The 57,671-nt window shown below is 73.0% G+C and carries 40 protein-coding genes and 1 tRNA gene (1 of these 41 only partly in view); 21 read left to right on the top strand and 20 right to left on the bottom strand.

Annotated features, from left to right (window positions below):
* Positions 1–216 precede the first annotated feature (216 nt).
* Positions 217–993 (top strand): AfsR/SARP family transcriptional regulator, encoded by a 777-nt coding sequence (locus OG370_RS39050; RefSeq protein ID WP_328474836.1) that lies wholly within the window; start codon positions 217–219, stop codon positions 991–993.
* Between the two features lie 125 nt (positions 994–1,118).
* Here OG370_RS39050 and OG370_RS39045 read toward each other — a convergent pair whose 3' ends face one another.
* From OG370_RS39045 to OG370_RS39025, 5 genes are all read right to left on the bottom strand, one after another.
* Positions 1,119–1,676 (bottom strand): flavin reductase family protein, encoded by a 558-nt coding sequence (locus tag OG370_RS39045; RefSeq protein WP_328472879.1) that lies wholly within the window; start codon positions 1,674–1,676, stop codon positions 1,119–1,121.
* Positions 1,677–1,679: 3 nt separating this feature from the next.
* Complete coding sequence (locus OG370_RS39040) at positions 1,680–3,806, bottom strand: tetratricopeptide repeat protein (RefSeq protein ID WP_328472877.1); 2,127 nt, start codon at positions 3,804–3,806, stop codon at positions 1,680–1,682.
* A gap of 50 nt (positions 3,807–3,856) precedes the next feature.
* Positions 3,857–5,179 (bottom strand): hypothetical protein, encoded by a 1,323-nt coding sequence (locus OG370_RS39035; protein ID WP_328472875.1) that lies wholly within the window; start codon positions 5,177–5,179, stop codon positions 3,857–3,859.
* A 301-nt stretch (positions 5,180–5,480) separates the two neighbouring features.
* Entirely contained in the window at positions 5,481–8,249 is a 2,769-nt protein-coding gene (locus OG370_RS39030; RefSeq protein ID WP_328472873.1) for a glycosyl hydrolase family 95 catalytic domain-containing protein, read from the bottom strand.
* A 245-nt stretch (positions 8,250–8,494) separates the two neighbouring features.
* Positions 8,495–9,337, bottom strand: coding sequence for a FadR/GntR family transcriptional regulator (locus OG370_RS39025; RefSeq protein WP_328472871.1), 843 nt, complete (start codon positions 9,335–9,337; stop codon positions 8,495–8,497).
* Positions 9,338–9,528: 191 nt separating this feature from the next.
* On the opposite strand from OG370_RS39025, the gene OG370_RS39020 reads away from it, so the two are divergent.
* From OG370_RS39020 to OG370_RS39000, 5 genes are all read left to right on the top strand, one after another.
* Positions 9,529–10,584: a sugar ABC transporter substrate-binding protein gene (locus tag OG370_RS39020; RefSeq protein ID WP_328472869.1), complete on the top strand. Its 1,056-nt coding sequence runs from the start codon at positions 9,529–9,531 to the stop codon at positions 10,582–10,584.
* Between the two features lie 109 nt (positions 10,585–10,693).
* Positions 10,694–11,782 (top strand): mandelate racemase/muconate lactonizing enzyme family protein, encoded by a 1,089-nt coding sequence (locus OG370_RS39015; RefSeq protein WP_328472867.1) that lies wholly within the window; start codon positions 10,694–10,696, stop codon positions 11,780–11,782.
* 2 nt (positions 11,783–11,784) lie between these two features.
* The gene (locus OG370_RS39010; protein ID WP_328472865.1) at positions 11,785–12,879 is read left to right on the top strand and encodes an ABC transporter permease; all 1,095 of its coding nucleotides are present in this window, start codon (positions 11,785–11,787) and stop codon (positions 12,877–12,879) included.
* Entirely contained in the window at positions 12,876–13,877 is a 1,002-nt protein-coding gene (locus OG370_RS39005; RefSeq protein ID WP_328472863.1) for an ABC transporter permease, read from the top strand. The genes OG370_RS39010 and OG370_RS39005 overlap by 4 nt, the downstream gene beginning before the upstream one ends.
* Positions 13,874–15,424: a sugar ABC transporter ATP-binding protein gene (locus OG370_RS39000; RefSeq protein ID WP_328472861.1), complete on the top strand. Its 1,551-nt coding sequence runs from the start codon at positions 13,874–13,876 to the stop codon at positions 15,422–15,424. The genes OG370_RS39005 and OG370_RS39000 overlap by 4 nt, the downstream gene beginning before the upstream one ends.
* 76 nt (positions 15,425–15,500) lie before the next feature.
* Here the strand turns inward: OG370_RS39000 and OG370_RS38995 are convergent, their stop codons facing one another.
* Genes OG370_RS38995 through OG370_RS38985 form a run of 3 tightly spaced genes read right to left on the bottom strand, consistent with a single transcriptional unit; the run spans position 15,501 to position 18,921 of the window.
* Positions 15,501–16,256, bottom strand: coding sequence for an SDR family NAD(P)-dependent oxidoreductase (locus OG370_RS38995; RefSeq protein WP_328472859.1), 756 nt, complete (start codon positions 16,254–16,256; stop codon positions 15,501–15,503).
* Positions 16,253–17,206, bottom strand: coding sequence for a dihydrodipicolinate synthase family protein (locus OG370_RS38990; RefSeq protein ID WP_328472857.1), 954 nt, complete (start codon positions 17,204–17,206; stop codon positions 16,253–16,255). Before OG370_RS38990 ends, OG370_RS38995 begins: the two co-directional genes overlap by 4 nt.
* Positions 17,206–18,921, bottom strand: coding sequence for an IlvD/Edd family dehydratase (locus OG370_RS38985; protein WP_328472855.1), 1,716 nt, complete (start codon positions 18,919–18,921; stop codon positions 17,206–17,208). The genes OG370_RS38990 and OG370_RS38985 overlap by 1 nt, the downstream gene beginning before the upstream one ends.
* A gap of 259 nt (positions 18,922–19,180) precedes the next feature.
* Between OG370_RS38985 and OG370_RS38980 the strand changes: the two genes are divergently transcribed.
* Positions 19,181–19,807, top strand: a complete 627-nt coding sequence (locus tag OG370_RS38980; RefSeq protein WP_328472854.1) for a bifunctional 4-hydroxy-2-oxoglutarate aldolase/2-dehydro-3-deoxy-phosphogluconate aldolase — start codon at positions 19,181–19,183, stop codon at positions 19,805–19,807.
* Positions 19,804–20,769, top strand: a complete 966-nt coding sequence (locus OG370_RS38975; protein ID WP_328472852.1) for a sugar kinase — start codon at positions 19,804–19,806, stop codon at positions 20,767–20,769. Before OG370_RS38980 ends, OG370_RS38975 begins: the two co-directional genes overlap by 4 nt.
* A 38-nt stretch (positions 20,770–20,807) precedes the next feature.
* On the opposite strand, the gene OG370_RS38970 is transcribed toward OG370_RS38975, so the two are convergent.
* Positions 20,808–20,882 (bottom strand) — tRNA-Pro (locus OG370_RS38970).
* Positions 20,883–21,021: 139 nt separating this feature from the next.
* On the opposite strand from OG370_RS38970, the gene OG370_RS38965 reads away from it, so the two are divergent.
* From OG370_RS38965 to OG370_RS38955, 3 genes are all read left to right on the top strand, one after another.
* Positions 21,022–22,017, top strand: a complete 996-nt coding sequence (locus OG370_RS38965) for an aldo/keto reductase (protein WP_328472850.1) — start codon at positions 21,022–21,024, stop codon at positions 22,015–22,017.
* A gap of 228 nt (positions 22,018–22,245) precedes the next feature.
* Positions 22,246–24,729: an RICIN domain-containing protein gene (locus tag OG370_RS38960; protein ID WP_328472848.1), complete on the top strand. Its 2,484-nt coding sequence runs from the start codon at positions 22,246–22,248 to the stop codon at positions 24,727–24,729.
* A 121-nt stretch (positions 24,730–24,850) separates the two neighbouring features.
* Positions 24,851–25,261: an L-rhamnose mutarotase gene (locus OG370_RS38955; RefSeq protein ID WP_328472846.1), complete on the top strand. Its 411-nt coding sequence runs from the start codon at positions 24,851–24,853 to the stop codon at positions 25,259–25,261.
* Positions 25,262–25,284: 23 nt separating this feature from the next.
* On the opposite strand, the gene OG370_RS38950 is transcribed toward OG370_RS38955, so the two are convergent.
* The 5 genes from OG370_RS38950 to OG370_RS38930 form a co-directional block, all read right to left on the bottom strand.
* Positions 25,285–26,139, bottom strand: coding sequence for a ribonuclease activity regulator RraA (locus tag OG370_RS38950; protein WP_328472844.1), 855 nt, complete (start codon positions 26,137–26,139; stop codon positions 25,285–25,287).
* A complete protein-coding gene (locus tag OG370_RS38945) occupies positions 26,136–27,239 on the bottom strand; it encodes a mandelate racemase/muconate lactonizing enzyme family protein (protein WP_328472842.1) in 1,104 nt (367 codons plus the stop codon). The genes OG370_RS38950 and OG370_RS38945 overlap by 4 nt, the downstream gene beginning before the upstream one ends.
* A gap of 84 nt (positions 27,240–27,323) precedes the next feature.
* Complete coding sequence (locus OG370_RS38940) at positions 27,324–28,229, bottom strand: carbohydrate ABC transporter permease (protein WP_328472840.1); 906 nt, start codon at positions 28,227–28,229, stop codon at positions 27,324–27,326.
* Positions 28,226–29,182: a carbohydrate ABC transporter permease gene (locus OG370_RS38935; protein ID WP_328472838.1), complete on the bottom strand. Its 957-nt coding sequence runs from the start codon at positions 29,180–29,182 to the stop codon at positions 28,226–28,228. The genes OG370_RS38940 and OG370_RS38935 overlap by 4 nt, the downstream gene beginning before the upstream one ends.
* A 3-nt stretch (positions 29,183–29,185) precedes the next feature.
* A complete protein-coding gene (locus OG370_RS38930) occupies positions 29,186–30,484 on the bottom strand; it encodes an ABC transporter substrate-binding protein (RefSeq protein ID WP_328472836.1) in 1,299 nt (432 codons plus the stop codon).
* 209 nt (positions 30,485–30,693) lie between these two features.
* Between OG370_RS38930 and OG370_RS38925 the strand changes: the two genes are divergently transcribed.
* Positions 30,694–31,386, top strand: coding sequence for a FadR/GntR family transcriptional regulator (locus OG370_RS38925; protein WP_328472834.1), 693 nt, complete (start codon positions 30,694–30,696; stop codon positions 31,384–31,386).
* Between the two features lie 79 nt (positions 31,387–31,465).
* Here OG370_RS38925 and OG370_RS38920 read toward each other — a convergent pair whose 3' ends face one another.
* The 3 genes from OG370_RS38920 to OG370_RS38910 are packed head-to-tail and all read right to left on the bottom strand — an operon-like array spanning position 31,466 to position 35,254.
* A complete protein-coding gene (locus OG370_RS38920; protein ID WP_328472832.1) occupies positions 31,466–32,509 on the bottom strand; it encodes an ABC transporter permease in 1,044 nt (347 codons plus the stop codon).
* Complete coding sequence (locus OG370_RS38915; protein ID WP_328472830.1) at positions 32,506–34,206, bottom strand: sugar ABC transporter ATP-binding protein; 1,701 nt, start codon at positions 34,204–34,206, stop codon at positions 32,506–32,508. Before OG370_RS38915 ends, OG370_RS38920 begins: the two co-directional genes overlap by 4 nt.
* A 4-nt stretch (positions 34,207–34,210) precedes the next feature.
* Positions 34,211–35,254 (bottom strand): substrate-binding domain-containing protein, encoded by a 1,044-nt coding sequence (locus OG370_RS38910; RefSeq protein ID WP_328472828.1) that lies wholly within the window; start codon positions 35,252–35,254, stop codon positions 34,211–34,213.
* 439 nt (positions 35,255–35,693) lie between these two features.
* Here OG370_RS38910 and OG370_RS38905 point away from each other — a divergent pair, with 439 nt between their 5' ends.
* Positions 35,694–36,392, top strand: a complete 699-nt coding sequence (locus tag OG370_RS38905; protein WP_328472826.1) for a FadR/GntR family transcriptional regulator — start codon at positions 35,694–35,696, stop codon at positions 36,390–36,392.
* 13 nt (positions 36,393–36,405) lie between these two features.
* On the opposite strand, the gene OG370_RS38900 is transcribed toward OG370_RS38905, so the two are convergent.
* On the bottom strand, positions 36,406–40,143 hold the full coding sequence (locus OG370_RS38900) for a glycoside hydrolase family 2 protein (RefSeq protein WP_328472824.1): 3,738 nt from the start codon (positions 40,141–40,143) through the stop codon (positions 36,406–36,408).
* Between the two features lie 689 nt (positions 40,144–40,832).
* Between OG370_RS38900 and lanL the strand changes: the two genes are divergently transcribed.
* The 5 genes from lanL to OG370_RS38875 all read left to right on the top strand — a co-directional run bounded on the left by lanL (position 40,833) and on the right by OG370_RS38875 (position 47,891).
* Positions 40,833–43,673, top strand: a complete 2,841-nt coding sequence (lanL, locus tag OG370_RS38895; protein ID WP_328472822.1) for a class IV lanthionine synthetase LanL — start codon at positions 40,833–40,835, stop codon at positions 43,671–43,673.
* Between the two features lie 78 nt (positions 43,674–43,751).
* The gene (locus OG370_RS38890; RefSeq protein WP_328472820.1) at positions 43,752–43,880 is read left to right on the top strand and encodes an ALQxL family class IV lanthipeptide; all 129 of its coding nucleotides are present in this window, start codon (positions 43,752–43,754) and stop codon (positions 43,878–43,880) included.
* A 29-nt stretch (positions 43,881–43,909) separates the two neighbouring features.
* Positions 43,910–44,029: an ALQxL family class IV lanthipeptide gene (locus OG370_RS38885; protein WP_328472818.1), complete on the top strand. Its 120-nt coding sequence runs from the start codon at positions 43,910–43,912 to the stop codon at positions 44,027–44,029.
* A gap of 252 nt (positions 44,030–44,281) precedes the next feature.
* Complete coding sequence (locus OG370_RS38880; protein ID WP_328472816.1) at positions 44,282–46,156, top strand: ABC transporter ATP-binding protein; 1,875 nt, start codon at positions 44,282–44,284, stop codon at positions 46,154–46,156.
* Entirely contained in the window at positions 46,146–47,891 is a 1,746-nt protein-coding gene (locus OG370_RS38875; RefSeq protein WP_328472814.1) for an ABC transporter ATP-binding protein, read from the top strand. The genes OG370_RS38880 and OG370_RS38875 overlap by 11 nt, the downstream gene beginning before the upstream one ends.
* Positions 47,892–47,950: 59 nt before the next feature.
* Here OG370_RS38875 and OG370_RS38870 read toward each other — a convergent pair whose 3' ends face one another.
* Together OG370_RS38870 and OG370_RS38865 are read right to left on the bottom strand one after the other, a co-directional pair.
* Positions 47,951–50,689 carry a helix-turn-helix transcriptional regulator gene (locus OG370_RS38870; RefSeq protein WP_328472812.1) on the bottom strand — a complete coding sequence of 913 codons (2,739 nt, stop codon included), beginning with the start codon at positions 50,687–50,689 and terminating at the stop codon, positions 47,951–47,953.
* Between the two features lie 232 nt (positions 50,690–50,921).
* On the bottom strand, positions 50,922–52,337 hold the full coding sequence (locus tag OG370_RS38865) for a helix-turn-helix transcriptional regulator (RefSeq protein ID WP_328472810.1): 1,416 nt from the start codon (positions 52,335–52,337) through the stop codon (positions 50,922–50,924).
* Positions 52,338–52,769: 432 nt separating this feature from the next.
* On the opposite strand from OG370_RS38865, the gene OG370_RS38860 reads away from it, so the two are divergent.
* From OG370_RS38860 to OG370_RS38850, 3 genes are all read left to right on the top strand, one after another.
* Positions 52,770–56,117: a type 2 lanthipeptide synthetase LanM family protein gene (locus OG370_RS38860; protein WP_328472808.1), complete on the top strand. Its 3,348-nt coding sequence runs from the start codon at positions 52,770–52,772 to the stop codon at positions 56,115–56,117.
* 34 nt (positions 56,118–56,151) lie between these two features.
* Positions 56,152–56,373 (top strand): hypothetical protein, encoded by a 222-nt coding sequence (locus tag OG370_RS38855; RefSeq protein WP_328472806.1) that lies wholly within the window; start codon positions 56,152–56,154, stop codon positions 56,371–56,373.
* Between the two features lie 72 nt (positions 56,374–56,445).
* Positions 56,446–57,671: the beginning of a helix-turn-helix transcriptional regulator gene (locus OG370_RS38850; protein ID WP_328472804.1), read on the top strand. It continues 1,771 nt past the right edge of the window; only the first 1,226 of its 2,997 coding nucleotides appear in the window; it begins with the start codon at positions 56,446–56,448; its stop codon lies off the right edge, out of view.

The following is a 57,671-nucleotide window of genomic DNA, read 5'->3' as shown; positions in this document are numbered from 1 at the left end:
GAGAAGTCGCCTCCTCGGTTCCCGTCCTTGCCTAGGGATGTTCTCCGCGCGTCGTCCGCGCGCGCATATCGATCGGATCAGCTCTGCCGCAACGATCAGACCGGTTCCTAGAATTCGGAGACCGCCGTGGTCAGTCAGCTCACTCCAGCGTCACCCGGAATCCTCCCCGCAACGAGAGCGGAGGGCCCACGCTATTTCGTGCTGGGACCGGTGACGATGCTCCGGAACGGCCTGCCCCGCACCCCCAGCGCGCTCAAACAGCGGGCCCTGCTCGCCCTGTTGCTGCTGTCCGCCAACGCTCCCGTCCCGACCCACCGGCTGATCGAGGGGCTGTGGGGGTCGCGCCCGCCGCAGGCCGCCGCCGCGACCCTGCAGATGTACGTCTCCGGACTGCGCCGCGCCCTGGACCCCGAGCACGGCGCCGCACACCGCGACCCGCGGCACCATCCGGTGCTGCGCACCGAGGCGAACGGCTACCGGATGCGGGTGGCACCGGGCGAGCTCGACCTCGACCGGTTCCGCACCCTCACCGCGGACGGCCGCCGCCACCTGGCCGAAGGACGATGTCGGCAGGCGGGCGAGGCGCTCCGCCAGGCGCTGGCACTCTGGCGCGGGCACCCGTTCGCCGACCTGGAGCACTCCGGCCGACTCGGCTCCTCCGCGGTGCGGTTGGAGGAGGAACGCCTCTCGGCGCTCGGCGACAGCATCGACGTGGTGCTGTGCCGGGGCAGGAGCCACGAGATCAGCGATGTCATCGGTGAGCTGCACGAGTTGTGCGCCGCCCATCCGCTGCGCGAGTCGCTGCACGAGCAGTTGATCCGGGCGCTGTGCCGGGTCGGCCGCCGCGCCGAGGCGCTCACGGTCTACGCCCGGGTGCGCGGCATGATGATCGCGGAACTCGGCATCGAACCCGGCCCGGGGCTCAGAGCGGCCCAACTCGTCGCCCTGGAGGCACGCGAGCCCTACGGGACCGGGCATCTGCACTGCCGGTGACGGACCGCGGGACGGGGACGAGGACCCGGGCGAGGGCGGAACTCCGGGCGGGGGCGGGCCTCCGCGCGAGAGCGGCGACGCGGACGCGGACCGGGACGAAGACGTCCGCGCCGACGGGGAGCCGGTCACCGTGGCGCCGCCACCTGGTCCCGCTCCCCCGCGGCCGCGGCGCCCCCCTGGTCCTCCGGCGCCGCCAGCCGCCACCCGAACCGCCGCCGGTAGTGGACCAGGGGATCGTCCTCCGCCGGGGCCGGCACGCAGCGCGCCACCTCGCCGACCACCACGGCGTGGTCGCCGTGGTGGAGGACCGCGGTGGACACACACCGCAGATACGACGGCACGTCCGCGAGACGCGGCACCGGCCCGTCCCAACTCCACCGCGTGTGGGCGAACTTCTCCGCGCCCCGGCGGGCGAAGAGCTCGGCCGTCGCGCGGTCCGCACCGCTCAGCAGATGGACGCCGAAGGCCGCGCCGACCACCAGCGCCGGGCAGGCGCGGGCGGACTCGGCGACGGCGACCAGCACGGAGGGCGGCGCCACGCTGTAGGAGCAGACCGAGGAGACCAGCAGCCCGCACGGCGCGCCGTCGGCCTGCCGTACGGTGACCACGGCCACCGCGGACGCGAGCCGGGCCATGCTCTCGGTGAAGACCGCGGTCAGTACCGCGTCCCCTCCCGGCGGCACCGCCTACACCCCGGCCCGCTCGGCGCGCAGGCACGAGGCGTGGTGGACACGGGCCTCCTCGTCGTCGGTCTCCGCCAGCACTGCCGCGAAGTCGCTCACGGCGTCGGCGAACCGGCCCGCCGCCTCGTGCACCAGGCCCCGGTTGTAGCGGATGGCGGCGCCGCCGCCGATTCCGACCGCCCGGTCGAAGTCGGCCGTCGCCCGGTCCAGATCGCCCGCGCCGAAGGCGATCTCGGCCCTGACCGCCCATGCCTCGGCGAGGTCGGGGGCGCTTTCCAGAGCCGCGCCGAGCGCGTCGAGCGCGGGTCCCGATTCGCCCTGCTCGGCCAGCAACCGGCCCTTGAGCGTGAGCAGATGGGCGTTGCCGGGGTCCACGTCGAGGCCCGCCGCGACATCGCGCAGCGCGGCGTGCTGGTCGCCGAGTTCGGCGTGCGCCCCCGCCCGGTTCAGCAGCGCGTCCACATTGCCGGGGTCCAGCACCAGGGTGCGGTCGAACTCGGCGAGCGCGCCCTCGATGTCCCCGAGCTCCAGCCGGGCGTCGCCGCAGTTGTAGTGCGCCTCGGGGAAGGGTGGTTCCAGTGTCAGCGCGTGCTCGTAGTCGGCGAGCGCCTCTTCGGTACGGCCCAGGCGGCGCAGGATGTTGCCGCGGTTGAAGTAGTGGTCGGAGAAGTCGTCGTCGATGGCCATCACGATGGCGTAGTCCGCCAGTGCCTCCTCCAGCCGGCCGCTCATCGTGTGGACCTGGGCCCGGTTGTAGCGCAGCCCCACCCGGTGCCAGCTGCGCTCGCCGAGGCCTAGTTCCCTGTCCAGCCGCTCGATGCCCTCGTCGAGCAGCTTCAGCGCCTCGTCGGTGCCGCCGGTGCGGGTGGCGACGAGGGCGAGCCCGTTGCGGTTGAAGACGGAGAAGAACGTACGCTCCTGCGGGTCCTCCAGCACCGAGGCGATGGCGATCGCCTGGTTGATCCAGGCCCTGGCCAGCCCCGGATCGCGCTTGTCCGGGCTGAAGTGGCGGGCGTAGAGCATGCCGGTCTCGTAGGCGAGTTTCATGTGCACGGCCGGGTCGACGCTGGTGCGCCGGGCGGCGTCCTGGAGGGCCGCGGACTCCTCGGCCCGGCCCGCCGCCGCGAGCGAGACCGCGGTGTCCCGGGTGAACTCCCACCAGGCGTCGGGCTGTTGCGCCGCCTCCACCAGCAGCAGCCCTCGCTCGCCGTACTCCACGGCGGTCCCGTACAGACCGAGGTACTTGCAGCGGGTCTGCGCCCAGCGCAGCGCCTCGACGCCTGCGGTGCCGCGGGCGCTGCCGCGTTCCAGGTGGTAGGCCAAGGCGCCCAGCCGCAGGGACGGTTGGGCTTCGGTCATGGTGACCAGCACGGCGGCGCGGGCGTCGTGCAGCGCCGCGCGGCGGGCCGGGTCCAGGGCTTCGTACGCCGCGACCGTCGCCGGGTCGTCCGCGACGCCGTCGGACTCGGCGTAGGCGCGGGCGAGTTCGTCCGGCGTGGGCGCGGCGGCGGGTGGGGCCGCGGCGGGCTCCGGCACGCGGCCGGGCGCGGTGATCCGCTCGGTGTGGGCGAGCAGGGCCCGGGGCAGGTCCTCGGAGATCGGGCCCGGCCGCGACGGCGGTGTGTCGGGGCCGGTGGCGACCACGACGGTCAGCAGCCGGGCGGGGACCCGTCGCAGCAGCACGGCCAGGAACTCCTGGTCGGTGGCGTCGGCGTGTTCGACATCGTGCACCACCAGCGTGAGCGGGGCCTCGCCGAGGCCGCCGAGGTGGCTTTCGAGGAAGTCGACCAGGCCGTGCGAGATGCGCAGCGAGTGCAGTCGCGCGGGGTACCGGCTGACCGCGACCGGCCCGGTGGCGCTCGCCTCCAGGGGACGGTGGATCGCCGGTACCAGGCCGGCCAGTTCGGGTGTCGTCTCCTGGAGTTCGATGCGGTGCCGCCGCGCGAGTTCCGGGTCGCGCCGCAGCGCCTCCGGGGCGACCGACCGCAGGAGGGTCCCGACGGCCGTGTACGGTCCGCGCAGGTGGCGGTGCGCGCTGACCGTCGCGAGCAGGGGCGGCAGCGACAGACCCCTGATCAGCCGGTCACGGTCGGCGCGCAACGGCGCCTGTATCCAGTAGTGGCTACTCATGAGCCTGCCTTTCGAGCGACGAGGTGAGCTGTGCTCCGGGCGTGCGGCCGTCAGGCGACGACGTGGACGGCTTCGGATCGGCGGCGGGCGCGGTCCCTGAGGGCGATCCACAGCGGGAGCAGTGTCTGCGTGAGCAGCAGGACCAGGAAGACCACCGAGTCCAGCAGCCGCAGGGCGCTCGCCCCGCCCGAGGTGAAGCGGTCCACGGAGTTCACGCACATGTGCACGAAGACCGGCAGCAGCGCGAAGAGCGTGGTGCTGAGGCTGATGGTGTAGCCGGCCAGCACGAGCCACGCGTACCAGCGGGCCGCCTTGAGGTCCACCGGATGCGCCGTGCTCAGGTCGGTGATCTTGTCGCGCCGGCCGAGCAGGCGGTTGACCCGGTTGCGCAGGGTCCGCACGGCGACGCCGTGCAGGTCCACGTTGCCGAGCATGGTGGTGATCAGGACGTAGATGTCGGTGCGCAGGTAGAAGAAGAACTGCCAGAGCAGGCGGGTGAAGGTGGCGAAGGCCACGCCCAGGCAGACCCGGCCGGCCAGGGACGGGTGGCTGCCCGTCCCGCCGAGGACGTCGGCGAGGACCACCAGCGCGCAGAGCACCAGGACATCGGCGAGCATGCCCGCGAGGATCGGCAGGTACCTCTTGCGCCGGGGCACCGCCACCAGCCCGTCGAGGGCGGTCTCGACCACCAGGAAGTAGAAGCGGTAGGACATCGACAGCCGTGAGCGGATGGCGAGCCGGCGACCGGCCAGCGCGTGGAAGATCTCGTGCAGCGCGATCAGCGGAGTGACCGCGACCAGCAGCGTCAGGTTCACCAGGGAGTAGTACGAGCTGAAGACGAGGTCGTGGGAGCGCGGCACCAGGCTGGGCGAACGCACCATCAGCACCACGGCGGTCACCGCCAGTGCCGCGTAGCAGAACCAGGCGTACGGCGAGAACGTCGCCCGGCCCAGGCGCTGCCACCGCAGCGGGGCCGTCTCGGCCGGCTCCTCGTCGACGGTCCTGGTGAAGCCCAGTTCCTCCAGCGCCGCCAGGACGTCCTCGACGTCCGCGCTCTCACCGTAGGTGTCGCGGTAGCGGCGGGCGGCCTCGTCGGCGGTCGCGCCGCCTTCGAGCCAGCGCACGAGTTGGGCGCCGTCCGGCGGGAAGATCGCGTACGAGTCGATGTCCGCCCGGCCGATCGTCACACCGTCGCCGTCATCGAGATAGACCAGCGGGTGGAAGAGGATCGGCTTCCGCGTGCTCTGACCGGTGGCCTGGCTGTCGACGGCCTGACCGCCGGTGGACTGACCGTCGGTGGACTGACCGCTGACTTCCTGACCGCTGGTCGCCTGACTGCTCATGCCCTGACTGCTGGTGATCTGTTCCGGCACCGCTCGACCTCGCTTCTCCGCGGCCGTCCACGGGGGCGATGTGCCCCGCTGGCAGATGGGGGGCGCGCGCCGCCGCCCGGCAGCAGGCTGCTGGACGGCGGCATACCCTCGGCCTGGATCAGGCGGTCGGGTAGGTGTGGCAGCCCGCGGTCGTGAGACGGACGGGACCGGCCTTGCGGATCACGATCTTCTTCATCGCTGACCTCCTGGAGTGGGAAACGGAACGTGCTTCCTCACCTTCGGCGGGCCCTCCAGAACCTCACCAAACTCCCGCCAAACCGCGCCGCACCCCGGGTGCCGTCTACACCGCGATGAGCGTCCAGTTCTGGTGGTAGCCACCGGTGTTCGTCTGCTGCGTCAGCGTCGCGCCTTGGGAGGTGGCGGCGTCCGCCACGCCGATGACCTTGCCGCTGCGCACCGAGGTGAGGGCCACGAAGCCGCCGCCGACCGGGTCGATGGTCCACTCCTCGTTGGTGCTGTTGCCCGACGGCCACTGGATGAGGGTCGCGCCGTCGGCCGTCGAACCGCCGCCGACGTTGGCCAGCAGCCCGGAGTTGACGTTCCGCAGGGCGACCTTCCCCGCGCCCCGGTCCACGATCCGCCACTGCTGGTTCGAGGACCCGGCCGCGTCCGGCCCCTGGTCGAGCAGGACCCCCTGCTGCCGGGAGCCGCCGGGCACCTCAAGATCCATACCCGTCAGGCGGTTGACCAGTCTGACGGTCGCGGGCCGCGCCGGGGTGAGCGTGAGCGAACCGCTCGCCGGGAGGGTGACGTGCTGGGTCCAGGTACCGAATCGCAGACTCGTCGTGGCGCCCGCCGCGCCGTGCAGCGTGACCGACGTGGCCTGCCCGCCGGACCAGGTGAGGTCGACGGTCAACCCGCCCCTGGCCCGCACGCCGGTGATGGAGCCCGTGGCCCAGGCCGAGGGCAGGGCCGGAAGCACCTCCACCACCCCGGGCCGTGAGTACACGAGCATCTCGACCGCTGCCGCCGGCGTGCCGAGGTTGGCGTCGATCTGGAAGAGCCCGGTGTAGACGTCGAAGAAGTTGATCGCCGTGCCGTTGCTGTTGTTCACGCTGAGCTTCATCACGCTGGCGAAGTACTGGTACGCCTTGTCGGCGTCCTTCAACCGGGCCCAGCAGACCGACCGCCAGGCTTCGGCCCAGCCGTAGTACCCGTCGCCGCGACGCGTCAGCAGGCTCCTGGCGCCGGCGAGCAGGGCCGCCGGACTGGAGTCGACCGCGATCCGGTCGCCGGGGAAGAGCCCGATGAGGGGGGACAGGTGCCGGTGCTGGGGATCGTCGGCCAGGTCGGCCGGGTCCATCCACTCCTCCAGGTCGCCGGTGGTCGGGCTGACCACCGGGAGGTACAGCCTGCTCTGGAGGTCGGCCACCGCACCGGCGAAGGACGCGTCGCGGTGCAGGACCGCGGCCGCCGCGCCGAAGTCCTCGAAGAGCTGCCAGACGAGTTCCTGCGCGTACGTGATACCGCGAACCGTGCCGTCCGGGCCGTGCTCCGGCGACCAGTCGTAGTCGTCGACGAGCACCTGGCTCCCGCCGACGTCCATCGTGACCAGCCGCGCCTGCCAGAACTCGCAAGCCCCCTTCAGCAGGGGGTAGATCTTCGCCAGATAGGCGGCGTCCTGGGTGTACTGGTAGTGGTCGAACAGGGTGGTGCACAGCCAGGCGTTGCCCGCCGGATGCCAGTTCCACCCCGAACCGCCGTTGATGTTGGTGGAGATGCCGACCGCCCAACCGGCGATCTTCCCGCTGGTGTTGCGGTAGCGGTTGCGCGTGTCGTTGAAGTCGGCCGTCGTCGTGGCGGTCCACACCGGAAGCTGCGACACGCAGTAGTCCGCGAACGGCTCGAACGAGGCGGGCAGGGCGCACCGGTCGGGGAGCCAGTAGTTCATCTGGACGTTGATGTCGGTGTGGTAGTCGCCCTGCCACGGCGGGTTGGGGCCGTCGAACCACAGGCCCTGCAGGTTGATCGGCAGGTCGTGGCGCGATCCGCTGATCATCAGGTAGCGGCCGAACTGCACGTAGGACGCTTCCAGTTCGGGGTCCGGCGCGGCACCCGAGGCGCTGCGGGCGGCCAGCCGGTCGGGGGTGGCCATGCCCCGCTGCGCCGACGTGGACGCGCCGAGGTCGATCTTCTGGGCGCCGTACAGCGGTTGGTAGTCGGCGAGGTGCGCCGCGAGCACCTGGTCGGCTCCCGCGCTCTTGGCCGCGGCAAGGCGACTCGCCGCGACGGCCGCCGGGTTGATCGAGGTGTCCTGGTACCCGGCCGCCGTCGGCGAGTAGTCGGTCCCCGCGGTGACGACCACCAGCACGTCGCTGCACCCGGTGAAGGTGACGGTGCTGCCGCTGACGCCGACGGTTCCCCCGGAAGCGGTGGCCGAGGCCGCCACGGCGTACTTCAGTCCGTTGTCCGACGCGGCGGCGAAACCGGCGGTGTTCGTCGCGGAATCGGCCGTCGGCTGCTCCGCGTTCAGGCCGGCGAGCGTGATCGTTCCGGTGTACGTGCCTCCGCCGGACTGGGTCAGCCGGACCGCGATGACCTCGCCCGGCGCGCTGGCGACGATCTCGCGGTGGTACGTGACACCGTCGACGGTGTAGCTCGCGGAGACGATGCCGTTGGCCATGTCGAGTTGGCGGGTGTAGCCGGTGGCGGACTGGTGCGCCGGAACCGCGACGTACACCTTGCCCATGAGTCCGGTGTGGCCGAACGCGGTGTTGTCGTAGGGGAACTGGCCGTCGGACTGCAGCGTGGCGTTGGCGGTGCCGTTCCAGAACGACCCGTCGTTGAGGTAGAGCGCCTCGCTCGCCGGCCCGCAGGTGGTCAGGGCACCGATGCGGCCGTTGCCGACGGCGAGGCCCTGCTGGAGTATCGCGCTTTCGGTGGCCGGCGCCGTGTACCGCAGGAGGCTCGCGGCATCGGGGGTGACGGGCGAGGCGGTTGCCGGGGTGGCGGCGGTCGCGGGGGCGGCGGTGAACAGCCGGCCACCCCACAGGAGTGCCGCTCCCGCCGCTCCGGCCTTCAGCGCGCTGCGTCGGGACATGTCAGCCATGGGGCAAGTCCTTCCGGTGGACGTCCTGATGAGCATTCGTATGACGAAATACGATGCAGAGGATGTCCTCGCCGGGCCGCCGGCGCAAGAGGTCGTACCGCGCCGATTCACCGCGGCGGCCGGCGCGCGGCCCTCGACGTGCGGCGAAGATGCGGCGAAAGCGCGGCGGCCGCGCGGCAACGCGGGCACACCACCGACGTCCACCCGACGGGCCGGGCCGGCTGACGGTCACTCAGGACGCGAGGTCAGCGCTCCGGCCGCTCCGGCCGCTCCGGCCGAGGCGGCCGCCGGTGCAGCCAGGACCGCTGGATGTGGTCGTCCATCGCCCGCGCGGCGCCCTCGGAGTCCCCGGCCCGCACCCGATCGTGGATGAGCCGGTGTTCGGCGGTGGAGTCCTGGCAGTCCTTGACCGAGGTGTCCCCGATGTAGCGCAGGCTCCGGTACGCCTCGGCGTTGATCGTGCGCACCACCGCCCGGCCGAGGCGGTTGCCCGACGCCACCATGACCGCGTCGTGGAACTCGAGGTCCGCGCGCAGGTAGCGGGCCGGATCGTTCTCCTCGGCCACCAGCAACTCGAAGGCCGCGGTGATGCGTTGCAGGTCCTCGGGTGCCGAGCGGGCGGCCGCCCGCGAGGCCATCTGGGCCTCCAGGGCGCGGCGCGTCGCGACCATGTCCTCCAGGATCGCCAGTTCCGCGTCGTGGCGGACGCTGGCGGCGAGCACCACCGGATTGAGCAGATCCCACTCGTCGGACCGGCGAATCCGGGTGCCCTGTCCTTGCTGCGCCGTCACCAGGCGCATCGCCTCCAGTGACTTCACCGCCTCGCGGATCACCGTACGGCTGACGCCGAACAGCTCGCACAGCACCGGCTCGATGGGCAGCGGGCCGCCCTCGGGCAGGTCTCCGCCGACGATGCGGTCGATGAGGTCCTCGACGACCGCGGTGGCAAGCCGCTTGGGACGGCGAGGCCATGGCCGCAGGACGGTGCCGTGCTCGTCCGCGGGGCCTTCCGTACCGCCGGATGCGGGGCCGGGTGCGGGTGCGGGGCCGTCCGCACCGCCGGCCGAGGGGGGTGGAACAGGGCTCATGGCGTCCGTTCTCGCGCTGGGTTCTGACCGAGGAGCATAGTCGACGCATTCCCTTGACTGCATTCGTATGACGAATTATGTTGTGCGCCATTCTCGGTCGCCCCCACCGCCAACGGGCCGGCGATCCCACGCACCGCAGCAAGGAGTCCGCGGTACGTCGCGCGTCCTCCGGGCTTACAGAGAGGTACGTCATGCGCTCCCCCCTCACTCGCCGATGCCTCAGCGCGTCGGCCGGCCTGATCGCCCTCGCGGTCGCCCTGACCGGATGTGCGAAGAAGGCGGACAACGGCGACGGCGCCGGGCACGGCCTGTCGCCGGGCAAGGTCAACGTCGCCCTGGTCCCAGGCGGCCCGCACCCTTACTTCCAGCCCTGGAAGAGCACCATCCAGCAGGCCAGGAAGGACTTCTCGCTCGGCCAGGTCACCTTCAACGAGACGTCCGCCTGGGACCAGACCACGCAGAACTCGGTGCTCAAGTCGCTTGCCGCCCACGGGTACAACGCGTTCGGGGTGTTCGGCGTGTCGCCCGACAACATCAACTCGACGTTCGGGGACCTCAAACGGCAGGGCTTCCACGTGGCGTCCCTCGGCTCGTGCCCGGCCGGCAGCACCGACGCGGCGGACTTCTGCCTGTCCACCGACGTCGAGCAGGCCGCCTACAAGGCCACCAAAGCGGCCATCACCTCCATGGGAGGCCATGGCCGGCTCGTCCACCTCACCGGGAACAAGACGGATTCCAACACCTCCCGCCGGGAGGCAGGCGTGGCCAAGGCCGTCGCCGAGACCGGCGGGAAGGTGACGCTGCTGCAGACCGTCACCGACATCGACACCGACCTGCAGACCGCCCAGAAAGCCGTCGCCGACCTGCTGGCGGCCAAGGGTTCGGCGATCAACGGCATCGTCAACACCGCCTACAACCCCGCGGTGGCTTCGGCGGCGGCCGTGAAGAAGGCGGGTCTGCCGATCAAGGTCGTCGCGATCGACGACGACCCCACGATCCTGGCCGACATCAAGGACGGCTCGGTCACCGCGTCCGTGGTGCAGAACCCGGTCGGCCAGGCCTATGTCGGCTCCTACGCCCTGATGAAGCTCGCCGGCGGCTGCACCATGCGCACGCCCGGCGTGGTGATCGACTCCGGGTCCTTCGTCGTCACGACGGCCAACGTCGGCAGCTACGACGCCGCCCGTACCACGAAGACGGCGCAGCTGAAGAAGGACTTCGACCGCACCTACCTGTCCTGCCCGTAGACCCGAAGGCCCCGAACACCCGAAGACCGCGAAGACGACCCCGAACGCCCCGAACACCCCGAGCAGGCGCGGCCGGTGCACCTCCGGCCGACCGCGCCGAGGAGAGCCCTTGTCCAGCATCACCCGCGCCGTGGCCTACCTCGTCGACCTGCCCGTCGAGGCCGAGCGCAACGACGCCGTCCAGTCGTTCCTGAAGCAGGAGACCATCTTCGTGGAGATCTCCACGGCAGACGGCGCCGCCGGCACCGGGTACTCGTACACCATCGGTACCGGCGGCACCGCGGTCCTGGCGCTGCTCCGCGACTACCTGCTGCCCCGGCTGCACGGGCAGGACGCCCGCCGGATCGACGCGATCTGGCAGGACCTGTTCGCGGCGACCCGGGCCACCGCGGTGGGCGCGATCACCTCGCTGGCCCTGGCCGCGGTCGACACCGCGCTGTGGGACCTGCGGGGCCGGCAGACCGGCCTGCCGCTGTGGATCATGGCCGGCGGTGCCCGCGACCGCGTGCCGCTCTACGACACCGAGGTCGGATGGCTCCACCTGACCACGGAGGAACTCGTCGCCGGCGCGCGCAAGGCCGTGGCGCAGGGCCGCCGCGGCATCAAGGTCAAGATCGGCAAGCCGTCCGCGGTCGAGGACGCGGAACGGCTCACGGCGGTCCGGTCCGCGGTCGGCCCGGACCTCGACCTGATGGTCGACGCCAACCAGTCGATGACCGCCGCCGAAGCGGTGCGCCGCGCGGCCCTCCTGACACCGGTGAACCTGCTGTGGCTGGAGGAACCGCTGCCCGCCGACGACCTCGACGGCCACGCCCACCTGGCCCGCTCCACCACCATTCCGGTGGCGGTCGGCGAATCCCTGTACTCCATAGGCCAGTTCGCCCAGTATCTGCGCAGGGGGGCGGCCGGGGTGGTCCAGGCCGACGTCGCCCGCATCGGGGGCATCACCCCGTGGCTGAAGGTGGCGCACCTCGCCGAGGCGCACAACGTCGCCATCTGCCCGCACTTCCTCATGGAGTTGCACGTCAGCCTGGCGGCGGCGGTCCCCAACGGCCACTACCTGGAGTACATCCCGCAACTGACGGCGATCACCAGCAGCCCGCTGGCCGTCGAGGACGGCGCCGCCCTCGTTCCCCGGACGCCCGGCCTGGGCATCGACTGGGACCGGGATGCCATCGACGCCCTGCGAAAGGCCTGACGATGAGCCGCTCCTCACCGCCCCCCGCCGCCTCGCCCGCCGCCGCGTCCGACCTGGACGGCCCCGGACCTGACCCGCTGCCCCCGGTCACCCGGGCGCTGCCGTACTGGGCCAATCCCCGGCTCGGCCTCCTGGTCGTGATCGCCGCCCTGGTCGGGGTCTTCACCGCGCTGCGACCGGAGTTCCTCAACACCGATCTCACGCTGGTGCCCATGCAGGCCGACCTGAGCGTGTTCGTGGTCGTCGGCCTGGCCCAGCTGTCCGTCCTGTCCCTCGGGCACATGAACCTGGCGATCGGCCGGATCGCCGCCATCTCGGCGTTCGCCATGGGCTGGTGCTACGACAAGCTGTCGTTGCCGCTGCCGGTGGGCCTGCTCGTCGGCATGGCCGTCGGGACGGCCGTGGGCGCCGCCGCGGGCTGGACGATCCACGCCACCGGCGTCAACTCCTTCGTGGTGACGCTCGCCCTGGACTTCGGGCTGATCGGGCTCGTCTCCCTGCTGTACAGCAGTGTCGGTGACGGGGTCGCGTTCCACGTCCACCCCGCCGGAATGGACAGCCTGCGCAACGACACGTTCAGCGACTACTGCGCCGGCAACGTCTGCGGGCCGCCGGTCCCGCTGATCGCCCCGCTCGCCCTCCTGGCCGTCGTCGCCGTCGGCGTACTCTTCCGGTACTCCCGGCTGGGCCGGGAGATCCTGATGACCGGCTCCAACGCGCGAGCGGCCGAACTGTCGGGCATCCCCACCGCCCGCAGGGTCGTCCAGGCGCACGCCGTGTCCGGGCTGCTCGCGGCGCTCGCCGGCTTCCTGCTGGCCATCACCAACGGGGCGTTCTCCGCGGACATCGGTGGCCAGTTCCTGCTCCCCTCCTTCCTGGGCCCCGTCCTCGGCGGCACCCTGCTGGCCGGCGGCGCGGTGAGCGTCATCGGCACCGTCCTCGGGGCCGCCCTCACCGAGGTCATCCAGACCGGTCTGAACCTCATGCAGTTCCAGATCGAGAAGTCCAAGATCCTCATCGGTCTCGTGCTGCTCGCCGCTCTGTCACTCGACCGGGTCCGGCACGTCATCGCCCAGCGCAGAGGAGGCAGCGCATGACCACCCCGCACTCCACCGTGGGCGCCGACCCGCATCCCCGCGGGCGCTGGCAACAGACCGTCCGCAGCACCGAGTTCACTCTGGCCTGCCTCGCCGTGGCCGGATACGCCCTGCTCGCCGCGACCACGCACGGCGCCGTCGTCTCAGGCGACACCCTCACCGCCGTCTTCCAGTTCCTGGCGGTGCCGATGGTCATCGGACTGTCCCAGATGGCAGTGCTCAGCGTGGGCCAGATGAACCTCAGCAGCGGAGTCCTCACCGGCCTGTGCGCCATGGTGTGCGCCTGGCTGATGGCGGCCGCCGGACTGCCCGCGTGGCTCGCCGTCCTGGGCGGCATCCTCACCGGCGCCGCGATCGGCCTGGTCAACGGATTGCTGGTGGTCCTCACCCGGATCAACGGGTTCATCGTCACGCTGGCGACCATGACGATCATCGACGGCCTCCGCTACGGCATCCACGGCACGGCGACCTACCAGGGGTACTCCCCCGGCCTGGTCTCTCTCGGCCAGCGTTCGCTCCTCGGCGTTCCCACCGTGTTCCTGGCCGCCGTGCTCGTCGCCGTCCTCGTCGGCCTCTTCTTCCGGAACGCGATGCTCGGCCGCAAACTGCTGGCCAGCGGGGGCAATCCGCTCGCCGCGCGGCTGTCGGGAGTGTCCAACGACCGGTCGGTGGTGGTCGCGCACCTCCTGTCCGGCCTGCTGGCCGGGGTGGCCGGGGTGATCGTGGTCGCCCTGTCCGGATCGGTGAACGCGACCATCGGCGACGACCTGCTGCTGCCCAGCTTCGCGGCGCCGATCATCGGCGGCGTCGCCCTGGCGGGCGGCGTGGTGAGCGTCCTGGGGACCTGCCTGGCCGCGCTGGTGATCCGCCTCGTCGATGTCGCGCAGGCCCAGTACTCCGTCGATCCGGACTGGGTGGATCTCATCGTGGGAGCCGTCGTGCTCGGGGCCGTCCTGCTCACCCAGTTGCGCCGCGGCAAGCCGGGAGGCGCCCGATGATCTTCACCGCCGAACGCCTGGTCAAGACCTTCCCCGGAGTGCGGGCCCTCGACCACGCGACGCTGCGCCTCGAACCCGGCTCCGTGCACGCGCTGCTGGGCGAGAACGGGGCGGGGAAGAGCACCCTGATCAAGGTCCTCACCGGAGTGGTCCGACCGGACCACGGCCGGCTGCTCCTCCAGGACGCAGCGGGAACCGGAGCGCGAGAGGTGCGGTTCTCCGGGCCGCACGACGCCCAGCAGGCCGGGATCGGGGTCGTCCACCAGGAGCGCAACCTCGTTCCCGCCTTCGGCGTCGCGGAGAACATCGCCCTGCAGGCGCTGCCCGGACGCCGCGGGCTGGTCGACCGGTCGGCCATGCGGACGCTCGCCCGCGACTGCCTGGCACGACTCGACGTCGACCTCGACGTCGACCGCCCCGTCTCCTCGCTGTCCGTCGCCCAGATGCAACTCGTCGAGATCGCCAAGGCGCTGGCGACCGACAGCCGCGTCCTGCTGCTGGACGAACCCACCGCGTCGCTCACCTCGCAGGAGGCCGACCGGCTGTACACCGTGGTCCGTCGGCTGCGCGACGAAGGGCGTGCCGTGGTGCTGGTCAGCCACAAGCTGGAGGAGGTGTTCGCCGTCGCCGACACCGTCACGGTGCTGCGCGACGGCCGCACCATCGCCGAAGCCGAACCGCTCGCCGACCACTCCGTCGCCCAGATCGTCGACCTGATGGTGGGCCGGGCCCACGCGGAGGTCCGGCTCGACCGCGTGCCCGTCCCCGCCGACGCGGCACCGTCGTTGGAACTCGACCACGTCAGCACGGTCGCCGGGCACCGGGATGTCTCCCTGGCCGTCCGCCCCGGCGAGATCCTCGGCCTGTACGGGCTGGTGGGTGCCGGCCGCAGCGAACTGGCCCGCGCGGTCCTGGGCTTGGACGCGATCACCGACGGCACCGTGCGCGTGCACGGCCGCGAGGTGCGGATCGGCGGTGTCCGGCAGGCACTCCACCGGCACCGCATCGGCTACGTCACCGAGAACCGCAAGGAGGAGGGCGTCTTCCTCCAGCAGCCGGTCACCCGGAACGTCGCCGTGACCGTCTGGAACCGGCTCGCCAGGGCCGGCATGGTGCGCGAACGCGACGAGCGCCGGGTCCTGGCGACGTACCAGGAGCGGCTGGGCATGCGGGTGTCCGGGCCGGGCCAGCTCGCCGGCCAGCTGTCCGGGGGCAACCAGCAGAAACTCAGCCTGGCCAAGTGGCTCGCCGCCGACTGCGACATCCTCATCATCGACGAGCCCACCGTCGGCATCGACGTGCGCACCAAGGCCGCGTTCCACGAGCTCATCGTCGAACTCGCCTCGGGCGGCCTGGCGATCCTGCTGATCTCGTCCGACCTGCCCGAGATGGTGACGCTCGCCGACCGCATCAAGGTGATGCGGGAGTACACGGTGGCCGGTGAGATCGAGAACGACCACCACTACGCCGACGTCAGCAAGGCCGTGGGCCGCCTGCTGCACCGGCAACCGGCGGGCGCCGGTCCGGACCGCCGGGCCGGCGGCTGAGGAGGGGCGCCCCACGGCCGGGCGCCACCGGCCGGCGGCACTGCGTGGCCGCCGGCCGGTGGCGCGCTGGGGGAGGTCAGGCGAACCGGGTGGACACGCCGCCGTCGACCGACCAGTCGGCGCCGGTGACGAAGCCTGCCACGTCGGAGAGCAGGAAGACCACCACGGCGGCGACGTCCGCGGGTGTGCCGAGCCGGCCGAGGATGTGCTTGTCCAGCGCGGCCTGGCGCACGTCCGGCGCGCTCTGCGCGAAGTACTCCGCGAGCAGGTCGGTCTCGATGTAGCCGGGGCTGACCGCGTTGACCCGGACCCCGCGCGGGCCGACCTCCAGGGCGAGGCTGCGGGTGAGGCCGACCAGGCCGGACTTGGCCGCGGCGTACGGGAACATCCCCGGGCAGGTGAGGCTGGCGTGCATGGAGGCGATGTTGACGATCGAGCCGCGTCGGGCGTCGAGCATGGGGGGCAGCACGGCGCGGGCGGTGAGCCAGGCCCCCTTGAGGTCGACGCCGAACACCTCGTCCCACTGGCTGGTCGTCATCGCGACCGGGTCGGCGTAGGAGTTGCGCCCGGCGTTGTTGACCAGCCCGGTGAAGGGGCCGAGTTCCGCGCTCAGTGCCTCCACCGCCGCGGCGACCTGATCTTCGTCGGTGATGTCGCAGGTGGCCGACGCGGCCGACGCGCCGAGACGGCGGGCGGTCGCGCGGACGCCGTCCGCGTCGATGTCCAGCAGGCCGGCGCGGCCGCCGGCGTCGACGACCGCGGCCGCGACGGCCGCGCCGATCCCCCGTGCGGCACCCGTGATGAGTACGCGGTGGCCGGTGAGATCCGTCATGATCCGCTCCTGTTCCGCCGGGGCCGCAGGAGCGCGTCGAACTCGGCCAGGAACCGGTCGACACCGCCGATCTCCTGCGGGTCCAGGCTGCGCGCCGGATGGCGGCAATGGGGGTCGTCGATGAGTCCGCGGCGGGCCGAGACGACCTTCTCCACCATGATGATCAACTCGACCTCCTGCATCCAGTACGCAAGGTAGGGCACCAGGCGGGCGTGGAGGCGCAGGGCCCGGGCCTCGTCGCCGGAATGCCATAGCCGCCAGATCTCCTGGTAGATCTCCGTGAAGGAGCATCCCGGCTGCACGCCGTCGACGCCCCGCCGCAGCCCGTCGGCCAGTTGGAGTCCGGCGTAGCCGGTGAAGGAGCGCAAGCCCGGGGTGCCGGCCGCGAGGTCCTCCGCGAGCCGGCCCGGCAGCGGTGTCTCGATCTTGACGGCCACCAGGTTCGGGTGGTCCGCGGCCAGGGCGCGCAGGGCGTCCGCGGTGAAGGACGACCCGGTCTGCGCCGGGGCGTACTGCAGGACCACGGGTGTGGGGGCGACAGCGGTCAGGATCGCCGTCACGTGCCGGCGCACCTCGTCGGCCGGAGGGGCGAGGAAGTGCGGCGGCAGGAGGTTGATCGCGTCGGCGCCGGCGTCGACGGCGGCGGTGGCGCGCTCGACCGCGAGGCGGGTGGCGTGGTCGGGGATCGACACCACGGCCGCCACGTCGGGGCGGGCCGTGGTGAGGTCGAGCAGGCGGGCGGTGAGCAGGTCCCGTTCGGCGTCGCTCAGTTTGTGGAACTCGCTGGCGAAGCCGGGGAACATGACGGCCGTGACGCCGGTGTCCAGGACGTGGCGCACCAGGCGCTCGAAGCTGTCGAGGTCGAGGTCGCCGCCCGCGGTGAAGGGCACTTCGAGGACGGGCATCACCCCGCGCAGCAGGTCGGCGCCGGTGGTCGGGTCCGCACTCATCAGAAGGGCACCTTTCCGGGCTGGTCGCCGGACCCGCCGACCAGGAAGTCGAGGTCGACGCCGCGGTCGGCCTGCAGGACGCGGTCGACGTACAGCCGCGTCCAGCCGCGGGTGTCCGTGCGCTGCGGGGCGGTCCACTCCGCGCGGCGTTCGGCGAGTTCGGTGTCGGTGACGTCCACGCGCAGGCTGCGGGCGGCGACGTCGAGTTCGATCGTGTCGCCGGTGCGTACCAGGGCGAGCGGCCCTCCGACGGAGGACTCCGGTGCCACGTGCAGGATGACGGTGCCGTAGGCGGTGCCGCTCATCCGCGCGTCGGAGATGCGGACCATGTCGGTGACGCCCTCGGCCAGCAGCTTGGCGGGCATGGGCAGGTTGCCGAGTTCGGGCATGCCCGGGTAGCCGCGGGGGCCGAGGTTGCGGACGACGAGGACCGTGCCGGCGTCCACCGGCAGGTCGGGGTCGTCGGCGGCGCGCAGGTACTCCTCGATGTCGTCGAAGACCAGGGCGGGGCCGCGGTGGCGGAGCAGATGCGGCGAGGCCGCGGACTGCTTGAGCACCGCGCCGTCCGGTGCCAGGTTCCCGCGCAGCACCACGGTGCCGCTGCCGACGGGCTGGACCGGATCGTCGACCGGGCGGATCACCTCGCGGTTCCAGACCTGATGGCCCTGGATGTTCGCGCCGAGGGTCTGCCCGTTGACGGTCGGCGCGTCGTGGTCCAGCAGATCGCCGAGTTCGGCCATGAGCGCGGGAAGGCCGCCGGCGTAGGCGAAGTCCTCCATGAGGAAGCGGCCGCTGGGCATCAGGTCGGCGAGCAGCGGCACCCGGCGGCCCAGGGTGTCGATGTCGTCGAGGGTGAGGGGCACGCCCGCCCGGCCCGCGATCGCGAGCAGGTGCAGCACCGCGTTGGTCGAGCCGCCGATGGCGGCGTTGACGACGACGGCGTTGGTGAAGGCCCTCTCGGTGAGGATGTCCGACGGGCGCAGGCCCTCGCGGGCGAGTTCGACCGCGCGGGCGCCGGACTCCTCGGCGAGTTGGGCGCGGCGGGCGTCGGCGGCGGGCAGGGCGGCGGCGCCGGGCAGCGAGAGCCCGAGCGCTTCGGTGACGCAGCCCATGGTGGAGGCGGTGCCCATCGTCATGCAGTGGCCGGCCGAGCGGGCGAGGCAGCCTTCGAACTCGTCGAAGTCGGACTGCGTGATGCGGCCGGCGCGCAACTCCTCGCTCATCCGCCAGATGTCGGTGCCGGAGCCGACCGTCCGGCCCCGGAAGCGTCCGGTCAGCATCGGGCCGCCGGACAGCGCGATGGCGGGCAGGTCGACGCTCACCGCTCCCATGAGCTGCGCGGGCAGCGTCTTGTCGCAGCCGCCGAGGAGCACCACCGCGTCCAGGGGGTTGGCGCGGATGGTCTCCTCGACGTCCATGCTCATCAGGTTGCGGAACATCATCGACGTGGGCCGCATCAGGGGCTCGCCGATGGACATCGTCGGGAACTCCAGGGCCAGGCCGCCCGCGGCGGTGATCCCGCGGCGCACGGATTCGGCCAGCACCCGCAGGTGCGCGTTGCACGGGGACAGTTCGGACCAGCTGTTGCAGATGCCCACCACGGGCTTCCCGCGCAACTGGTCGCGGGTGAGCCCGAGTTGGCGCATGTGGTGGCGGGCGATGAAGCCGGCCTTGCCGGGCTCGTCCCACCAGGCCGAACTCCGCAGGGGGCTCATGTCCGGCTCCCCACAAGAGACCTGCCCGCGCGTTTCGTGGTGATCCGGTCACGCATCGCCGCCACACCTTCCGGTTCTCGGGGGTCCACTCTCCTGAACGGAGTGGTCGCTCGATCCGACCGCTCCCGGCAGCGAAGGCACGGCCATGGAGTCCGTCATAGCGAATACGACAGGACGATGGCACTTGGCAGCTATGCTGTCAAGCAATCGACGAGCCGGCAGAGCCGTCGAGGACCACACCGCCGCACAAGGGGCCGCCATGAAACCGACCGAACTGCCGCACCGAACCCTCGCCATCGTGCGCGGAAGCGATCGCCAGGCCGCGCTGCGCACGGTGGTCACCCTCGCCGAGGAGGGCATCACCTGCGCCGAGGTCTCGCTCACCACCACCGACGCGCTGTGGGTGATCCGGCAGGCCCGCCGCGAACTCGGCCCCGGCGCCCACCTCGGCGCCGGCACCGTCCTGACCGCGGCCGACGCCGCGAAGGCCGCCGACGCGGGGGCGGGCTTCCTCGTCACCCCCGGGCTCGGCAACGACCTGCGCGAGGCCATGCCACTGGAACTGCCCACGCTGATCGGTGCCCTGACGCCCAGCGAGGTCGTCGCCGCGCACGAGTGCGGAGCGCTCGCGGTCAAGCTCTTCCCCGCCTCGCTCGGCGGCCCCTCGTATCTCAGGGCGCTGCGCGATCCCTTTCCGGCGATCCCGTTCGTGCCCGTCGGCGGTGTCGACGCCCGCGCCGCGCGCGCCTTCCTCGCCGCCGGTGCCGTGGCCGTCGGCGCCGGCACCCCACTGGTCGGCGACGCGGCCCACGGCGGGGACCTGGCAGCGCTGCGCCGGCGCGTCGCGCACTGGCGTACCGCGCTGGCCGAGGAGGTCACGGCATGACCGCCGCCGGCGGCCCTGAGGTCGTCACCATCGGGGAGACCATGGCCGCGCTGCGCGCCACCGGCCCGATCAGGCTCGGCCCGGCGATGGAACTGTCCGTCGCCGGCGCGGAGTCCAACGTCGCGATCGGCCTCGCCCGGCTCGGCCACCGGGCCGGATGGGTGGGACGCGTCGGGGACGACGCGTTCGGCACGCTGGTGCTGCGCACCCTGCGCGCCGAAGAGGTCGACGTCACCCACGCGCGCGTCGACACCGACGGACGCGCCACCGGCCTCCTGGTCCGCGAGGACGGCATCGGGGACCTCGCCAAAGTCGCCTACTACCGTGCGGGGTCGGCCGGATCGGCCATCCGGCCCGAGGAGGTGCTGCCCGCTCTGCGCCCCGGGCTGCGCGTCCTGCACCTGACCGGAATCACCCCGGCCCTCGGCCCGTCTGCCGCCGAAGCCGTGGCAGCGGCGGCGACGCGCGCACGGGAACTGGGCGCCCTGGTCTGCCTGGACGTCAACTACCGTGCCGGGCTGTGGAATCCGGAGCAGGCCAGGAGGCTCCTGCTGCCGCTGGCCCGCACCGCCGACCTGCTCGTCGCGTCCGCCGACGAACTGCACCTGATCAGCGACGATCCCGCGCTGGACGAGAGCGACGCGGTCGCCGCGCTGGTCGCCCGCGGACGGCGCGAGGTGGTGGTCACCCGTGGCGGCGACGGCGCGAGCGCGACCGACGCCCACGGCACCGTCAGCGTCGCCGCCCACCCGGTCCGGGTCAACGACGTGATCGGCGCCGGCGACGCCTTCGTCGCCGGTTACCTCTCGGCCCTGCTCGACGGGCTGGACATGGCAGCCAGGCTCCAACGGGCCGCGTCCACCGGCGCCTTCGCCGTCGCCGGCCGCGGCGACTGGGAGGGCCTGCCCACGCGCGCGGACCTCGCGCTCCTCGACCAGCCCGCCGGGACGACGCTGCGCTAGGCCGGTCGAGCGCGGGGCTTCCTCGCCGTCAACGCCGTTCGGGACGAAAGGATTTGAACGCTGCGAACCCCTGACCCCCGGTCAGGTGCGCTACCAAACTGCGCCATGTCCCAGAACGACCTCCCGAGAGATCGTATCTCTTGGAGCCTCCAGGGCCGCCGATGGCGCCAACTACCGGCATACTGTCCAACGCCTGGCCGAAGATGTCCTACCTCTTCGCCCGGATACGCGAGCACACTTCAGGAGGGCACCATGGCGGACCGCCGCCACACCGCACCGGCGGCCGAGCGCGCCGGACTGCCGCGACTCGGCCTCGGATGCGCGCCGTTCGGCAACATGTTCCGGGTCCGCTCCGACGAGGAGGTCGAGCGCGCGCTCGAAGCGGCGTGGGCCGCCGGCGTACGGCACTTCGACACGGCACCCCACTACGGGCTCGGCCTCTCCGAGCGCCGACTGGGCCGCTTTCTGGCGACCAAGCCGCGCTCGGAGTTCACCCTGTCCACGAAGGTGGGGCGGCTGCTGGGGGAGGACCCGCGGTGGGACGGCCGGTCAACGGACCCCGAGGGGTTCGTGGTTCCCGCGCGGTACCGCAGGACCTGGGGCTTCGGCCCGGACGACATCCGGGCCGGCCTCGAGGACTCGCTCGGCCGGCTCGGAACGGACCGGGTGGACGTCCTCTACCTCCACGACCCGGAGCGCTCGGACGACGCCCAGGCCGTTCCCCGCGGCATGGCCGCCCTGGCCGGACTGCGCGAGGAGGGTCTGGTCACCTCGATCGGCGCCGGCTCGATGGACCCGGGCACCCTGGTCGCCACGGTCGAGACCGGCCTGGCCGATGTCGTCATGGTCGCGAACCGGTACACGCTCCTCGACAACGGCGCGGCGCCCGATCTGGACTCCGCGTGCGCGCGGCACGGCACGGTGATGGTCGCCGCCGCCGTCTTCCACAGCGGGCTGCTGGCCCGGTCGCCTCGCGAGGACGCCACGTTCGACTACCACCAGGTGCCCGCCGACGTGCTCGCCCGCGCACGGCGGATCGAGGCGGTCTGCCTCGCCCACGGTGTCGAACTCCCCGCGGCCGCCCTGCGGTACCCCCTCCTCGACGCGCACGTGGCCGCAGTGGTCGTGGGCGCGGACAGCCCCGAGCAGGTCCACGAGAACGTCGCCCGCGTCGGGGCGCGCATCCCCGACGCCCTGTGGGACGACCTCGACGAGCAGCGGCTCGTCCCCCGGCGCGGACGGCCGTAGGACCGCGCGCCTCGCGCCCCGTCGCGTTCTCGCCGCCCCCTCCCCAGCCGGCACCGGACGGCGCCGTCCGGGCAAAGTCATCAGACAACTCTCGGACGATAAGAGGGTGTTCACCCTGCATCACCCGGTTATCTTCCGCCGTTCTCGGCATAGACATCGGAGAACCGAGTCGTTACGTTGCCGACACCAGTCGGCGACACAGGAGTGAGCATGGTCAGACTCAGAGGTATGAGAACCGCCGTCGTGGCAGCCGTCACGATGGCGCTTTCCGCGGCCGCCATGGGGATGGCTCCCCAGTCCGCCCAGGCGGTCGGCTCGGTGTACTACGTGTCGCCGGGCGGTGACGACTCGGCCGCCGGCGGGCAGCAGGCGCCGCTGCGGACCATCCAGCACTGTGCGGACATCGCGCGGCCCGGCGACACCTGCCGCATCCTGACCGGCGACTACCACGAGACCGTCACCCCGCCCACGTCAGGCACGGCTGCGGCGCCGATCAGGTTCGAGGCGGCGCCGGGCGCCCAGGTGACCGTGGACGGCACGGACGCCGTCACCGGATGGACCCTCGACTCGGGCAGCATCTACAAGGCGCCGGTCACCCTGGCCGGCACGGCGAGCGCGCCGTACGGGAGCAGCGTCGACCCCTCGAACACCGACCTGTGGGCCAACCAGGTGTTCACCGGCGGCACACCGGTGCCGGAGGCGGCCTACCCCGCGGCCGGCGCCGGGGTCTGGGGGGCGAACTACGTCTCTTCCGGCTGGTCGGGCGCCCTGACCAGCGGAGGCACCTGCTCGGCCGCTCCCTGTACCTCCACCGGCACCGGCACCTTGACCTATTCCGGCTTCCCCGCCCTGGGCGACCTCACCGGCGCCACCGTCCAGCTCGCCGGCCACTGGGTCACGACGACCAGCACCGTCTCCGCCGGGAACCTCGACGGCACCAACAAGACCCTCCGCTTGACGTTCCCGAACAGCGACTCGCCCGAGATGATCGGCGGCTCCTCCCCCAAGTTCCGGCTGGTGGGCAAGAAGTCCTTCCTGCGCGCACCCGACCAGTGGTTCTACGACGCGGGCAGCAAGCAGCTGTTCATGTGGGCGGCCGACGGAAAGGCGCCGCAGAACGTCTCGGCCAAGAAGCGCAACTACGGCTTCGACCTCGACGGGCGCAGCTCGATCGTCGTCGACGGGATCAAGCTCTTCGGCACCACGATCAGGACCGACGACTCCAGTTCGGACATCACGCTGTCCAGGATCGACGCCACGTACCTGTCGGAGTGGCAGACGACGCAGTACCGGAGCGACCTGCCCTACGCGGGCATCTACGCGGGCAACCACCGCGCGGACAGCGGCATCCAGCTGCACGGCAGGGACAACGAGCTCCTCGACAGCCACATCCGGTACTCCGGCGGGGCAGGGGTCTCCCTCAAGGGCTCCGGACAGGTGATCCGCGACAACCTCATCACCGACGCCGCCTACAACGGCACCTACTCCGCGGCGATCACCGTCGAGGACGGCATCCAGTCCTCCGCCATCGTCCACAACACGATGCGCTCCACCGGCCGCGACATGATCAACCTCAACACCAACGCCTACCCCAACGCCGGTTACGACCTGCGCATCGCCTACAACGACATGTCCGACTACGCGAGGATCGGGCAGGACCTGGGCGCCATCTACGTCTGCTGCGACACCTCGCTCCGCGGCCGGATCGACCACAACACGATCCACAACCCGTCCCAGGTCGGCAACGGCCTGCACTTCGACAACGGCACCATCGACGTCAACGTCGACCACAACGTCATCTGGGGCCTGGGGTCCAACTCGGTCGGCGGCTACGGGGTGGCGCAGGGCGGCTGGTCCGCCGGGCACGACCTGCCGTACCTCAAGGGCAGTTACACCAACAACACCATCGTGACACCCGACAGATCGACGATCTTCAACTACTACGCCACCGCGGCCCAGGTCGCGAACACCACGGCCCGCAACAACATCCTCGACGGCGACAAACCCGCGGACCAGAGCTACGCCTACATCGCCGGAGGCACGCCGAACGAGTCCAACGACCTTGCCACGAAGTACAGTCAGAACCCGGCGGCCAACACCCCTGCCCCCGGCTACACGGACTTCGCCGCGAACGACTTCACCCTGGCACCGGGATCACCCGCGATCGACGCGGGTACACCGGTGGCCGGAGTGACCGACGGCTACGCCGGCGCCGCTCCGGACCAGGGCGCCTACGAGGCGGGCCAGGCGACGTGGCTGAGCGGCTGCACCTTCACCCCGGAGTGCGGCGACGCCTCGATGTCCAAGGTCACCATCGTGGCCCGCCACAGCGGCAAGGACGTCGGTGTGGACGGAACCGCCGCGCAGACCACCCAGCAGACCGACTCCGGCAGCGCCGCCCAGCAGTGGGCGGTCCTGCCCCAGGCCGGGGGCACCGCGCAGATCAAGAACCTCGCCACCGGACTGTGCCTCGCCGTCGCCGGTCAGCGGACGGACGACCTCGCGCCGGTCTACCAGTGGGCGTGCTCCACCGCGCCGAACTTCCTGTGGAACGTCCGCGACACCGAGGGGGGTTACCAGCAGATCGTGGGCGCCCAGTCCGGCAAGTGCCTCAACGTGTACGGCCTCAGCACCGCCGACGGGGCCGGCCTCATCCAGTACACCTGCAGCGAGGTCGGCAACATGGAGTTCACGCTCCAGCCGATCAAGTGACGACCGCCCCCCGCGGTTCCGCGGGGAACTGACCGACCACCCGCACAACAACCGGGGCGGCGCGCGGGAGACCTCCTCCGCGCCGCCCCGGTTCGCGGGCTCCACAGCGAAAGGAACACTGGTGCGGAATCCCGACACCGAACCGGCGGGGAAAGCGGTCCATGTGACCGGCCGGCGCACCCGGCTGCGCCCGGGGATGGAGGCCCGGTACGCATCCGTCCACGCCGCCGTTCCGCCGGCGGTGCTCCGGGCACTGCGCACCTGCGGCGTGGTCCGGTGGCAGATCTGGCGTGACGGACGCGGCCTCTTCCACCTGATCGAGTCCGAGGACCGCTACGAGGTCATGGTGGAGCGCATCCTCGGGCTCGGCCCGATCGACCCCGAGTGGGACCGGATCATCGCCGCGCTGCTGGAGGAAGGGGAGGGCTCCGACGAGCTCCTCCCCTTGATCTGGACCATGGTGGGCTCGGAGCAGTTCGCCGGAGCGGCGGGCGAGACGCTCGCCGCTCCGGCGTCGTGGCAAGGACGTTGAGCGTGGTCAGGCGCTGAGCATGGTCAGGCGCTGAGCGGGGGCCGTCCCGCGGCCTCCCACTCCTCGTACTCGGCGCGGCCGACGTCGTCGAGCGGGTAGTAGCGGCGCAGCGCGCCGCCCAGCGCCAGCTTCTCGCGCGAGAAGTCCTCCCACGCCTCGTGGACGGCGCTGTCCGCCGCCAGTTCGGCGGCCTTCGCCACCGGCACCACCACCGCCCCGTCGTCGTCGGCCACGATGAGGTCCCCGGGGAGGACCAGGGCGCCGCCGACCGCCACCGGTACGTGGTAGCCCCAGGGCAGCAGCTCCCCTTGGGAGGCGTAGTGAGGTGTCGGGCCGAGGGACCAGATCGGTACGTCGAGTCCGTCCAGCTTCTCCGAGTCCCGGATGCCCCCGTCCGCGACGAGACCGACACCGCCGCGGTTGTGGAGGTGCCGGGCCAGCATCTCGCCGACCACCCCGCTGCGCAGCGACCCGTACGCCTGGACGACCAGCACATCGCCGGGCTCGATGAAGTCGAGGACCGCCCACAGCGCGGTCGCCCGCTCGACGTACTCCTGCGTGACGCCGGCGTCGGTGTAGACGTCCTCCCGCATCGGCATGAACTGCAAGGTGACCGCCCGCCCGACGACCCTGCGACCGGGCTTGTTGGTCCGGGGGCCCTGCAGGAAGGTCTTGGTGATCCCCATCTGGTGCAGCTTCGCCGACGCGGTGGCGGCGGTCACCGTCCGGAACGCCTCGACCAGGCCCGGGTCCAGCGGCGGGACGGCGGGGCCCTTGACCGGCAGGGTCCACGCCCCGTGGATCGTGTACTCCGGGATTCCGTCCGGGCCGACGCCGGACGGCTGGATCGCTCCCGCGGGAGCGGAGGAGCCGGTCATCGGTACACCTCCACGCTGTAGTGGCCCTCGACGTACGGGTACCGCTCTTCGATGTCGTCGACGACGTCGACGCCGAGGCCCGGCGACTCCGCCACGGACACCGTGCCGTCCTTGACCCGCGAGCCGCCCTGCACGATGCCCCACCTCAACGGGCCCTGCACCATGCACTCCTCGACCATGGGGGCGTTCGGGAGCGCGGCGACGGCGTGGGCATTGGCCATCAGCATCAGGCCGTTGTGCCACGAGTGCGGGATCAGGGAGATACCGGCGTCGGCGGCGATCCGTCCGACCCGCATGACCTCGCTGATGCCGCACACTCCGGCGTCGGGCTGGACGATGTCGAAGCAGCCGCGCTCGATCCACGGCCGGAACTGCTCGATGGTGGTGAAGGACTCGCCGCCGCTGATCCGCAGGTCGACCGACGAGGTCAACTCCGCGTAGCCCTCGATGTCGTCCTTGCCGAGGGGTTCCTCCAGCCACAGGGTCCCGCGTGCCGCCAGGCCCTCCGCGAGCACCCGGGCTTCGGCGCGGGACAGCCTGCTGTTCGCGTCGACCGCCAGCCCGGCGCGATCGCCGACGGCGTCGCGCACCTCGTCGTACAGCGCGAGGAAGCGGGCAGGTGTGACCCGGTCCCAGTGCCACGCGGTGCCGAGCCGGAACTTCACCGTCCGGTAGCCGGCCTCGACATAGCCGAGGACGTCGGCGACGAGTGTGCGGGGGTCGTCATGCCAGTCGTAGCGCACGCCGCCCGAGGCGTAGACGTCGACCGCGGTCGTGGACACCGCCGGATCGAGGAGCTGCGCCACCGGCTTTCCGGCCGCGCGGCCGCGGGCGTCCCACAGCGCGCAGTCGATCCCGGCCACGGCGAAGTCGTGTGCCGAGCCCACCGCGTGCTCCAGGGCCGTCCCGGTGGGGCGGGGCACGATGGAGAAGTCGTCGAGGTCGGCGCCCACCAGGCTGCCGCGGTACCACCGCACCCATTCGGCGATCTGCCGCGGGTTGCCGTAGGAACAGGCCTCCCCGACCCCGGTCACACCGGCGTCGGTCTCCACCACGACGATGGCCGCATCCGCTTTGACACTGCGATAACGATCAGTCACCCACTGGTCTTCTCGCGTGTGCAGCCGGGTGGCGCACAGGGTACGGACGTCAGTTATCACAGCGGTTGAGCCTTTCTGGGGTGTTCATTCCTTCTCCGCTCCCGCTTTCTGACCGGCGACCAGAAAACGCTGCGCGAAGACGAAGATCAACAGGATCGGGGAGATGGAGATCAGGGCCGCGAGCGCGACCTCGGGTTCGCGCACCGGGATTCCGGTGAAATTCGCGCCGCCGAGGGCGTTGGTGTTGCGCACGAGCAGCTGAAGGCCCGTCTGCACGTTGGCGAGCTGCGGGTCGGTGTTCATGATGTACGGCAGGAAGAACGTGTTCCAGGCCGTGACGAACGAGAAGAACGAGACCATCGCGATCGCGGGCCGGGCGATGGGCGCGTAGATGCGGAAGAATATCCGCCATTCCGAGGCACCATCGAGCCGGCCGGCCTCGATCAGCGAGTTCGGCACCGAGGCCATCGCGTGCAGGTACACGATGTAGACCCCGAACGGGTAGAACGACAGGGGCAGGATCACCGCCCACAGCGAGTTCGTCAGGTTGACCGCCGACATCTCCAGATAGAGCGGGAGGATCAGCGCCGCCTGGGGCACGATCATCGTGACCAGGGTCAGGAACAGCATCGTGGTGCGGCCGACGAAGGCGAACTTCGCCAGCCCGTATCCGGCGGGGACGCACGTGACCAGCGCCAGCGCCACGGCGGCCACGCTGATGAGGGCCGAGTTGCCCAGCCAGGTACCGAAGATGCCGTGGTCGTAGCCGAAGACGTGCGACCAGGCGGACCCCACGTGGGACAGGCTGCCGAACGAGAGCGGCTGGTCGCCCGTCAACTGGTCACGGGTCTTGGTGGGCGCGAGCAGCAGCCAGACGATCGGTGCGCCGAAGAAGAGGACCGTCATCGACAGCAGGGCGTTGCGACCGAAGGAGCCGAGCGCGGTCCGCACTCCTTTTCGCTCCGCAGGCGAGGAGGACAGCGTGCTCATGCCGCATCCTTCGAGTAGAAACGGGTCTTCTTGATCACGATGACCGCGGCCGTCACCGTGACGATGAGCAGCAGTACCGAAAGCGCCGAGGCGCGACCGTAGTTCGACTCTCCGGTGGCGTAGGAGAAGACGAGCTGGTTCAGCGACCAGGTGCTGTCGACCTGGCCGCGGGCGCCCGCGCCGAGCACCTGGGGTTCGACGAAGACCTGGAACCCGTTGGCCAGGGAGACGATGAAGATGAAGCCGATGTAGCTGCGCAGCATCGGCAGCTTGATGTGCCACACGACGTGCCACGCGCCGGCGCCGTCGAGTTCGGCGGCCTCCAGCACATCCCGCGAGATGTCCGTGAGCGCGCCGTAGAGCAGCACGATCCAGCCGCCCGCGCCGGCGGCGATGCCCATCACCGACAGGATCACCGGCAGCGAGCCGTCGCTGATGACGGTTCCGGAGTCACCGGCGAACGGGCGGAGGATCGCACTGGCCGGGCTGGCCGCGGGCGAGAACATGAAGAGCCAGAGCAGGGCGGAGGCCGCCCCGGTGACGGCTCCGGGAACGTAGGAGACGAACCGGGTCAGCGCGGCGAAGCGGGTACGCCGCGCGTCCATGGCCAGCGCGATGGCGAAGACGATCACCAGCATCGACGGCAGCCAGATCAGCAGGTAGGAGCCGACGTTCTTCGCCGCCCGCAGGGTCCGGTAGTCGCTGAGGACCGCCGAGTAGTTCTCCGTCAGGCTCGTGTAGGAGTTGCCGATCACGGGCGTCACCGAGAACGAGGTGGCGATGCCGTAGACGGTGGGCACGAGGCCGAAGAGGACCAGGGCGGCGAGGTACGGCAGGACGAAGGAGACTCCCGCGGTGCGGCTGCGGAACCGGCTCCGGGCCTGGCTCCGGGTGCCGCCGCGGGCCTGGCTCCGGGACCGGCTCCGCACCGCGGAGGAGGAAAGCGGTGCCATCCGCTAGTCGCCCTTGACGCTGTAGGACGCCGACTGCGCGGCCTTGGTCAGCTGCTCGCCGAACTTCTCCAGCGCGGCGCCGATGTCGTGGCCCCCGCTCTTGAGGACGGTGGCGTTGAAGGCGTCCTCCGCCTGGACCTGGAAGCGGACGAAGCCGAGGGTCGGGGAGATCTTCCCCGCGGCGTCCCGGTACACCGCCGAGGGGTCCTCGGCGTACCAGTCGTCCTTCGCGACCTGCTTCAGCCAGATGTCGGCGTCCGCGGTGTAGGCGGGATACCCGGACGAGGCCGCCTGGACCTTCGGGTCGGTCGCCATGCCGGTGGCGAACTTGGCCGCGGCGGCCTTGTTCTTCGACTTCGCCGAGACCACCCAGATACCGCCGCCCGCGGTGCCCGAGGCGTTGGTCGCGGCGCCCTTCCAGGTCGGCATGGGCGCGACCGCCCACCGGCCCTTCTTCGGTGAGGTCGGCTTGATCCCGTAGTCGCCCATCCACGCGGGGGAGATCGTCGCGAGCAGCTTGTCGTTCTTGACGATCGGGGTGTACGCCGCGTCGAACGGGTCCAGCTTCGAGAGCGTCTTGTTGGCGAGGAGCGGCCCGATCACGTCGTCGACCCTGGTGCACGCAGGCGACTTCACGTCGATGGTGACAGTGGTCGGAGAACTCGACTGGTTGAAGGCGCAGCCGCTGGAGCCGTAGTAGCCGTTCAGTCCGTACCGGCTGTTCACCGACCCCAGGGAGTAGCCGGGGTGCTCCTTGCCGACCCGCAGGCCGAGCGCGAGCCACTCGTCGAACGTCTTCGGCACGCTGTAGCCGAACTTCGCGAAGAGCGGCTTGTCGTAGTAGAGGACGGTCTGCGCGAGGTCGTTCGGCAGGCAGTACGTCTTGCCGTCGAACGTGCAGGCCGCCGTGGACCCCTTCGCGAATCCGTCCAGGACGTCCGAGCCGACCACGCCGTCGAGCGGGAGCGCGTAGTTCACGGGGTTGACCAGCATGTTGGCCAGCTCGTCCGGGTAGCTCAGGAAGACCGCGTCCGGCACGTCCTTGCCGGCCTTGACCGCGAGGGCGATCTGGGCCGGGATGTTCCCGTGCGTGTTGTCCACGGACTTGACGGTGGCCTTCAGTTCCGGGTGGGCCGCGGCGTACTCCTGCGCGGGCTTCGTCCGGGTGTCGTCGACCCAGATGGTGATCGGAGCGGACGCCTGCTGCTTGACGTCCGACCTGGCCCCGTTCTGCCCCCCGCACGCGGCGAGCAGCAGGCCGGTCGCGGCGAGGAGTGGTGCGACCGCGCGTCTGGATTTCATAGGGTTCTCTTCCTCGAAGGTGGGGGGGATGATGGCGCCCACCGAGAGGGACTTCTCCGATCTCTCGTGTACGCTAAGCGCCTATGTGACACCCCGATGACCGTGAAGTCAACATTCGGCCGCCAAGTCATCGGAGAACTTTCCGCAGTTGACCGCAGCGCTCACCCGCCGTGGTCGCAGGTTCGCCCACCGCGCAGAAGGGACGGTCCGTGGCTGTCATCGACGGCGTCGTCGCCGAGGTCCGCAAGCTGATCATCGAAGGAAAGCTGCGCCCTGGGGACCGGCTTCCCCAGGAGTCCGACTTCGCCGAGCAATTGGGGGTCTCCCGCAGCTCGCTGCGGGAGGCGGTCCGGGTCCTGGAGCAGATGCGCGTGCTCGACGTGCGGCACGGCTCGGGAACGTACGTCAGCTCCCTGCAGCCGGCCCAACTCCTCGAAGGCATCGCCTTCGCCGTGGAGGTGATGCGCGACGAGACGCTCCGGGAGGTCGTCGAGACCCGCGAACTCCTCGAACCGGCCGCGACCCGGCTGGCCGTCACGCGGATGACCCCCGAGCACCTGGCCCGTATCCGCGCCACCTACGAGCGGCACAGCCGGCAGCGCTCGATCGAGGACCTGGTCCACAGCGATCTGGAGTTCCACGCGGAGATCGTCCGGGCCACCGGCAACCAGACGCTGATCAGCCTGCTCGACGGGCTGTCGAGCAGGACCGTACGGCTACGTCTGTGGGGCGGCATCGTCAGCGACAACGCCGTGGACCTCACCATCCAGCACCACCACAACATCCTCACCGCGATCGAGGCCGGCGACGCGCACGGCGCGGAGAGCGCGGCCTACGTGCATGTCACCTCCGCGCGCCGCTGGCTCGACGCGTACTTCGCCGACCACGGCAAGCCGGCCTGAAGCAGGCCGGCTGCCGGGGAGGGCACGGTCGCGGAAGAGGGCGCGGGTGCGGAAGAGGGCGCGGCAGGTGCTGCCGCGCCTACGCCGGCAGGCCCACCGCCCGCTCGCCGGTGCGGCGCTGCTGGATGACGACGGCGGCGACCAGCAGCAGCCCCTGCGCGATGTTCTGCCAGAAGGCGTTGACGCCCTGGACGGTGAGGCCGTTCTGCAGCGCTCCGAGCAGGGCGACGGCGAGCAGGGTGCCCCCGATCCCTCCCTTGCCGCCCTTCAGCGCGCAACCGCCCAGGGCCGCGGCGGTGATGGCCTGGAGTTCGAGTCCGTCGCTTCCGGACGTCGGCTGGCCGGAACCGGTGCGGGCGGTCAGGAGGATGCCGGCCACGGCGGCGACCATGCCGCTGAGGGCGTAGACGGCGATCAGGTACTTGTTGAGGTTGATGCCGGCCAGCCGCGCGGCGGTGTCGTTGCCGCCGATGGCGTAGATGTTGCGGCCGATGTCGGTCTGCTTGAGCAGGATGTGGACGGCCACGGCGGCCACGATCAGCAGCCAGACCATGACGGGGATGCCGGCGATCTTGCCGCGGCCGAGGAAGACGAACACGGAGTTGTTGAGGACGTATCCCTGGGCGCGCCCGTCGGAGACCAGTTGGGCCACCCCCTTGTAGGCGGCCAGGCCGGCCAGGGTGGCGATGACCGAGTTGACCCGGCCGTAGACGATGATCACGCCGTTCAGCAGGCCGATCACGGCGCCGATGGCGATCGCGACGCCCATGCCCAGGAAGGCGTTGGAGCCCCAGGAGGTGAACACCATCGCGCTGGTGACGGAGGCGAGGCCGGCCTGGGAGCCCACCGAGATGTCGAGCGCGCCGCAGATGATCACGACGGTCTGGACGACGGCCAGCAGGCCGGAGATCGTCACCGCCTCGGCGATGACCTGGATGTTGTCCCAGCTGAGGTAGTTCGAGTTGAGGGTGCCGAACAGGGCCAGCACCACGGCCATCGCGCCCAGCAGGCCGAGGTTCTGGCCGCCGGCCCGGGCGAGCCACCGCTGCGACCTGGTGGCCGGCGACGGCAGGCCGTCGATGTCGTCGGACCGGGGGTCGGCGGTGGAGGGGGCGGCGGTCATCGGATGCCTCCGGAGGCGGCGTCGTTGCTGTCGGATGGTGCCGTCCGCCCGCCGGGGGCGGGGTCGGGTTCGGGGTCAGGTTCGGGATCGGGGGCGGGGTCGGGGACGAGGTCGGGGACGAGGTCGGATTCGGGGTCGGATTCGGGGTCGGATTCGGGGTCGGCCGGGGCCAGGTCGTCGGCCATCGCGAGGGCGAGGATGGCCTCCTCGGTGGCGTCGGCGCGGTCGAGTTGCCCGGTGACGCGGCCGTTCTGCATCACCACGACCCGGTCGGCCAGGCCGAGCACCTCGGGGAGCTCGGAGGACACGACCAGGATCGCGGTGCCCTCCCGGGCGAGTTCGGCGATGATGTGGTAGATCTCGGCCTTCGCGCCGACGTCGACGCCCCGGGTGGGCTCGTCGAGGATGAGCAGCGCGGGCTTGCGGGCGAGCCATCGGGCCAGCACGACCTTCTGCTGGTTGCCGCCGGAGAGCGTCCGGACGTCGACCTCGATCGAGGGTGCGCGCACCCGCAGCCGGTCGGCGTACCGCTGGGCCAACTCCCGTTCCGCGCCCGTGTCGACGAAGCGCCACCTGCGCAGGCGGGCGAGGCTGACCAGGGTCGTGTTGTCGCGGATGGTGCGCTGGAGGAACAGCGCCTGGGCCTTGCGCTCCTCGGGGGCCAGCCCGATCCCGGCGCGGATCGCGTCGCGGGGGCCGCGCAGCCGCAGCGGCCGGCCCTCGATCCGCAGGCTCCCGGCGCGCACGGGTGCGTCCCCGGCCAGCGCGAGGGCGAGTTCGGAGCGCCCGGCCCCGATGAGGCCGGCCAGCGCGACCACTTCGCCGGCCCTGACCTGGAGGCTGACGTCGTGGACGTCGTCGGTGCTGAGCCGCTCGACGTCGAGGACGACGCGGTCGCTGGCCACCCGCTCGCGGGCGAACAGGGTGGTCAGGTCGCGGCCCACCATCAGGCGGACGAGGGCGGCTTCGGTGGTGCCCGCCGCGTCCACGACACCGGCCACCGCGCCGTCGCGCAGCACGGCGATACGGTCGGCGAGCCGGAAGATCTCCTTCATCCGGTGCGAGACGTAGATGACGGCGACGCCCTCGTCCCGCAGCCGGCCGATCAGCGCGAACAGCGCGTCGACCTCCTGGTCCGACAGCGAGGACGTCGGCTCGTCGAAGGCGATGATCCGTGCCCGGTGGGTGCCGGTCAGCGCCCGCAGGATCTCCACCAACTGCCGCTGGGCGGCGGTGAGTTCCGAGCCGAGCAGGTCGGCGTCGAGAACCTTGTCGAAACCGAGGCGGGCCAGGTCGGCGGTGATCCGGCGGCGCAGCTCGGCCCGGTCGAGGCGGCGGCCGGCCCCGCGCGGGAGGGACCCGGCGTAGACGTTCTCCGCCACCGAGACATGCGGGATGATCTCGGGTTCCTGCGGGATGATCCGGATGCCGGCCCGGCGGGCGTCGATCGGCGAGTTCAGGTCCAGGACCTGCCCGTCGAGGAGCACCCGCCCGTCGGTCGGGCGGTGGTCTCCGGTCAGGATGCGCAGCAGCGTGGACTTCCCCGCCCCGTTCTCGCCCATCAGCGCGGTGACGCGGCCAGGGGGGAAGGTGAGGGTGACGTCCCGCAGCGCGTGGACGGCGCCGAAGCGCTTGGTGATCGCGTGGGCGGTCAGGCCGTCGTCGGACGGTGGCCGGGGAGCGGTGGAGGCGGTCATCGGATCAGCTGCACTTCGCCCCGGTGGAGCGCCAGTTGGCCGGGTCGACCATGGTGGTGGGGGCGAAGGCCTCCTGAGGGAACGCCTTGCCGTTCTTCAGCTTGTCGTACATCGTCTGGACGGCCACCGCACCGACGTCCCGGCCGTCGAGGAGGAGCGCGGCCTTCATGCCCGACGGCTTGCCGGAGCCCCAGTCCTTGCACGCCAGGTACGCGCCCAGGCCCACGCCGATCACGTTGTCCGCGCTGACACCGGCGTTCTGCATGGCGGTGACGCCGCCCTGGACGTTCTCGTCGTTGCAGCCCCAGATCAGCCAGTGCTTGACGTCGGTGTGCGCGGTGATCGTCGCGGCCACCTTGTCCTGGGCGTTGGTCGGGGTGTTGTCCGTGGCCACGTTGATGGTCCGCACCTTCGCCCCGGCCGCCGCGTCGAACGCCTTCTGCGCGGCCTTGACGCGGTCACCGCAGACCGTCACGTCCTGCTCCCACGCCGAGATCACCCGGGTGTCGCCGGCGCTCCAACCGGCCTTCTTGAACTCCGCCGCCGCCCGCTTGCCGACCTGGTCGCCCATCTGGGCGCCCGAGAAGCCGATCCGCGGCACCAGGTCGGCCTTGGGGCACTTGGCGGGGTCGGGACCCGTGGTGCAGATCTGGTCGTCCGAGGTCAGCAGGGCGATCTTGGCGTCGCCGGCCATCTGCACGACCTGGGGGCCGACGGACGGGTCCGGCACCACGACGATCAGGCCGTTGCTCTTCTGCGCGATCGCCGACTGGACCTCGCTGACGGTCTTGTTGGCGTCGCTGCCGAGGTTGACCACCTTCAGGCCGATCCCCAGGGCCGCGGCCTTCGCCTTGGCGCCCGCCGCCTCGTCGATGAAGTACTGCTGGTCGCCCTGCTTCTGCAGATAGGTGAGCGTGATCCGGCCGTGCACCGGGGCGACCGTGGGGGTGGCGCTGACGGAGGTCTGGCCGCTGGAACACGCGGCGAGTCCGAGGGCGACCACCGCGCCCATGACGGCGGTGACACAGCGGGTTCGCGAGATGGGCATCCTGGCTCCAGTGAGTGTGTGAGCCCCTGACCGGGGACGAAAGGTGCTGCGGTTCGGCCATGGGGGGACCGTTCGGGCGGAGCGCGCGGGGAGTTCGCCCGGTCCGTGGTGAGATGCATCGTGCTGCTTAGCAGCTATGCTGTCAAGCATATGGACAATGAGCTCATCACGGGCTTTCGTCGAAGTGGCGGCCCGGCCACCCGACCTGGGGCCGGGGCGCCGGGGAAGCCGAACGGAGAGGAAATCGGATGAAGGCGCATCAGCACAGGGGTGTCCCCGGCGCGGTCCCCGGCGCACCGCGGACCAGCCCGCCGAAAGGCAGCCGCCCCGGCGCCCGGCGACATGGCAATATGGCGGCTGTGAAGACGGTCGGCCGCTGTGCCTCGCGACACCCCTACCAGGCGTGCCCGGACGCCAAGTGCGGTCTGGAGGCGCGCGCATGACGTTCGCACGCACCACACTGAGCGACCACGTGGTCCGGGAGATCATCGCGGAGATCAAGCAGCGCCAGCTGCGTGCCGGTGACGAGATCCCGGCCGAGGGCGAACTCGCCGAACGCCACGGCGTGAACCGGCTGGTGGTCCGCGAGGCCATCCGGACGCTGGTGGCGCGCGGCGTCCTCGCGTCCAGCCAGGGCAAGCGCGCGACGGTGGCCACCCCCTCGCCCGCCGTGCTGGCACAGATCCTCGAGTTCCGGCTCAGCCAGAAGTCGATGGACCTGCGGGACCTGCTCGACACCCGAAGGGTGCTGGAGGGCGAGCTCGCGCAGCGCGCCGCGGCGTGCGTCGCCGCGGGCGAGGGCACGGTGGCCGAGGCGTCGGAGGCGCTGGACACCATGCGGGGCGCGGTCGGGGACCGCGACGCCTTCATCGCCGGCGACCTCGCCTTCCACCAGGCGGTGGCCAACCTGGCGCGGTCCGAGGTGTTCTCCTTCCTGCTCGCGGCCATGAACGGCGTGCTGCTCGACGCCCGCCGGGCCAGCTACGAGGGTCGCGAGCAGCGCGGCACCGGACAGGACGCCACGATCGAGGGGCATCAGCGCATCCTCGACGCCATCGCCTCCGGGGACGGCGCCGCGGCGGCCGAGGCCATGACCGGCCACCTCGCGGAGACCAGCCACGACCTCGGCCTTCCCTAAGGCCGGTGCCGGGCTACGAGCCCAGCAGCCGCATCCGGGTGGTGGCGCTGAAGTTCGCGGCCAGGGTGATCGCCGGATCGGTGTAGTTGCCCCAACCGAGGTCGGGGTAGTTGATCCGCGCGCTGGTGATGAGCCGGACGCCCGGCTCCTGGGCGGCGAACGGGTCGGCGCTGAGCACCTCGAAGGCGTCCAGCGACACGAAGGTGTCGCTCGCCGCCGTGTTCTTGTCGCCGGTGACCCGTACCGACACCGTGTGCCGGCCTTCCGGCAGGTTCGCGAGCTCGAAGACCTTCTGGGCGGCGTTCTTGGCCGCGGCGTAGAGGTCCACGCGGGTGGCCGCGCCGCCGTCGACGCTGATCTCCGCGATGCCCTGGGTCGGTCCCTTCGGGCAGACCACGCGGACGCCGTTGCCCCAGAAGTCCGCGTGCGCGGTGTCCCCGGCCTTCCGGCTGAACGACTCGGTCCGGTCGAGGTCGTCCTGCGTCCAGCTCTGGGAGGCGTCCGCATGGGTCCACTCCCCCGCGTACACCACCCGGTCCGAGGCGTCGTCGATGACCGGGTCGACGACGCGGAACGCGTCGACGAGGGCGTACGTCCCGCTGGACGCCGCGTTCTTGGTCCCGGTGCACTCCACGGTGAGGGTGTGGCTGCCGCGGGTCAGCGGGTCGCTGCGGAAGACCAGTTGGCCCGGGGTCTTGCCCGATCCGTACAGGTCCACCGTGGCCTTGGCGGCTCCGTCCACGGAGACCTTGACGATGCCGAGGTTGTCCGCCAGCGCCGAGTACAGCGCGACCCCGGTGCCGGTGAAGGCCAGCGTCGCGGTGTCGCCGGCGGTGTTCGAGAAGGACTCCGTGCCGAACAGGTCACCGCTGGTGTAGCCCGAGTCGGTGCCGGCGTGGGTCCAGGCGCCGGTGTAGACGACCTGCGAGGACGCGTCGTCGATCAGCACCGGCTCCACCGGCGCCAGCCGCACCGCGTCCGTGCCGTCCGACTCGACCTGCACGCCCGGCCCCGACGCGCCGGAGGTCGCCTTGGCCAGCCGCACCCCCGTCTTGGTGCTGCGGAAGTCGTTGGTCCACTGCGCCGCACCGTCCTTGCCGAACAGGAAGTAGCTGTGGGTGTCCTGGCCCCACGGCCACGTCGGCTGGGTCCGGTAGCCGTCCGTGCCCGACGCCCGGGTCTTCGTCGCGGTGCCGGCGGTACGGCCGATGTGGTCGTCGGGGTAGGCCGTCCACTGGCCGTCCCGCTGCCAGGCGAAGGTGTCGGTGCCGTCGGCGAGCGTGTAGGAGACGCCCACATCACTGACCTGACCGGTCGGCGGATCGGCGAGCGTGTACGTGGTCGTCAGCAGCCCCCGCCCGTCGACGGCCACCTGGATCGTGGTGTCGACCGCCCCGAACCGGCCCTTCAGCGTGACGACGGCCTGCCCGCCGCTGGTCGCCACCGTCGCCGAGCCCCCCGTCCAAGCCCCGGGCACCGCACGGGAGATGACCAGATCCGGGCCGCCGATCAGGACCTGGGCGTCGTGGGCCGTCGCCTGCGTCAGCCGTCCGGCCACCTTGTCGAAGACGACGGTGAACGGTGCGTCGACCCCGGTGACGGTGATGGTGTCCGCCGTCTCGTGGACCGTGGGAGCGGTGCCGCCGACCGGCGTGAAGACGGGCGTCTTACGGCTGTTCAGCCACAGGCGGTACTCGTCCACCACCGACGAGCCGCGGCTGAAGGTCAGGTGCAGCACGTCGCCGGCGGACCAGGGACCCTTCGGGACGGTGAGCGTTCCGCTCTTCCTCGGCGGGATGTCGACGCCGGTCAGTTTGCCGGAGCGGGTGCCGATCTGCCAGGCGACGGTCAACTCGCCCAGGTTGCTGTGGTCGTGCCAGTTGGCCACCGTGACCGGGACGCTGCCGCCCGGGGTCAGCCCGGTCAGCACCCCGTCGGCGATCTGCACCGGCGAGTACGCCTTCTTGGTCAGCCAGTGCTCCGGCTTGTGCCGCCGCCACAGGTCGATGATGCCCCACTCGCCGTAGCCGACCGGCCCGGACGGCAGGTGGTACACGTCGTCGATCGCGGCCCAGATCGCACCGCCCACCACGCCGCTGGTGGCACGGAACCTGGCGGCGAGCTTGGCGATGCTGTGGCCCCAGAAGTCGCGTACCCCGGGGTCGGTGCGCAGCGTGTCCACGATGTAGCACGGGCAGTGGGCGAACTCGTCGTACTGGATCGGCTGGGCGGAGTTGCCGTTCGCGGTGCCGAGGTTCGGGTAGTGCCCGCTGTAGATGTCGGCCTGGGTGCCGCCGTTGTTCTGCGACGCGTCCTCGAAGACGGTCGGCCGGCTGGTGTCGGTCTGGTGGGCGTAGGTGTTCTCCGCGGCGAAGTTGCGGCCCATGCCGCTCTCGTTGCCCAGCGACCACTCGATGACCGCCGCGTGGCTGCGGTCGCGTTCCACCATCTCCGCGAACTGCGCCATGTACTGGTCGGTGTAGGCGGGGTCGTCGACCGTGCCGTACTGGAAGCAGACCGGCGCCTCCACCTCGACGTACAGGCCCAGCCGGTCCGCCCAGTCGAGCATGGCCGGCGTCGGGGGGTAGTGCGAGGTGCGGATGAAGTTGCAGTTGGCGTCCTTGTAGGCGCGAAGGGCCTGCTCCTCCATCGCCGATGTCGTCGAACGCCCCATCTTCTCGGTGATCGTGTGGTGGCAGACGCCCAGCAGGTGCACCGGAGCGCCGTTGACCAGCAGTTGGTTGCCCTGCACGGCGACCTGACGGAATCCGATCGCCTTGCTCACCGTCTGGGTCGCGCCCTGGGCCTGGAAGGTGGCGCGCAGCGTGTAGAGATCGGGGTGCTCGGCGTCCCACTTGCTCGGTGCCTTGACCGGGATCACGACGGTGGCCTGCGGCGCCGCCGCGGTCAGCGCCACGGTCGAGGGAGAGATCGCCACCGCGTGCCCTCGCGGGTCCACGAGCGCCAGTCGCACCGTGCCGCCGGCACCCGCCGGCAGGTCGGCGGCCACGGTGACGGCGAGCTTGGCGTCGGTGAACGTGGCGTCGAACGTCGTGTCCGCGTGCAGCCGCGTGAGGTACGCCTTCGGTACGGCGACGAGGGTGACGTCGCGCAGGATGCCGCCGATGACGTGGTGCGCGTACTCGGACTGGTCCGCGATGCTCGTCGGCCGGTCGGTGACGCCGACGGTGACCACGGCTTGCCGCCCCGGGGTGACCAGTGCGGTGATGTCGGCGTACCAGGTGGTGAATCCGCCGTCGTGCGTGCGCACCGGCGTGCCGTTCACCCACAGGCGGGCGTCGCTGTAGACGCCGTCGAACCGCAGCAGGACCCGCTTGCCGGCGAAGTCGGCCGGGACGGCGACGGATACGGCGTAGGCGCACTCCGTGTTCGACGGCACGGTCTCGCCCTGGAGCGCCGGTTCGCCGGGCACGGCGATCGGGTGCCACGACGAGGTGTCGGTGCCCTTCGCCCAGAACGACGCCGGCGGGCTCGTGGTGTACCGCCAGCCCGTGGTGAGCGGGACCGTGGGGGTACGCACACCGGAGACGGTGTCGGGCAGCGGCGGGATGAGCGGGAGCGGGACCGTGGTCGCGGCGCCGGCCGGGGCGGCGAGGAACACCTCCCCCGCGGCGGAGAGGATTCCCGCGGCCGCCAGGCCCTTCAGTGCTGCCCGGCGGGAGAAACCACGGGGAACTCCCGGGTCTGCGGCGGCGGATGCGGCCGGTGTTGAGCGACGCGGTGGGATCACGGTCGACCCTTTCTTAACAACTAGGCTGCTAAGCATATATAGGAGATCGCCGCTCGCTGTGCAATACCTCGTGCCGCAAAGGCGCCACCGCCCCAAGACGCCCGGTTCCTGCCGGAAACCAGCGAAGATGCGCCCGACCTGGCCTGATGCCGGGTCGGACGCATCTTCGCGGCCCCCAGAGGCGGGGGTGGCGCCGCCGTCCTGCGGGGTCTCGCTCTGGACCCGGACGATGCCGCGGGCCGCGGACTCGTGGATGGACGTCGCCAACGCGCGGCACGCCAGGAACGCCGCGCCGCTGCCGGCCGTCCGGCGTTCCGCGCAGCGCGCCGGCGTGCCACTGGATGCTCGTCTGCTCCCAACTGCTCTTGCGGGTCTCGACCCGCGCACCGCACTCCTGGCGGGCGACGGGCACCATCGGCGCGTCGAGGAGCCGGCTGTCGGGGCGGGCGGCGCCGCACCGCCACCTCGCAACCGACGGCCGGCCGTTCGCCGGTGCCGGCGGGATCACCCTGCTGCGTGAACCGGGCCCGAGTGGTGCGTCCGTGAGCTGACGGCCTGGACCCGAGGCCGTCGGCGGCGCCGAGCATAGGGATTCCCCCAATGCTCGGCGCCGCCGGCCGCGGCGAGAGTGGACCCGTTCGCGAGCCGGGCGTCCGGCTCCGTCAGCCGGGCGTTGGGAGTGGGTCCTCTTGCTCACATTTTCTCTGCGGGACGTGGTGCGCTCCGTGCTCACCGCGCTGGACGAGGAAGACTGGCAGGTCGAAGAGGACGGCGTCTGGTGCCGGGTGACTCCTCCGAAGCACGAACCCCGGGTGCAGGGGTGGAAGCTGCACCTCTCGGCGACCCGGCTGTCCGCGCCGGAGGTCCTGCACCGGGCCGCCGGGGTACTGGTCCGGGCCGGATGCGCCTTCAAGTCCGCCCGGGACCTGCAGACCGTGGAGGAGATGACCTCCGGCAACCACGACCGCGCCCAGTGCGGCAAGATCATCACCGCGTATCCGCGGGACGACGACCAACTGCGGGAGCTCGCCGCCCGGTTGGACGACGCGACCGCCGGGCTGCCCGGCCCGGCCATCCTCTCCGACCGCCCTTACCGCAAGGGCGGCCTGGTGCACTACCGCTATGGCGGCTTCCACGGCGTACGGGTGCTGGGCAACGACGGCTCCTTCGACGTACGCCTGCGGGCCCCGGACGGGACGCTGGTGGACGACCACCGCAAGGCGTGGTTCAGCCCGCCGCCCTGGGCGGAGTTGCCGTTCCCCGGCGGCCCGGGACGTCCGGCCACCGCGCAGAGCGCCAAACCGGTGCTGCTCGCGGACCGGTTCGTCGTACGGGAGGCGATCCGGCACTCGGCCCGCGGCGGGGTGTACCGGGCACTCGACCAGCGCACCGGGGCCGAGGTCATCGTCAAGCAGGCCCGCGCGCACGTGGCGGTGAACGTGACCGGCGAGGACGCCCGGGCCTGCCTGCGCCGGGAGGCCGCCAACCTCACCGCACTCACCGGGCTCTGCACCGAACTGGTCGACCTCTTCGAGGAGGACGGCCACGCCTTCCTGGTGCAGAGTCTGGTGCCCGGGCAGGCGCTCGCCTCCTGGGTCACCGACCGGCGGGCCGAGCCCGGGTTCATCCCCGTCCCGCAGGTGCTGGCGCTGGCGGAGAAGCTGCGTGCGCTGCTCGACGAGGTGCACCGACGCGGCGTCGTCTACCAGGACTTCACGCCGAACAACATCATGGTCACGCCGGAGGACCGGCTGGTGCTGATCGACGCGGAGTGGGCCACCACCCCCGGCACCCGTATCCTGCGCGTCCACACCCCCGGGTTCGGCGCGCCCGAGCAGACCGCGGAGCCGCGGGTCGGGCCCGCGTTCGGGACGGAGGTCGACCGCTACGCCCTCGGCGGCGTGCTGTACTTCCTGGCCACCGGGATACCGCCGTCCTTCGCCCCGGACAGCTCGGACAGCTCGGACGACCCGCAGGGCGCGCACGGCTCGCACAGGCCGTACGCCCCCGCCGGCCGCACGGCAGGCGAGCGCATCGCCCTGGTGCTCTCCCTGCTCGGTGAGGAGCGTCCGGCCGCCCGGCTGCTCACCCCGGCGATCCTCGGCCTGATGGCCGAACGCCCGGAGGACCGCTGGACGTCGGCCCGGCTGGCCGGGTTCCTCGCGGACGCGGCAGCCGGGACAGCCCGGGCGACCGGGGCAGCCGAGGTGACCGAGGCAGCCGCTGGTGCGGCGACTGACACCGGGCCGGCCACCGCGAAGACCGCGGGAGACGCGGCCGAGACGGAGACCGTGCCGGTCCCGGTCTGGTCGCGCGGCGGCCGGCCCGACCGCCCCACCGCGGGCCACGAGATCCGGGCCGGGCTGGTGGACGACGGCCTCACCCACCTGCTGAGGGGCATGGCCGATCCCGAGGGCCCGGCCCAACGCCTCTGGTCCGGCAGCGCGTTCGGCGACGGCACCGACCCGTGCAACGTGCAGTACGGCGCGGCCGGCGTGCTGGGCACGCTGGTGCGGGCCGACCGGGCGCTGGACCGGGAGGAGTTGCGGATCGCCGTCCGGCGCGTCGCGGCCTGGATCGACCGGCGCCGTACGGAGGTGCCGCAACTGCTGCCCGGCCTCTACTTCGGCCGCGCCGGCACCGCCTGGGCCCTGTACGACGCCGCCCGGCACCTCAGCGACGACACGCTCGCCGCGCACGCCACCGACCTGGCGCTCTCCCTCCCGGTGGTGTGGCCCAACCCGGACATCTGCCACGGGGCGGCCGGCTCCGGGCTCGCCCACCTCAAGTTCTGGCAGGCCACCGGGCGGCGGGAGTTCCTGGAGCGGGTCGCGGAGTGCGCCGACGCGCTGGTCGCTGCCGCCGACCGCACCGCGGACCGGGTGGTCTGGCAGGTGCCCACGGACTTCGACTCCAAGCTGGCGGGCATCCGGCACCTCGGGTTCGCGCACGGCGTCGCCGGGATCGGCGCGTTCCTGCTGGCCGCGGCCGACGCGACCGGACAGCGGTCCGCCCTGGACCTGGCAGTCATGGCCGGGGACACCCTGGCGGCCGAGGCCGAACGCGGTCAGGTCGGCGCCCGCTGGCGCTCCGACCTGGACGAGAAGCCCGGCACCGGACTGATCTACCACTGGTGCAGTGGCTCCTCCGGCGTCGGCACCTTCCTGCTGCGGCTGGGGCAGGCCACCGGCGAGGAACGCCACCTCCGGCTCGCGCGGGAGGCGGCCCAGTCGGTCCGCGCCGCCGCCTGGACCTCCCCCACCGCCGTCTGCCACGGCCTCGCCGGGGACGGCGAGTTCCTGCTCGACCTCGCGGCGGCCCGGCCGGACGGTCCCTACCGCGCCTGGGCCGAGGACCTGGCCACGGTGCTGTACGCACGGCACGCGGTCGTGGGGGGCCTGCGCCTCGTCCCGGACGAGGGCGCGAGCGCCTTCACCGCCGGCTACCAGACCGGAACCGCCGGCGTCATCAGCTTCCTCCTGCGGCTCGACCACGGCGGCCCGCGCCCCTGGATGGCGGACCGCCCCTGACCGCGGAGGGAACCGCCCGCGTGCCCGCGACGGCACGCGGCCACCCCGCACACCACGCCACCCCGAGAGGAGGAACCCATGGACATCGACATCGACGCCCTGCAGGCCCTGCCGGCCGAGCAGGAGCCGACCACGCAGATGCTGTGCACCGTCACCTGCGGCTACGGCCAGACCTGCGGCGGAGAGACCTGTACCTCCACCAACTGAGCACCACCACCACCCAGAAGGAGAAACCCATGAACTCCGACATCGACGCGCTGGAACTGCTCCCCGGCGGCGAGGACACCACGGAGATGGAGTGCACCTGGACGTGCAGCACCTACTCCTGCCCCGCCACCTGCACCCTCACCGAATAGTCCGGAGGGACCGGTGGAGCTCGACCTCGACGCTCCGCATGCCCTGCCCGAGGACCGGGACACCGACGCGACGCAGTGCGCCGTGACCTGCACCTTCGAGACCTGTCTCTACAGCTGCACCTACACCGGCTGACGGCTCCGGCCCATCACGGAGACCGGTCGGCAGGAGCGGGAGGGGTGCCGGACCTGTTCCGGCGCCCCTCCCGCGCACCCGGGGGACGCCCGCACGGCGAGGGGAAGAGAGGCGATCACGTGACAAGGAACGAACCGGGACCGGGACCGGGGCCCGGCAGCGGCGACCACCCGCAGGGCGCGGGCCGGTTGCTGGCCGGGGCCGTCCGGCACACCGGCGGACGGCTGTCCCTGCTGGTCGCCCTGATGGTGCTGCGCATCGCCGCCGCGCTGGCCCTGCCCGCCCTGCTGGCCGCCGCGGTGAACGCGGTGCTGCACGGCCGAAGCGGCGTCGGCCCGGCGCTGGCCTGGGGCGCGGTGACCGCGGCCGGCGCGGTCGGCGACACGCTGATGGCACCGCTCGGCGTCTCCTGCGCCGCGTGCGGGACCCGCTGGCTGCAACTGCGCACGGTCGGCCATCTGCTCGGCCTGGGCGGGCGCTCGCCGGTGCAGACCGGCGAGGCGGTCACCCAGGTCACCCAGGCCGCCCAGCAGGCCGGGGCGCTGCCCGTCGCGATGGCCGAATGGGGGGTGACGGTGGCCGGTTCGGCCGCGGCGCTGGTCGCCCTGTGGTGGCTGGACTGGCGCTGCGGGCTCGCGTTCCTGCTGGTCGTCCCGCTGACGGTGCTGATCACCCGTCGCTTCGTGGGCCGGGTGACACGGGTCCAGAGCGGCTATCTGGCCGCCCAGTCGCGTATCGCCGTCCGGCTGCTGGCCGCGCTCTCCGGGGCCCGGACCATCCGGGCCTCCGGGACGCTGGACCGCGAGGTGACCCGGGTGCTCGCGCCACTGCGGGAGGTGTCCGCGGCCGGGTACCGGATGTGGCGGCTGCAGAAGGGCACCGTCTGGCAGTTCGGCCTGCTGCTCTCGCTCACCGAGGCGCTGGTGCTCGCGGTGGCGGGCCTCGGCGTCGCGGACGGGCGGCTCTCGCCCGGGGAGTTGGTCGCGGTGGCCGGGTACCTCCAACTCGCCTTCCCCGCGGTGCAGCAGATCGACGTGTTCTTCACCCTCGCCCAGGCGCGCGCCGCCGCGGGCCGCCTCGCCGGGACCTTCGCGCACCCGGGTGTCCGGTACGGGACCGGGGCCCCCGGTCCGGGGGCGGGCGCGGTGTCCTTCCGCGGGGTCACCGTCCTGGCCGCCGCGGCGGAGGGCGCGCAGCGGCCGACCGGGGACTCGGGTGCCGAGCGTCCGACCGGCGCGCCGGTGCTGGACCGGATCGACCTGGACATCCCGGCCGGCGCCTGCGTGGCGCTGGTCGGTCGCACGGCCTCGGGCAAGAGCGTGCTCGCCGGGCTCCCCGGCCGGCTCGCGGACCCGGACGAGGGCGAGGTGCTGCTCGACGGCCGCCCGGTACGGGAGTTGGCGGAGGACCCGCTGCGGGCCGCGGTCACGTACGCCTTCGAACGGCCCGCCCTGCTCGGCGGCACCGTGCGCGAGACCATCGGCTACGGGCGGCCCGGGCTGTCGCAGGACACCGTGCGCGGGGCCGCGCGGGCCGCCGCCGCGGACGGCTTCGTCCGGCGGCTGCCCGACGGCTACGACACCCCGATGGAACGGGTGCCCCTGTCGGGCGGCGAACGCCAACGGCTCGGTCTGGCCCGCACCCTGGCCCGCTCCGCCCGGGTCTACGTACTGGACGACGCCACCTCCGGCCTGGACACCGTCACCGAGTCCGAGGTCAGCGCGGCGGTCACCGGCGCGCTCGCCGGGCGCACCCGGATCGTGGTGGCCCACCGGGTGGCCACGGCCGCCCGCTGCGACCAGGTGGTCTGGCTGGACGGCGGCCGGGTCCGGGCCCGCGGCACGCACGCCGAGCTGTGGCGCGACCCGGCGTACCGGGCGGTGTTCGCCGCAGACGGAGCCGAACACGGCACCCCGGGGCCGGAGGACGCCGTGCATCACGGCACGGGCGGGGAGAAGGGTGGGGAGCGGTATGCCGGACATCGTGGGATCTGACCCGGGGCTGCGGCTGCTGCGGGAGGCGACGGCCGGCTCCCGGCGGTCGCTGGTGCGGGCGTTGGGCTGGTCGGCCGTCCAGGCTGCGCCCGCGCTGGCCTCCGGCCGCATGCTGGCCACGGCCCTCGACCACGGCTTCCTGGCCGGCCGGCCGATGGTCGGGATCGGCTGGCTGACCGGGATCGCCGCGCTGTACGGCGTACGCGCCGCGGCCCAGCGCGCGGTGTTCGACCCGCTGGCCGCGATCGTCGAGCCGATGCGGGACGAGCTGGTGCGCCGGGTGGTGCGCGGGGCGCTGCGCCGGGCCGTGTACGAGGGACTGCCCGGGGCCGGGCCCGACGCCGCCGGGGTGACCCGGTTGAGCAGCCAGGTGGACGCGGTGCGCGGCACGGTCTCCGCGCTGCTGCGAACGGCGCTGCCGCTCGCGGTGAACCTGCTGGCCGCGCTGCTCGGCCTGGCCTCGCTCGACCTGCGGATGGCGGTCGTGGTCGCGGTGCCGCTGCTGGCGGCCGTGGCGGCCTTCGTCCCGGCGATGCGCGCCCTCACCCGGCGCCGGGCCGCCTTCCTGCTCGCGGAGGAGCGGGTGGCCGCCGCCACCGGCTCGGTGGTCGGGGCGGCGCGCGACGTGGCCGCCCTCGGGGCCCGCCGCGAGGCGCTGGCCGAGGTGCACCGGGCGGCCGCCGCCTCGGCCGAGGCGGCGACCACCGTGGCCTGGGCGAACGCGCTCCGCGTCCCGGTGATCCTGATCGGCGGCCAACTCCCGGTCCTGGGCCTGCTGCTCGCCGGGCCGTCCCTGGTACGCCACGGGACGGTGTCGCCGGGGGCCGTGATCGGCGCGGTCAGCTACGTCACCGCGTACCTGATCCCGGCGCTCCAGCAGATGACCGGGTCGGTGGCCGGCTTCTGGAGCCAGCTCCGCGTGCTGGCCGCCCGGCTGGCGGCCACCTCCGCCCGGCCCGACCCGCCCGCACCGGCGGAGGGTCCCGCGGGCGACGGCGACGCGGAACTCGCCGTGCACGGGCTCACCTTCGCCTACGGTCCGCACGCCGCCCCCGTCCTGCGCGACGTCTCCTTCACCGTCCCCGACGCCGGCCACCTCGCCCTGGTCGGGCCCAGCGGCGTGGGCAAGTCCACGCTCGCCGGGCTGCTGGCGGGGATCGGGCAGCCGGACGCGGGCCGGGTCACGCTGGGCGGGCGGGCGATCGCCACCCTGCCCGAGGCCGAGCGCGCGGCTTCGGTCGCCCTGGTGCCGCAGGAGGCGTACGTCTTCCCCGGCACGCTGCGGGAGAACATCGCCTACCTGGCGCCGGACGCCTCCGACGACACGCTGGACCGGGCCGCCGCGGCGGTCGGGCTGGGCCCGCTGCCGGCCCGGCTCGGCGGCTACGACGCCGAACTCACCGACCCGGCGGGCACGCTGTCCAGCGGGGAGCGCCAACTGATCGCGCTGGCCCGGGTGTACGCCTCGGCCGCCCGGCTGGTGATCCTGGACGAGGCCACCTGTCACCTCGACCCCGCCGCCGAGGCCGCCGTGGAGGCGGCCTTCGCCCGCCGCCCGGGCACGCTCGTGGTGGTCGCCCACCGGTTGAGCAGCGCCGCCCGGGCCGCCCGGGTGCTGATCCTGGACGCGGAAGGCCACGCGTTCGGCGGCCACGCCGAACTGCTCGCCACACACCCGGGGTACGCCGCCCTGGTCGGCCACTGGGACGCGCCCCTCCCGGCCCCGGTCCCCTAACACGGCGTCCGATACAGGGCCCGCGACCCCGTACCGGCCCGCCGTCGAACCCGACGCCGTCACACCCGAACCGGCCGCACCGGGGCGAAGGCGGCCACCAGGGAGGCCCGCGAACGGGCGCCGGTCTTGCGGAAGATCCGGGTCAGATGCGCCTCCACGGTCTTGACGGAGACGAACAGCGCGCCGGCCACCTCCCGGTTGGACATCCCCCGGCAGACCATGTCGAGGATCTGCTCCTCCCGTGCCGACAGCACCTCCCCCTCCCGGCTCCGGGGGCCCTGCCGCGCGGATGTCCGGCGCGGCCGGCTGGCCCCGATCCTGCGCTGGGTGTCGACGGCGACCCCGCGCAGCCAGCGGGCGCCCATCCGGTCGGCCCGCTCCTTCGCCCGGCCCGCCTCGGTGGCGGCGTCCTCCAGCCGGCCCACCGCGACCAGCCGCTGGGCCAGTTCGAGACGGACCCGGCACTCCAGGACCGCGAGGCCGGCCGCGGCCGACAACTCCACCGCGGCGAAGAGCGAGCGTACGGCGGCCTCGTCCGGCGTGTGCAGGGCCTGCGCACGCAGGGCCTCGGCCCGTGCTCCCGCTGTGGGAAAGGCGGTTGCCCCCTGTGCGGCCCGGGTGGCGTACTCCCGGGCGGCGGCCGCGCCCATGTCCGAGGCCGCCGCGGTCGCCGCCGACCACCACAGCACCCGCACTCCGGCCACCGGCGGCCGATCCGTACCGCGGGCGGCCGGCAGCACCAGCGCAAGGCACTCCCCGGGCCGCCCCTGGGCCAGCCGGGCCCACCCGAGCACGCCGGCCGCCGCCTCCCCCAGCGCCCCAGGGCCCGGGTGCTGCCGCAGCACGTGGTCAGCGAGATCCGCCGCGCCGTCCGGGCCCTCGCACCACAGGGTGGTCCAGGCGCGCAGCACCCGCGCCCAGCCGGCCCGTTCACCGTCGCCGAGCAGCAGCGCGGTCTCCTCCGCCTCGCGGGTGTCGCGCAGCGCGGCGGACAGGCCGCCGAGCGCGGCATGCCCGTAGCCGCGGCCGAGCAGCAGCGGCGGCAACGCGGCAACGCGCCCCGTACGGCGGGCGATTCCCAGTGCCCGGGTGAGCAGCCGGAGCGCGTCGCCGTGCCGCTCCGCGAGGTTGAGGGCCCAGCCCAGGCGGGCCACGGCATCGAGCCTGCCGGCCAGTTCGGGGTCGCCGAGCGCGTCGGTCAGCCGGACGGCGTCCAGGATGCCGTCGGCGCCGTCGGTCCCGGCCGGTCGGGGTGGATCGCCGGCCATCGCCCCCGCCAGCGCGAGCGTGGCCGCGGCGTCCACGCGCAGCACGTCGGGAGGGCGGTCGGCGTGCCGAAGCGCCTGGTGGACGTGGCGGCGGGTGGCCGGCAGGTCTCCCTCGGCCGCGGCCATCGCGGCCATCCGCAGGCGCAGGACGCGCTCGCCGCGGGCGCCGGGCCGCGGGGTGGCCGCCAACTCGGCGTCCAGCAGCGCCCGTGCGAGGCGGCGGCGCCCCAGGTCGGACTCCAGCCGGGTGTGCAGGTCCACGATCAGGGTCCTGTCGAGCAGGTCCCCGGGACAGGTCGTGGGCGTGGCGTCGTTCCCCGCGGCCTCCAGCAGGGCGGGCAGAAGGCGGCGGCACTCGGCGTACTGCCCGGTGCGTTCGGCCGCGTGGTACAGCAGCGCCGCGATACGGAAACGCTCGGCGGGCCTGATGCCTTCGGGGCCGTCAGGGTGGTCGTCGGGGTCGGCGTCGTCGTCGTCGGGCAGGATGCGCAGGGCGGCGCGCAGCCAGGACGCCGCGGCGGCCGGCCGGGTGTCCAGCACGTTCCGCGCCGCGCGGGCCAGCAGGCACGCGGTCCGCCGGTCGCCCTGCTCGGCGGACCGGGCCAGGTGCGGCGCGCGCTGCACGAGGGGCGCGCCGACCCGGTCCAGCGCTTCCGCGGCTCGCGTGTGTGCGGTGATGCGCCGACCCGGGGGCGTTCTCGCGTACAGCAGCGTGCGCAGCAGGGGATGGCGGAAGCGGAACAGCGGCGCGCCACCGTCGACCGCGCGGATCAGGTCGCGTGCCACCAGGTCGTCGAGCACGCTCAGCACCGCGTGCGTCGCTCGGTCGGCGACGGCCGCCACCAGCGCGGGGGCGAACGGATCTCCGAGCACGGCCGCGCAGCGGACCACCTCGATCTGGTCCGGGGCGAGCCCGTCGAGGGCACGCAGCGGAGGGCAGTTGGCGGGCAGCGGGACGGTGCCCGGCGGGTGGTCGGTGGTCGCCAGCTCCCGCAACTGAGGGGACGTCAGGTGGCTCAGCACGCCGAGCCAGCCCGGGACGCCGCCACTCAGCTCGTACAGCAGCCCCTCGCGCATCGGGCCGGTGCCAGGGGGCAGTTGGGCGGCGAAGTCCTCCGGGGTCAGCGGCCCGACCGGAATCCGGTGGGTCCGGTAGCTGTCGCTGGCCGCGGCAAGACAGGACACCAGCCAGATCGGCGGCTGGCCGGTCGACACCGTGTACGTGATCACGGTCGGCACGGACGGGTGCTCGGCCAGCAGTCGCCGCAGCGGTTGCGCCGTCTCGGGGCCGGCCCGGTCCAGGTCGTCCAGGCAGCGCACCACGCCGCGGCCCGGCGATGCCCGGACGACCTGAAGGCCGTGCGCCACCAGCAGCCCGCCACGACGCGCGCCGGCGGCGAGTTCACCGAGCAGCCGGGTCCTGCCGCTGCCGGGTTCACCGGCGATCTCCACCAGCAGGGACGCCCCGTCGAGGCAGGCGCCGACCAACTCCTCGACGCTCACCGGGGTGTGGGTCGCTGTACGTCTCATCGTGGGTGGCGCGATCCTCTCCGTGTACGGCCTGTTCCCCGGCGGTCGTGCCGGGTCCGCCGCTCCGGGCCGGGTGTCCGCGGCCGTCGGCGGGCGAGGCGGCGTCTCCGCGGCGGCGCCTCCCCCGGGCGCGCCCGGGCTGTCGCCGGCGGGGCGTGCGGGGAGGGCGTGCGGGGCGGGTCTCCGCCGCCGGGCCGGCGGCGGATCGCGATCGGGCTCGCACGAGCGGTGCTCACCCGTACGCGCCGACCGGGTCCCTGGGCTCCGGTGTCAGGAGCGCGGCCAGTTCCCGGCGGTTGGCCGCCTGCGTCTTCTCCAGGAGGTTGGCCACGTGCCGTTCCACCGTGCGGTGCGACAGGTGGAGCGCGGCCGCGATCTCACGGTTGGTGTGGCGGCGGCCCAGCCGGGTGAGCACCTCGAACTCGCGCACGGTCACGCCGAGGCGCCACAGCCGCTCGGGCACGTCGGCGCTGCCGGTCCGGCGCTGCCGCACCCGCTCGCCGAGGTCGCGCAACTGGCTGCGGCAGTGCCGGGCGGCGGGCTGTATCCCGTGCGCGGCGTAGAAGAGTTCGGCCTCCTGGAGCCAGCGGACCGGCTCGCCCCAGCCGTCACGGGCAGCCGTGCGGGCGACCAGCCCCAGGCCGAGGTGGCGCGCCGGCGGGTAGCTCGCCGCGACCGCGCACGCCTGCCCGAGCGCGGTCTCGGCGGCGCGGGCATCGCCTTCGCGGCCGGCCAGCACGGCGTCGGCGAGGTGGACGAAGAACGCGTTCCACGGCAGCCGGCCGGCCGGGTGGGCGGAGATCGCCGCATGGTCGCGCCGGCCCGCCGAGCCGTCCACGCAGTCCAGCAGCAGGGTGAGGCCGTACGGGCCGCACAGGTGGTGGGTGTCGGAGCGCTCGCCGCTTCCCGCGCCGTCGCCGTCTCCGGCGTGGAGCTGGTGCAGGAGGGCCCGTGCGGCTTCGCCGGCGCCGTGCAGCAACTCGCAGACCGCGTGGCCGAGTCCCCGCACGATCGGCACCTCGTCCTCGCGGTCCCCGCGCCAGGCGTCGAAGCGCGCCGAGGCGTCGGCCAGCGCGTCCCGCCGGCCCTGGTGGGCGTGGATCAGCGCCTGCACGGCCAGCGCGTGGCTTCCGAGGCCCAGGAGCCCCAGCCGCTCGATGTCCACCCACGCCGTGTCCACCAGCGCGGCCGCCTGGGAGAAGCGGCCGCGGAACAACGCGTCCACCGCCAGCAGGAGTTGTCTGCGGGGGGCCTCGATCACCGCCGCGACGGCGCTCGCCTCGGCGACCGCGGCCTCCAGGCGCGCCGCGTCGGCCGACCGTGTCGCGGGGTGGCCGCCGAGCAGCCGCACCGCCTCCAGCCGGGCCCGCTCCCGCGCTCCCGGCGTCCCGTGCCGGACGGCCCGCTGGTAGGTCAGGACCGTCCGGTGGGGCCGCTGCGCCGCGAGTCGCCGGCTCGCGGCGCCGGCGGCCGGAGACCGGCGAGGGAGAGCGGGCGCGGCCGAGCCTGCCGGCCGCGGGCCGCGGGCCTCGGCGCCGGGCCGGAGGTCGTCCGCCGCGGAGGCAGCGGTGGACGCGCGGCTCGCCGCGGGGGCCTGAACGGTGTCGGGGCTCTGCGCCGGCTGCTCGCGGGCTTGGTCATCGCGCATGGCGTGCCTCCACGGAGTTCGGGTACGTGCCGACGGCCGCGGCGCCGGGGCGGTCGGCTGAGATGAATGCGCGGGCGGTAACGGACGTTGCACGCATACCTGGCACCACCTCGATCCGGTGTCCCGCTCTCGGAGGTCCGCAGGAGCCCTGCGCGACCCGCACCACCGCCGTCCGGGCACGGCCGCACCCGCGTCGGCACGGGTGCGGTGCCGGGTGCGGCCGGACCGGAAACGTGCCCGCCCGCACCCGTGCTGCTCGGCCGTGCCGAGCCGTCGTCGTGATGGATCGAGCGTCGCCTGCCGGGTACCGGCTTCCTATGGGGACCGCCCCCCGCATTCCACCGCGCCGACCGGTCGCGGCCCCCGCCCGCACCGGAATATGGGGGCCGTCCCCCATAGGAGGTGCGGGCCATCGATGGCAGGATCGCGGGCGTGATCGATCCGCAGACGTGGTGGACCGGCGGCGTGGCCCTGGCCGAGCGGCTGCCGCCGCCCCCGATATCCGCCGGCACCCACGGCCTGGCGGAGAGTTGGCGGTCCGACTACTCCTCGCCCGCGCTGCTGCGGGCCCGGCTGGCGGACCGGGGGCTGGACGAGGACGGCCTGTGCGCCTTGCTCGCCGAGGAGCCCGCGGCCCTGGCCGGCCGGATCGAAAGGCCCGACTGGGTCGGCACGGTCGAGGACGCGCTGGCGTGCGCTCCGCTCGACCCGCCGCTGCCGGCCGGCGGCTCGTGGTCGGCGGGCTTCGCCACGGTGCTCGCGCCGTTCACCGAGACGGCGGCCACGCGGCTGCTGCGGGCGGTCGACCGGTACGGCCTTGCCGGGCTGACCGACCAGAAGGCGCTCCGCGGCTGCTTCACCGACGGGTTGGGCCGGGCGCTCGTGCAGCTCGCCCGGCGGACCCTGGTGCTCGAACTCAACGTCCTGAGAGTGCGCGAGCGGCTGCGCGGCAGCACTCCGGAAGGCCGGTTCCGCGACTTCGTCCGGCAGACCTCGGCACGGGCGGGACTGCGCGCCCTGGTCACCGAGTACCCGGTCCTGGCACGGCTGCTGGCGCAGGCCTGCGACCAGGCCGTGGAGACCTGGACCGAGTTGCTGCGGCGGCTGGCCGCCGACCGGACCGCACTGGTCGACGGTCTCCTCGCCGGCGTCGACCCCGGCCCGCTGGTCCAGGTGGACACGAGCGCCGGCGACCGCCACCAGGGCGGACGGGCGGTCGCCGTACTGTCCTTCGAACACGGCGCCCGGGTGGTGTTCAAGCCCCGCCCGGTCACCGTGCACGGGCACTTCAACGACACCGTCCGCTGGCTCAACTCCCGCCTGGACGGCCTGGATCTGCGCGATCTGGCCGTGCTCGAACGCTCGGGCTACGGCTGGGTCGAGTACGCCGCGGCCGCACCCTGCGCGGGCCCGGCCGAGGTGGGCCGGTTCTACTGGCGGCTCGGCGCGCTGCTGGCACTGATCCACGCGCTCGGCGCCACCGACATGCACTTCGAGAACCTGATCGCCTGCGCCGACCAGCCCGTCCTGGTGGACCTGGAGACGCTCTTCCACCCGGACCTGTCCGGGCCGGCGGGCGGCGACCCGGCGCAGGCGGTGCTGACGGCGTCGGTCGCGCGGACCGCGCTGCTGCCGTTCTTCCTGGTCGGCGAGCACGGCGTGCTGGACGTCTCCGGTCTCGGCGGCGACCGGGACACCCCGCTGCCCGGCGAGGTGACCGGCTGGTCGGCGCCCGGCACGGACGAGATGCGACTGATCCGGACCGTGGGGGTGTTCCGCGGCTCGGCCAACCGGCCGCTGCTGCGCGACGCCGAGGCCGACCCCGCCCTCCACGCGGATTCCCTCGTCGCCGGCTTCCGGGCGGGCTACGACGTGATCGCCGGCCACCGTACGGAACTCACCGGCCCCGGCGGCCTGCTGGCCCGCTTCACGCACGATGTGACGCGGGCGGTGGTCCGTCCCACCCGCTCGTACGCGATCCTGCTGGACGAGTCCACCCATCCCGACGTCCTGCGCGACGCGCTCGACCGGGACCGGCTCCTCGACACTCTGTGGCGCGAATCGGCCGGCGGCCCGGGGTTGCGCGCGCTGGTCGGCGCCGAGCTGGCCGAACTGTGGGCGGGGGACGTCCCCGTGGCCGCCTGCTCCCCCGGGACGACGGAGCTGGCGGTCGGCCCGCTGACGGTCGACGGCCTGGTCACCGGGTGCGGCCTGGCCCGGGCCGAGCGCCGGATCGCGGCGATGGGCGAGACGGACCGCTTCGACCAGGAGTGGATGATCCGCGCCACGCTCGCGACCCGGCGCCGCGAAGGCGGACCGCGCGCCGCCGTCGCGCCGCCCGGCCTGCCGGCCGCCACCGTGCCCGACGCCGAGCGGCTGCTGGCGACCGCCTGCGGCATAGCCGACCGCATCCTGGCCAGCGCCCAGGACGACGGCCGGCGGGTCAACTGGCTGGGCCTGGAGCCCCTGGACGACCGGATCTGGGCGGTCCAGCCGCTGGGCGCCGGACTGCCGCACGGCTACTGCGGCACCGCGCTCTTCCTGGCGGAGCTCGCCGACCTCACCGGCACCGAGCGGTACACCTCGGTCGCGCGGCGCGCGCTGGCCCCGCTGCCGGGCCTGCTCACCTCACTGGCCGACCGGCCGGCCGACCTGCCCGCCATCGGCGCGGGTTTCGCGGGCCTTGGCGGGATCGCCTACGCGCTCAGCCGGCTCGCCGCCTTGCTGGACGACGCGGAGATCGCCGGCTGGGCCGCGGCGACGGTCGACCTGGCCGCGGCCGCGGCCGGTGCGAGCCCGCAGCCCGGGGTCCTCGACGGCGACGCCGGCTGCCTGGCGGCGATGGTCGCCGTGCAGCGGGCCACCGGGTCGGCGGCGGCGGGCCGCGTCGCGCGGGCCTGCGCCGACCGTCTCGCCGCCCACGCACCCGACGCCCTGCCGGCCGGTGGCTTCAGCACCGGGGCCGCCGGCGTCGGTTGGGCGCTGCTGCGGTTCGCGGCAGCCGGCGACGCGCCCGGACACGCCGCGACCGGCAGCGGACCCGGGCACACGGCACCTGGCGGCCAGCCCGGACACGCCGCGATCGGCGGCGGACCCGGACACGCGGCATCTGGCAGCGAGCACGGGTCCACGGCGACCGGTAGTGGACCCGGACACGCGGCACTTGGCGGCACACCCGGATACACCGCGACCGGCGGCACACCCGGGCACACCGCGACCGGCAGCCAGCCCGGGCACGCGAGGGCCAACGGCCAGCCCGGACACACGACTCCGGGCGGCGGACCCGGACACACCGCGACCGGCGGCGGAGCCGCATACGCGGCGGCCGGCCTTGCCGCGCTGCGTACGGCGGCGGCCCGGTGCGCGACGGCCCCGGTCGGGACCGGCTGGTGCGACGAACTCTCGGGCACCGCGCTGGCGATCGCCGGCAGCGCAGCCGCCGCGGACGTCCCCGAGCTGGCCGCGCTCCTGGATCTCGTGGTCGCGCGCGGCGCCGCGCCGACCGCGGGCGACCACAGCCTCTGCCACGGCGAGGCGGGAGCCCTCGACCTCCTCCTCGCCGCGTCCCGCGCGGGCCGTGCCCGGCCCGGCGCGGCCCTGCCCCGCGCGGCCGCGCTGCTGGCCGCGCTGGACCGGTTCGGCCCGCGCTGCGGGACACCCGACTCCGTCAGCAGCCCGGGGCTGCTGACCGGCCTGGCCGGCATCGGGCACGCGTTGCTGCAACTCGGCTTCGCTTCCCGTGTTCCCTCGGTACTGCTGTTGCAGTCGCCGGCCTCGTGACCGCCCACCCCGGCCCTTCGAAGGAGAGCATCCGATGAGCGACAACGCCCTCGTCAACGTGTGGAAGAACCCCGCGGCCCGGAACGGGGCCGTCGTCGCCCACCCAGCGGGCGCCATCCGCCTGGGCACGGGTGCGGTCGTCGGCCGCCGCGCCCAGTTGCTGGCCGGCCTGGCCACGATGGAGGAGGAGCCCTCCACCGTGTTTCCCACCTACTCCCTGACCTTCACCTCCATGTGCGACCCCGGGGGCTACTGACGGCACCGGAGGAACCGACGAGCGTTCCCCCCGCCCCTGGCAGATGACCAGAGCCGGAGATACCCTCCGTTGGTGCTCATCACATCACCAACGGTGATCGGGCGCGGCGCTGAACTCGCCGTGCTCGACGCGAGTCTCGCCGCTGCCCGTGAAGGGGACGGCCGGGCGGTGTTCCTGCTCGGCGAGGCCGGGATCGGCAAGTCGCGCCTGGCCGCGGAGTGCGCGTTCCGCGCGTTCACCCGCGGCCTGGCGGTGCTGCGCGGCCGGTCCGGGGCCGCCAGCGGCGCCGCCGCCCCGTTCCGTCCGATCGCCGAGGCCCTGCTGTCGTTCGTCCGGCTCGGCGGCCTGCCCGAGGACGCCGAACTCGCCCCGTACCGTTCGGCGTTGGGCGGCCTGCTGCCCGAGTGGCGGGCCACCGGGCACCCGGGGGCGCCGGCCTCGCCGGTGGAGACGGCCGAGGCGATGCTGCGGCTGCTGGTCACCATCGGACGGGACCTGACGCAGCACCGGCACCCCGGTTGCCTGCTGGTCCTGGAGGACCTGCACGACGCCGACACCGAGACCCTCGCCCTCATCGAGTACCTGTGCGACAACCTCCGGGGGCAGCCGATCTTCCTGCTGGCCACCCTCCGCCCGGAGCCGGGCCCGGCCGAGCAGTTGGCCCGGCAGGTCGCCCAGCGCCGGTCCGCGGTCCTCGCCGAACCCCGCCCGCTGACCGGCGAGGAGGTCCGGGTGATGGCAGAGGCGGCCCTCGCGGCCACCGGACCGCCGCCGCACGACGCGGCGGTCGGGCTGCCCCAGGAGGTGGTCGACCGGCTGGCCCGGGACGCCGACGGCAACCCGTTCGTCGTCGAGGAACTGCTCAGCGGCATGATCAGCGCCGACGTGCTACGCCGCGGGCCGGCCGGCGGCTGGCAGGTCTGCGGCGATCTGGACATCGATGTCCCGCGGACCGTCGTGCACAGCGTCTCCCAGCGCTCCGCCCGGCTCAGCCCGGACGGGCGGGCCCTGCTCAACAGCGCCGCCGTGCTCGGCCGGCGGTTCTCGCTGGCGGTCCTGCAGGCGGTCAGCGGGCTGCCGGACCGCGACCTGCTGGTCCATCTGCGGGCCGGCATGGACGCCCACCTCATCTCGCCCAGCCGTCCGGTGGGCGACTGGTACGAGTTCCGGCACACGCTCACCGCCGAGGCTCTCGTCGCCGCGCTGGTGCCCGCGGAACGCGCCGCGATCGCGGCGCGGGGCGCCGACGCGATCGAACGCGCGCACCCCGGGCTGCCGGGTGAGTGGTGCGTCCTGGT

It is taken from the genome of Streptomyces sp. NBC_00448, assembly GCF_036014115.1.
Lineage (GTDB): Bacteria > Actinomycetota > Actinomycetes > Streptomycetales > Streptomycetaceae > Actinacidiphila.
This window is presented reverse-complemented; position numbering and strand designations above follow the sequence as displayed.

Coding starts and splice junctions, on each gene's coding strand:
- OG370_RS39050 (WP_328474836.1), top strand. CDS start 217: ATGCTCCGGAACGGCCTGCCCCGCACCCCCAGCGCGCTCAAACAGCGG.
- OG370_RS39040 (WP_328472877.1), bottom strand. CDS start 3,806: ATGAGTAGCCACTACTGGATACAGGCGCCGTTGCGCGCCGACCGTGAC.
- OG370_RS39030 (WP_328472873.1), bottom strand. CDS start 8,249: ATGGCTGACATGTCCCGACGCAGCGCGCTGAAGGCCGGAGCGGCGGGA.
- OG370_RS39025 (WP_328472871.1), bottom strand. CDS start 9,337: ATGAGCCCTGTTCCACCCCCCTCGGCCGGCGGTGCGGACGGCCCCGCA.
- OG370_RS39020 (WP_328472869.1), top strand. CDS start 9,529: ATGCGCTCCCCCCTCACTCGCCGATGCCTCAGCGCGTCGGCCGGCCTG.
- OG370_RS39010 (WP_328472865.1), top strand. CDS start 11,785: ATGAGCCGCTCCTCACCGCCCCCCGCCGCCTCGCCCGCCGCCGCGTCC.
- OG370_RS39005 (WP_328472863.1), top strand. CDS start 12,876: ATGACCACCCCGCACTCCACCGTGGGCGCCGACCCGCATCCCCGCGGG.
- OG370_RS39000 (WP_328472861.1), top strand. CDS start 13,874: ATGATCTTCACCGCCGAACGCCTGGTCAAGACCTTCCCCGGAGTGCGG.
- OG370_RS38995 (WP_328472859.1), bottom strand. CDS start 16,256: ATGACGGATCTCACCGGCCACCGCGTACTCATCACGGGTGCCGCACGG.
- OG370_RS38990 (WP_328472857.1), bottom strand. CDS start 17,206: ATGAGTGCGGACCCGACCACCGGCGCCGACCTGCTGCGCGGGGTGATG.
- OG370_RS38985 (WP_328472855.1), bottom strand. CDS start 18,921: ATGAGCCCCCTGCGGAGTTCGGCCTGGTGGGACGAGCCCGGCAAGGCC.
- OG370_RS38980 (WP_328472854.1), top strand. CDS start 19,181: ATGAAACCGACCGAACTGCCGCACCGAACCCTCGCCATCGTGCGCGGA.
- OG370_RS38975 (WP_328472852.1), top strand. CDS start 19,804: ATGACCGCCGCCGGCGGCCCTGAGGTCGTCACCATCGGGGAGACCATG.
- OG370_RS38965 (WP_328472850.1), top strand. CDS start 21,022: ATGGCGGACCGCCGCCACACCGCACCGGCGGCCGAGCGCGCCGGACTG.
- OG370_RS38960 (WP_328472848.1), top strand. CDS start 22,246: ATGAGAACCGCCGTCGTGGCAGCCGTCACGATGGCGCTTTCCGCGGCC.
- OG370_RS38950 (WP_328472844.1), bottom strand. CDS start 26,139: ATGACCGGCTCCTCCGCTCCCGCGGGAGCGATCCAGCCGTCCGGCGTC.
- OG370_RS38940 (WP_328472840.1), bottom strand. CDS start 28,229: ATGAGCACGCTGTCCTCCTCGCCTGCGGAGCGAAAAGGAGTGCGGACC.
- OG370_RS38935 (WP_328472838.1), bottom strand. CDS start 29,182: ATGGCACCGCTTTCCTCCTCCGCGGTGCGGAGCCGGTCCCGGAGCCAG.
- OG370_RS38930 (WP_328472836.1), bottom strand. CDS start 30,484: ATGAAATCCAGACGCGCGGTCGCACCACTCCTCGCCGCGACCGGCCTG.
- OG370_RS38920 (WP_328472832.1), bottom strand. CDS start 32,509: ATGACCGCCGCCCCCTCCACCGCCGACCCCCGGTCCGACGACATCGAC.
- OG370_RS38915 (WP_328472830.1), bottom strand. CDS start 34,206: ATGACCGCCTCCACCGCTCCCCGGCCACCGTCCGACGACGGCCTGACC.
- OG370_RS38910 (WP_328472828.1), bottom strand. CDS start 35,254: ATGCCCATCTCGCGAACCCGCTGTGTCACCGCCGTCATGGGCGCGGTG.
- OG370_RS38905 (WP_328472826.1), top strand. CDS start 35,694: ATGACGTTCGCACGCACCACACTGAGCGACCACGTGGTCCGGGAGATC.
- OG370_RS38890 (WP_328472820.1), top strand. CDS start 43,752: ATGGACATCGACATCGACGCCCTGCAGGCCCTGCCGGCCGAGCAGGAG.
- OG370_RS38885 (WP_328472818.1), top strand. CDS start 43,910: ATGAACTCCGACATCGACGCGCTGGAACTGCTCCCCGGCGGCGAGGAC.
- OG370_RS38870 (WP_328472812.1), bottom strand. CDS start 50,689: ATGAGACGTACAGCGACCCACACCCCGGTGAGCGTCGAGGAGTTGGTC.
- OG370_RS38865 (WP_328472810.1), bottom strand. CDS start 52,337: ATGCGCGATGACCAAGCCCGCGAGCAGCCGGCGCAGAGCCCCGACACC.
- OG370_RS38855 (WP_328472806.1), top strand. CDS start 56,152: ATGAGCGACAACGCCCTCGTCAACGTGTGGAAGAACCCCGCGGCCCGG.